Source organism: Ruegeria sp. HKCCD7255 (assembly GCF_013031565.1).
Classification (GTDB): Bacteria; Pseudomonadota; Alphaproteobacteria; order Rhodobacterales; family Rhodobacteraceae; genus Ruegeria.
Window position 1 is genome coordinate 56895 of record NZ_WQAG01000011.1, and the last position, 57671, is coordinate 114565.

Genomic DNA, 57671 nt, shown 5'->3' on the forward strand with positions numbered 1-57671 from the left:
TGAAGCCCATCGACTGGGTCGTGGTGCGCAATCGCGTCGGCACCCAGCGCATGGTCAACAAGGAAAAGATGCAACGCGCGATCGAGATGCTGTCCCAACGCATCGGCTTCCGCGTCGCCTCGGGCTTTTCCGAACGCGTGATCTTTCGCGAGCTGTTCCCACGCGGGCTGACCCTGCTGGACCTCAAGGATATCGGGGTCAAACAGCTCAACATCTCGAACATCGCCGCCCGCCAGGAATTGCGGGACATGATGAAAGAGTTGAGCTTGCCGGGTGTTGAGATCGATTTTTAAGGTCTTGCGAACGGCTTGCGAGTCCCACGATTAACGCGGGAGCCCTTCGGCCGATCCACTCCACTCGTATTCGCGCCATTCCTCAAAGGGATGTTCGGCCAGCCATTTTTGGCAATAGTCGTGGATGACATCGTTTATGTTTCCACGATGTGCACTTGGCCAGTAGTGCTGCTGTTTCTCTGTCCCAAGATCCTCTTTCGCATAATAAAGAAGATAGAATTGAAGAAGGCATTCGGCTTGGCCTTCGTCGGCATATAGTTGACTCAGGGCTCGCAGGGTGCGCGCGCTTTCGCCCTCGCTTTGAACAAGTCTCCGAGCATGAGCCGTTGCGACTATTTCAAGAGCTTGTTCGCGGCTGCGAATTTCCGGCAGATTCAATTCAACCTGAACCCGCGCAAGTAAATCGTCGATTTCGGGCTTATTGAAGGGTGGCAATTCGCCCAAAAGCACGTACAGGCTTTCAGATTGAAAGCCGGCAACGACCATTTTTTCGGCCCAGTCTACGATGGTAGCGTCAGGCGGGACATCTAGAATGCGCCTCGCAAAAATCTCTGAGGTAAAGCGCGGCTCGATGAATGTCTTCATATTCAGTGTGAAAAGCCTTCAATTTTGCCATAGGTACGAGAGCCGGATAATGTACACACGTAGCTGTAGCCTACCGCCACCAATCAACCCGCTTGATACAAAACCGTAAACAACTCCTTGGGCTCGGGCACACCGCGCAGCATGTAACGGCCGACCGAGACCAGTTCGTGCGACGTATCTTGCGCGGCCTGCGCCACGTTGTCGGACACCAATATGCGTTGCCCCAGTGAACGGTGCATGCCAGCGATGCGGGCGGTTTGGTTGACGGCAGGGCCAATCACAGTGAAATCCAAGCGGCTATCGGCACCGATATTGCCATAGAGGATCTCACCTGCATGCAATGCGAGCGTATAGTTGACCAGTGGTAGTCCCGCCTGCGCACGTTGCGCGTTCAACTCTGTGATCCTCGTGTGCAACTGCGCAGCAGCCGCCAAAGCCGCCTTGGCATCAGCATCGATATCCCCGACATCGAACATCGCCATCACCCCATCTCCCATAAACTTGAGGATGCTGCCCTCGCAGTCGTGGACCACGTCCACAGCGACGGACAAATAGTCGTTCAGCATGTCGATAATGTCCGGGCCCGGCAACTCCTCGGACAGGGTGGTGAAGCCTTCGAGGTCGAAGTTCCAGATCACCGCGTCGATTTTCTGTAATGACCCTCGGCGAATTTCGCCCGACAGCACCCGTTGGCCTGCATCACGCCCCAGATAGACCCGCATCAGATCATGCGAGACCCGCGCGTTCGACGCAGATTTCAGTGCCAGGCCCAGATGTGGCATGACCCCTTTGATTATCGCCATATCTTCATCTGCAAAACCGCTCAGCGCGTTGCTTGTCCAAGACATAAGAACCCCGTCCACCGGTTTTTTGGCGTCTCGGGGCGTGCTATGTGTCGGAACGTCAAAGGAAATACCGGTTGCGTAATAATCGGTTGCTCCGATTTCGCGCAGTTCGTTCAAAAAAGGAAAACGGCTGGCTTCGTTCTGGTTGACCAAGCGTTCATGGATTTCGTCGACATCTTCTTCCAGCAGAGCGAAAAGAGGGCTTTGCCGCCAGGCTTCGCTCGGGATCTCGCTGTATTCAAAGGTTTGATAATCGCCACCTTTATCCTTGTACCAGCTATAGCCGGTGCCGCCGTAAACCGGATGCAGCGCTGATTGGGCTGCGTGAAACCGCATCAGAGGCACACCCATGTCGATCAATCGGTCACAATAGCCCTCGAGCAGTTGTTCCTTGCCCGCCCCTTCCAATCCTTGCGCAACCAGCCATTCGGACAGGCTGTGAATTTTGGTGTCTACTGATCCCGATATGCTCATATCACGTTCCTGTGTCGGCGGTGCTGTTCATCTGGGGACGCGCCCCGCCAATGTCCAGTGCCGGATCGGCCATGTCGCTTGGCCAATTCCGCTATTCCGTCGCGCGACAGTGGATTGGAAGTCAAGCGCTGATAGGTTCTGCTTCACCGATACCTGGATCACCTATGTGGCGACAGTTCTCTTGTTGATGAGTACGCCCGGGCCAAGCCAGCTGCTGATGCTGTCCAACTGCGCAACCAACGGTCTGAAACGCGGCGTTTTCACGGCTGCCGGGGACTTGACTGCCAATTTCCTTCAATTGCTGGCGGCAGGGCTTGGCCTTGCTGCCGTGATTGCCAGCTCAGGTACCGCTCTGGCTTTGATTAAGTGGTTGGGCGTTGCCTATCTGGTTTTTCTTGGTGTCAAACAGGTCCGTAATGCAAAAGCCGCGTCGACACATCGCGCAACAAAGGCGAGCCCCAAGGCGCTGTGGGTGCAGGGTTTTGTGACCTCTGCCGCGAACCCCAAAGCCGTTGTGTTTTTTGCGGCCCTTTTTCCATTGTTCATAGATGGTGCGCTGCCATTTTGGCCTCAATTTGCGATTTTGTCCGCGACCTATCTTTTGATCGACGGGCTGTTTCTGACCGTCTATGGCGCAAGTGCCAGTTGGCTGGCAAAGCGGCTACAAGGTCCGGCGCGGCTCTGGCTCGACCGGATCGGGGGCGGGTTCATGATTTTGGCAGCGCTTTTGCTGGGGCTTAAATCGCTTCGCGACGCCAACTGAAACAAAAGCCAAAACGCAAGAACATTTCCTGCCTCTATTTGATCCAGATCGTGGTGGCGCCCTGTCGAACTGATCAGTCTGTCAATATCCCAACGCGCCTTGCGTTGGGTGCCGTGAAACCGAACCCTGACCCCGGGGACGACAGAGGAGATCATCCATGACCAAGATCTTTGAAGTTCCGCTTTATGCCTACGAAAGCAGCGCAGATCAGGCTTCAGCCTTGCCGGTTCGGCACCAGGTCATTGTTGTCGGCGCAGGTCCCGTCGGGTTGGCCGCTGCAATCGATCTGGCCCAGCAAGGGGTCGAAGTTCTGGTGCTGGATGACAATGACAAGGTCAGTTTTGGAAGCCGCGCGATTTGCTTCGCGCAACGACCGCTTGAGATCATGGATCGGCTGGGATGTGGTCAGCCGATGGTGGACAAGGGTATCCAGTGGCACGAGGGTAAGGTGTTTTTCGACACTCGTCAGGTTTATGGCTTTGACCTGCAGCCAGAAAAGGGTCAACGCCTTCCAGCCTTTATCAACCTGCAGCAATACTATTTCGAGCAGTTCCTCGTGGACCGCGTGCGGGAGTTGCAACAACAAGGTGCTGCGATCGAAATCCGCGGGCGCAACAAGGTCGAGGCAGTGGGAACCCATCCCGACCATGTTCGGCTTGAAGTGGAAACGCCAGAAGGGCCTTATATCGTTGAAGCCGATTGGGTAATCGCCTGCGACGGGGCCGGGTCCTCAATGCGTTCCATGTTGGGCAAGGATTTCCATGGTCGGGTTTTCGAAGACAACTTCCTGATTGCTGATGTGGTGATGCAATCTGATCTTCCAAGCGAGCGTTGGTTCTGGTTCGATCCCCCTTTCAATCGAGGCCAATCGGCCCTGTTGCATAAACAGCCCGACGGCGTTTGGCGCATCGACCTGCAATTGGGTTGGGACATAGACAAGGACAAAGAGAAGCGGCCTGAGAATGTTATACCGCGCATAAAGGCGATGCTGGGCGACGATATCGATTTTGAGATCGATTGGGTCAGCATCTATACCTTTCAATGTCGCCGGATGGAGCGGTTCCGTCATGACCGGGTCATCTTTGCCGGCGACAGCGCCCATCAGGTCAGCCCATTTGGTGCACGTGGCGCCAATTCGGGTGTTCAGGATACCGACAACCTATGCTGGAAGCTTAGCATGGTGATCGACGGGCGTGCCCCCGAAACGATTCTGGACAGCTATGATCGTGAAAGAACGCAAGCGGCGGATGAAAATATCAGTGCCTCAACCCGGTCGACTGAGTTCATAACGCCGAAATCCGATATGTCGCGCTTGCTTCGAGACGCAGTGCTGGATCTTAGTGCGCAATTCGAGTTTGCCCGCCCGCTGGTCAATTCCGGTCGTTTGAGCACGCCTTGCATCTACGACGGCTCTCCGCTGAATTCAGCTGATGGACTGAACGGCCCAAGTAACACCCGTCCCGGTGCCCCTTGCCCGGATGCGCCTGTGGGCGATGGCTTTCTGCTTTCGAAACTGAACCGGGGATTCAATTTGTTGACCATCGACGCCGATGCGCCTGATGAGCTTGAGGTTGACGGGGTGTCCGTAAAAAGAGTGGCCCTCTCGGTCAAAGATGATCCATCGCTCGCGTTGAAGCATCGATACTTGAGCGAAGCCACCAGCGCTGTCTATCTGATCCGACCGGACCAGCATATTGCCGCCCGCCGAGACAGCTATGAAGAAAACGCGTTCCGCCAAGCGATACTCCGCGCTTCGGGGAAGGAGTAGCGACATGACCGATCTAGTTTTGACACCTAATATCCCGCAGCCTGACGATTTTTATGCAGAGCTTGTCGCAACACATGAAAGCCTGAACAAAGAAGAAAGCGATGCGTTGAATGCGCGGCTGATCCTGGTGCTTGCCAACCATGTCGGAGACAATACGGTTTTGAAACAAGCGCTGGAGGCCGCTTCTCAGGGTGCGCGACACCCTTTGCGATAGCGTCGACACTGGGAACGAATACCGATTGCAACCTGCAGCCAAAGCTCAGGCATGTATTTGCGCAGCCCCATACACGCAGACCATGCACATACCCTGTGTGGTAGCATATGTTTTGCGCAAAACCTTCCGAAGCTATGGTCTGACCGAGTTGCGAAAGGGGGGCGCATATGCCTACGATTACCGGCTACCACGCACATGTCTATTTCGACGCTGACACACAAGAAACCGCACAGCAGGTCTGCGAAGAGGCCGCCCGTCTGTTTCCTTCGGTTCAAATGGGTCGCCTGCATACGCGCAATGTTGGCCCTCATCCGCGTTGGAGTTGTCAACTTGGATTTCCGGCCGAAGCCTTTGATCAGGTCTTTCCCTGGCTTATCCTCAACCGCAAAGGGCTGACGGTTTTCACCCATCCTGAAACCGGAGACCACCTCGCGGATCATCGCGACCGTTCGGTCTGGATGGGAGAGATGTTGGAGCTTGATCTTTCGATCTTCGATTAGAGCACATATCAAGCGGGCGCTTCGTTTGGATATACGACCATTTGGGGGCTCTGCCCCCGTCGCAGCAAGCTGCGCCTCCCCCGAGGTATTTTTGAACAGAAGAAGCTTGGCGGGTGCGCTCTAAGCCAGGTCTCGGGCCTTGTCGCGGAGCAGGAATTTCTGGATCTTACCGGTGGAGGTTTTGGGAAGCGGGCCAAAGACCACCGTTTTGGGGGCTTTGAAATGGGCCAGTTGATCGCGGCAGAAGGCGATAATATCGGCCTCGTCCGCCTGCGCTTGTGGCTTGAGCTCGACAAAGGCGCAGGGCGTTTCGCCCCATTTGTCATCCGGGCGCGCGACCACGGCGGCCTCCATCACGGCGGGGTGTTTATAGAGCGTATCTTCGACCTCGACGGATGAGATATTCTCGCCGCCCGAAATGATGATGTCCTTGGAGCGGTCTTTCAACGCGATATAGCCATCGGGATGCATCACACCCAGATCGCCCGAGGCAAACCAGCCGCCGTCAAAGGCTTTGTCGGTCGCTGCGGGGTTTTTAAGGTAACCCTTCATGACGATATTGCCCTGCATGAAGATCTCACCCATGGTTTCGCCATCGGCTGGCACCGGTTTCAGGGTCTTTGGGCCAGCGACCATCAGGCCCGAAAGCGCCACATATTTAACCCCCTGACGAACTTTCAGCGCCGCGCGCTCCGGCGCGTCTTTGTCATTCCATTCGTCTTTCCAGGCGCAGACAACCGAAGGGCCATAGGTTTCGGTCAGACCATAGACATGGGTGACGTCAACGCCCATCGCCTCCATCGCCTCGATCACCTTGGCCGGGGGCGGGGCGCCGGCAGTCATCACCTTGATCTGCTGCTTGAAGTCTTTGAGGTGGTCGGGCGCATTGGCCAGCATGTTCAGCACGATTGGCGCACCGCAGAAATGGCTGACGTTTTCTTCCCTAAAGGCTTGATAAATAGGTTCGTCACGCACAGCCCGCAGGCACACGGATGTGCCTGCATTGGCCGCCATGGTCCATGGAAAGCACCAGCCGTTGCAATGAAACATCGGCAGCGTCCAAAGATAGACCGAATGCTGTGGCATCCCCCATGTCAGGATGTTTGACGTCGCGTTGAGAGCCGCCCCCCGGTGATGATAAACCACGCCCTTGGGATTTCCTGTTGTGCCCGAGGTATAGTTCAGCGTGATCGCGTCCCATTCATCTGTCGGCAGCGACCAGTCGAACTCGGGGTCGCCCTCGGCCAGCAGCGCCTCATAGGTCAGATCGCCGAGGGTTTCGCCGCCCGCAAAGCTGGGGTCTTCGATATCGATCACCAGAATATCGTGATCTACCTGGGTCAAAGCCGCTTTCACGGTAGACGAGAACTCCGGATCGACCAGCAGAACCTTGGCCTCGCCATGGTTGAGGATAAAGGCAATGATCGCCGCATCGAGCCTTGTGTTGATCGCGTTCAACACCGCCCCTGCCATGGGGACTGCGAAATGCGCCTCATAGAGTTCGGGGATGTTGGCCGCGATGATCGAAACCGTATCGCCCCGACCGATCCCACGTGCAGCAAGTGCCCCAGCTAAGCGGCGGCAGCGGTCATAGGTTTGCGCCCATGTGTATCTGCGGTCGCCGTAAACCACAGAGGGATAGTTGGGGTAAACTGCGGCTGTCCTCTCGATATAGCTTAGCGGGGAAAGCGGGGTGTAATTTGCCGGTCTTTTGTCCAGATGCTGTTCATAGATATTTGTGGCGGTCATCCGATATTCCTCCCAAACGCGGCAGACTTGCGTATTGAGCACAGAGCTTACGCCAAAAGAAATGCGTAGGAATACGTGAATTGGCTACACTGGCGATATTCTATGGATTAATCTGGCCCTACTTCGCGAGTCTCATTCGCGTTGATCTGCGTCATCACGTCACCGCGCGCCCGTTTGGAACAGTTGATTCCCCGCGCGCCACACCCAGAAAGGACATGTCATGGACGGCACGTTCAACGAAAACGATATTTCGCGGGTGGTCGAAGCCGACCGCGCCCATGTCTGGCATCATCTGATCCAGCACAAGCCCTTTGAAACAAACGACCCGCGCATCATTGTCGAAGGCAAGGGCATGCGCGTATGGGACCAGAAAGGCAAAGAACATCTTGATGCGGTCTCGGGCGGTGTCTGGACCGTCAACGTCGGCTATGGCCGCGAGTCGATCTGCAAGGCCGTCTACGAACAGATGATGAAGCTGTGCTATTTCGCGCAGTCGGCCGGGTCGGTTCCGGGTTCGATCTTTGCAGAACGGCTGATCAGTAAAATGCCGGGAATGAGCCGTGTTTATTATATGAACTCGGGTTCTGAGGCGAATGAGAAAGCCTTCAAAATGGTGCGCCAGATCGCGCACAAGAAATACGGTGGCAAGAAAACCAAGATCCTGTACCGCGACCGCGACTATCATGGCTCTACCCTGGCCACGATGTCAGCAGGTGGGCAGAACGAGCGCAACGCGCAATATGGCCCCTTCGCACCCGATTTTGTCCGCGTTCCGCATTGCATGGAATACCGCAAGCATGAGCTGGACGGCGCACCCGAAGAGAACTTCGGCGAATGGGCGGCAGATCAAATCGAAGAGGTCATCCTGCGCGAAGGCCCCGACACCGTGGGTGCCCTGTGCCTCGAGCCGGTGACAGCGGGCGGAGGCGTGATCGAAGCGCCCGAAGGCTATTGGCCGCGTGTGCAAGAGATCTGCAAGAAATATGACATCTTGTTGCATATCGACGAGGTTGTTTGCGGTGTAGGTCGTACCGGCACCTGGTTCGGCTATCAGCACTATGGCATCGAGCCCGATTTTGTGACCATGGCCAAGGGTGTCGCCTCGGGCTATGCCGCGATTGCGTGTCTGGTGACCACCGAAGAGATCTTTGACATGTTCAAAGACAATGCGGACGATCCGATGAACTATTTCCGCGACATCTCGACCTTTGGCGGATGCACCGCCGGACCAACCGCTGCGATCGAGAACCTGAAGATCATCGAAGATGAAAACCTGCTGCAGAATTGCACCGTAATGGGCGAACGCCTGATGAGCAATCTTCAGGGCCTGATGGAAAAGCACGCGGTGATCGGCGATGTGCGCGGTAAAGGCCTGTTCCAAGGTGCCGAGTTGGTGGCAGATCGTTCGACCCGTGAGCCTGTGGACGAAAAGCTGGCGCAGGCGGTTGTGGCGGATTGCATGGCGCAAGGTGTGATCATCGGCGTCACTAACCGCTCGATCCCGGGCCGCAACAACACGCTGTGTTTCTCGCCTGCACTGATCGCGACAGCAGATGATATCGACCAGATCACCGACGCTGTGGATGGGGCGCTGGGGCGTGTGTTCAGCTAACGCTGCAACTGAAACCAAAGTCAGAAAGCCGGGCCCAGCGCCCGGCTTTTTTTGCGTTCAGCGCATGGTGTTCCGGCTTTTGAACAGCAACAGAAATACAAAGACCGACCCCAATGAGGTCGTGACAATGCCGACCGGCAATTCCTGTGGAGACAACATAAGGCGGCTGAGGATATCTGATACGGTCAGCAACATGGCGCCGACCAAAGCTGCTGTCGGCAGCAATTGGCGATGCAGCGGGCCCACTATGCCCCGCGCGATATGGGGCACCATAAGACCCACAAACCCGATGACACCTGCAACGGAGACGAACATTGCCGTCGCCAAAGCGGCAACAAAGAACATCTTGAACCGAACCCCTTGCACCGGCACGCCCAATGTGGCGGCGGTCAGATCTCCGGTCAGCAACGCATCCAGCCAGCGGCTGCGATAGAGGGAATAGGCCAGGATCAGACCCAGCCCCGCGCAAACCAAAGGAAACGTTTCCCACCGGGCCAGTCCCAGCCCGCCCAGCATCCAGAAAATCACTGAATGCGCCGCGCGGTTGTCGCCGGAAAAGATCAGATAGTTGGTGATTGCCGAAAACAGAAACGACACCGCCAGACCCGCCAGGATCAACTTTTCCGGAGCGCTGGTGCGTAGGCCATGGACCAGTGCCAACACAATGCCCGAGGCCACAAGCCCGCCGCAGAACGCAGCCAGAGGCAGTGTCCAGATACCCAGAATGTCGCCCGTGACAGTGATGACAAACACCGCACCGGCCGCAGCACCCGAAGACAGACCAAACAGAAATGGATCGGCCAGATCGTTACGCGTGGTCGTCTGAAGGACTACCCCCACGATGCCAAGCCCAGCTCCTATGACCGAGGCAAACAAAGCGCGGGGTAAGCGCAGGTCAAAGACAATACGGTGCGTCGGCGACATCTCTGAATCAGAAAGTCCCGCACCTTGCCGGATTGCCGCCCAAACCTCGGAAACAGGAATGGGCGTGGTGCCATAGGCCGTAGACACCATCAAAAGGGCGGCCAATAAGACCACCCCCAAAGCAAAGACAAGGCCCGTGCGGGTCATGTCAGTTCAGGCTCGGGTGCATGGCCTTCGCCATTTTCGAGATCGCATCGATATTTGCTGGTCCCGGTGTTAGCTCTTCATAACGCAGGCCGATCCAACGCGCGTTTTTCACCGCATCGACCTGCGACATGACCGGATGGTCCTGCAAAAACTTGAACGTATCCTCGGCGCCGTTACCGGTTTGATAGTCCAACAGCACAAGAAATTCAGGATTCGAAGCAGCAACCGCCTCCCACGAGGTGCGACCCCAGCTGGTGTCCAGATCATGGGTCACGTTTTCACCACCCGCAGCAGTGATCATCGCGTCAGGAATGGCGAATTTACCGGCGGTGAACGGTGCGTCTGCAGGACCGTCCAAAAGGAAAACACGGGGTTTTTCCAAGTCGGCGGTCTGCGACTCGATGGTGGCCAGTTGGTCTTTCCAGTCTGAAACCAGCGCCTCGGCCTTGTCCTCGACATGCATGACCTGCCCAAGCCGCAGCACATCGTCAAACAGCAGATCCATGCTGGCCTGCGGGCGATCGTCGTGCAGATGCACACAGCTTTCGGTCAGAATCATGGTCTTGATGCCAAAAGGCGCCAAAGTGTCAGGCGTCACCTCTCCACCCGGTCGCATGCCATAGTACCAACCGGCGAAAAACAGATCTGGCTCGGCCGCAACAAGGTTTTCGACAGTGGGGTATTTTTGCGCAAGCTCGGGGATGTCTCCGCGCTGCGCGTCAAAATCGGGGCTGGTCTTGTACCAACCGGTAATGCCAGTCAGACCCACGATCTTGTCCTGCAATCCAAGCGCAAAGGCCATATCGGTCATGTTCATGTCATGCACGACCAGCCGTTCGGGTTGCTTCTCAAAGACAAGCGGCTCACCGCAATTGTCGACGGTAACACCCTGCGCCACCGCGCTGGTGGCCATGCCGGTTGCAAGAAAAGCCGACCAGATCAGTCGTTTCATCAATTCGTCCTTTTGTTCGATATGGTAGTTTTACGGATGTCGAGCGCGGGGATCACGCGGCCTTCGTACTGAAAACTCAGGTAATCCACGCCAAACGTGTCTTGAACATGATCCGAGGTCAGAACCTGATCGACAGGGCCAAACCCGGTCATGCGGGTCGATTTCATCAGTGCCACATGAGTGGCGAATTCCGGGATCAGCACCAGGTCATGTACGATCATGACAACCGTGATGCCCAACTGCGCCACCAGAGACAACATGCGCCCCTTGGCGTCTGGGTCCAGATGGTTGGTGGGCTCATCCAGAAACAGCAGCGACGGCTTTTGCGCCAAGGCACGCGCGATATGCGCTCGCTGACGTTCTCCGCCTGACAGCATGGCCATGCGTTTCTCCGCCTGTCCTGCCAGCCCCGTCAGATCCAGAATCCGGTTGATGTCTTCGGCATGTTCTGCGGCAGAACGATCCGCCCGGATCGGGATCTGACCCAATGCAATGTAATCGCGCAGCATCAAGCGCCCGTCTGGCAGCTCTTGCTGGCCGACAACCGCAATGCTGCGCGCCCTATCCATCGCAGTCATGGATTTGAGGCTGCGCCCGCTCACATGCACATCGCCCAATGCCAAAGGCACCGCACCGCACAGCAAGTTCAACAATGTGGTCTTGCCGGCGCCGTTTGGTCCGGCAATGGCAAGGATGGCACCTTCCTCAAGCGCAAAAGTCACGTCCTGCAGCAAAACATCACCGTTCAACGCGTAGTATTCCAGGTTCTCGGCAACCAGAAAGGCGGGTTGTGTCATTGCAGCACCCCCTCTCCGATCCGGGGTAGGCGGGCGAGCGTTTTGTGTAGCAGCGCCTTGGGCCTGTCGGTGGCCTTCGTCCAGCCATCTGCGCTGATATGATATTGCCGCGCAAAGGTAAGCAGGGCGGCGATGTCATCATCGCTTTGGATACTACCAAAGAGATACTGCGCCTTGTCTGTGGCTTGAAACCCGACGGTGCATGGCCGCTCACAGCCAGCCATACAAGACACGTGCCGAATGGCGAATCCATTCGGCAAACTGCTGACCTCTGCAGCGATTTCGGCGCTTACCGCAGCTCCACCGTCACAGGTCGAGCAGATCAGAATGAAGTGATCAGGATTGGCAGTCATTTGCCGTCTCGCTTGTTGCCAAACGAGGACGGAAGGTATCAGTCGTATTGCTGCACGCTGAACGCGCCATCTTGACCTCCTTCCAGGGCACCCCGCCCCGGTGTGGTTGCATCAAAGATGGCAGGTCTCCTGACTTGCGGGTCATCGCTTGGCCGTCCTTCCCGATCCGATGGATCAGTGGCTGATTGGCTTTGCTCACCGCTTACAGTTGCGGGGGCAGTCACGGACTAGGTGGCTTCGTACACCGCACCGTGTTCCCTTTTCATCCCTTGGGCGGACCCGCAGGAACCATCACAATCTGAGTGCCTGAGATCGCAAAACGCGTCAACCGGATTCGACAGGGCACAAAAATTTGATCCACCCGATCTCACAACAACCCGCCAGAGCGTGATCGGGGTTTATTGGGCGTCAGCGCGGGTCATCCCCACCTTTGTATCAAGCCCCCAAACTGGGCCGATGAAAGGAGACGTTATGACACGTTCAATTTCCAAGTTACTTCCTGCCCTGGTTGCGCTAGTTGCCGGCTTCGGGCCGCATATGGCAACCGCGAATGACGCACACCATCCCCAAGGAGCGGTCTACAAGATCATTCAGGCAGGTAACGCTCATGTGCCTCAGCTCTCTTCGCCAGCTGTCCACAAGCACTATGCTTATGTTGCGCAAGCGGCGAAGGCCAAACCGGCGGCGCCGGTTGTAAAGGTCAAGACACTCAAGAAAAAATCAGTTGGGAAGAAGTTCCTGTTCAAACATTATGGCTATAATCCGTACCAGCCTCGCAAGTTCCGCGGCCATAGCGGACATGTGGTCAAGAAGAAACCCAAGCATCATGGCAAGGTGCATCACAAGGGATTTCGCAGTCAGCACTTTTTTGCGCCCCAGTACCGCTACCGCTGAAGCCAGAAAGGTCGGTTTAGCCCCCCCTTAGGCGCTGCATCAAGTAAACTTCAGCGCCTTCGGGCACTGGCTCGGACAGTCCCGAGGCGATGATCCGGCCATTGATCGCGATTGAGACGCCCGCATCAATAGGCGCCTGCAATTGGGGGTAGCGACGCACAAGCTCGCGCAATATTTCGCCCGTCGTCGTGGCGTCGACTTCGACAACCTGCTGGCCCCCGGTCAATGACCGGAGACCTGACCAAAGGTTGACTTCAACCATCCTGCTTCAGCGCCGCCAGAATACGCGGCGGTGACATGGGCAGCTGGCGCATCCGTACACCCGCTGCGTGCGATACCGCGTTGGCGATGGCCGCCAAGGGTGGCACGATCCCGGTTTCTCCGACACCGCGCACTCCGTAAGGGTGGCCAGGGTTCGGGACCTCGACAATCACGGTATCGATCATCGGAAGATCACTGGCGACAGGGATGCGGTAGTCCAGGAAGATCGAGTTCTGCAGGCGACCATCGTCGCCGTAGATATACTCTTCGTTCAGCGCCCAGCCGATACCTTGCGCAGCGCCCCCCTGATACTGGCCTTCCACATAAGCCGGGTGGATCGCCTTACCCGCATCCTGGATAACGGTATAGCGAGAAACGCTGGTTTTGCCGGTCTCGGGGTCAACCTCGGCGTCAACGATGTGAATGCCAAAGGATACGCCCGCACCCTCGGGTGTCGCCTCGAAATGGCCCGATATTGGACCGCCCGTCGAACCCATGTTGGCCGTGATCTCGGCCAGCGGCAAAGGATCGAAATCGCCCGCATTGGGGCCCGACGGAACCGCGCAGCCGTTTTCCCATTTGACTGCATCTACCGGGATGCCCCACTTGGCCGCTGCCCGTTCGCACAGTTTTTCGACCGCATGTTTTGCTGCCTTGATGGTCGCCAGACCCGACGCGTAAGTCACGCGTGAGCCGTGGCTGACATCATTGTATCCAAGCGTGGCGGTATCCGCGATAGTCACCCGGATATTCTCGTAGGGAATGCCCAGAACCTCGGCCGCCATCAGCGCCATCGACGCGCGTGATCCGCCGATATCGGGCGTGCCCACCATGACCTGAGCCGAACCATCCTCGGACAAGGCGAGCGACACACTGGTTTCGCCGCCATGGTTGAACCAGAACCCGCAAGAAATCCCGCGTCCCTGCCCCGGCTTCAGAGGTGCCGAGTAATGCGGATGCGCCTTCGCGGCCTCTAATGATTCAACCAGACCGATCTGTTCATAGGTCGGGCCATAGCTGGCCTTGGTGCCCTCATGGGCTGCGTTTTTCAGGCGGACATCGATGGGATCAAGATCCAGTTTCTTGCACAGCTCGTCGATCACCGATTCAACAGCAAAAGCCCCCATAGGCGCGCCCGGGGCGCGATAAGCCGCCTGTTTCGGGCGGTTGGCCATCACGTCATAGCCGACCTGACGCACATTGGTCAGGTTATAAGGTGCAAAAGCACACATGGCGGTCATGTCACCCGGTGCGCCCGGGAACGCACCGCCTTGCAGACGAAAAATGCCTTCAGCCGCCGTGATCGTACCATCCTTTTTCATGCCGATCTTGACGTCCATCGACGCCGAGGCCGTTGGCCCCGTAGCGCGGAACACTTCGGACCGGGACATCACGATCTTGACCGGACGGTTGGCCTTGCGGCTCAGCGCCAGAGCGACAGGTTCGATGAATACGGTTGTCTTGCCACCAAACCCACCGCCAATTTCCGAAGCGGTCACCCGCAGTTGCGAAGTCTCGATCCCCAACAGCGCGGCACAGGTCTTTTGCGCGATCCAATGGCCCTGAGTGGTGCACCACAACTCACCTTTGCCATCCGCACCCAACTGCCCCAGACAGGCGTGTGGCTCGATATAGCCCTGATGGGTCGCCTCGGTCACAAAACTGTCTTCGATGACCAGATCCGCCTCGGCAAACCCGGCCTCGACATCTCCGTGCCCGCTTTCGTGGTACCGCACGACGTTTGGGTGCATCCCTTCTGGAACCGAATAATCCGCGGCGCCTTCGCGGATCACTGGCGCGTCGGGGGCCATGGCTTTGTCCACATCAGTGACATGAGGCAGCACCTCATATTCCACCTCGATCAACTTTACCGCATCGCGTGCAGCCAAAGCCGACGTGGCCGCAATGGCAGCAACCGCGTGCCCGTCATACAGTGCCTTTTCCCCGGCCATGACGTTTTCCAATACGTTCCAGAATTCGCCTTCCAGCCCGGGCTTGAAGGGAACCTCGGCGAAATCGGCACGGGTGACGACAGCTTTGACGTCCTTATGTGCCTCGGCCTTCGATGTATCGATGCGGACAATCCGCGCATGGGCGTGGGGTGAGCGCAGAATGGCGCCGTGCAGCATACCAGGGGCCGACATATCCGCACCGAACTTGGCACGACCTGTCACCTTGTCCAGACCATCGGGGCGGTCAGGGCGCGTGCCGACAAAGGTGAAACCAGATTTGCGATCGTCGAGTGCCATTACGATGCCTCCCGCAGGTCAGCTGCCGTGTCCATCACGGCGCGAATGATCTTGTCATAGCCGGTGCAGCGGCAGAGATTGCCTGCCAGCCAATACCGGGTTTCTTCTTCGGTCGGGTTAGGATTCTTTTCCAGCAGCGACTTGGCCGCAACCAGAATGCCCGGCGTACAGATACCACATTGCAGGGCAGCGTATTCGATCATCTTCTTTTGCAGCGGGTGCAAAACGTCGCCATCCGCGATGCCTTCGACCGTTTCGATCTGCTTGCCCTCAGCCTCGACCCCCAGCATCAGGCACGAACACACCAGACGCCCATCAACAGTGACCGAGCACGCGCCGCAATCACCCGTGCCGCAGCCTTCTTTAGCGCCGGTCAGGTTCAGCTTGTCGCGCAGGCAGTCCAGCAGCGTTTCGCGGGGATCACACAGGAACTCGACCTCGTCGCCATTGACCTGAGTTGTTACGTGAAACTTGCTCATGCTTTTTCTCCCTTCGCGCGGGCATAGGCGATTTTCGCCGCGCGTTTGGCCAAAACTCCGGCGACCTCGGTGCGGAACGCGATAGTGCCGCGCTTGTCGTCAATCGGGTTGCAGGCCGCCGAGGCCGCCTCAGCCAGCGCCTCCAGAGCGGTGTCATCGAGCGTGCTGCCGATGATCGCCTTGGCGCAGTCTTCCACCAAAAGAACGGTTGGGGCCACGGCCCCCAGACAGACCCGTGCTTCGGTGATCGTGTCGCCGTCAAGGCGCAGGTTCACGCCCACACCCACAACGGCAATGTCCATTTCGGTGCGCGGAATGAACCGCAGATAGGCGTCGCCTCCGTTTTCGCCACGCGCCGGGATATGCACGGCGGACACCACCTCACCCTTGGCCAGGCTGGTTTTGCCCGGTCCGGTGGGGATGTCCTCGACAGCCACGGTGCGCGCACCATCCGGGCCGGTCACAGTCAGCGTCACACCTGCCGCAACCATCGCCGGGACCGAATCCGCAGCGGGCGAGCCGTTACACAGATTGCCGGTCAGCGTCGCGCGTCCTTGCACCTGGGTCGATCCGATCAGATCCATCGCCTCGACCACACCGGGCCAGTCCTGCCCCAAGGTGGTGTGTTCGCTCATCTCGGCGCCCGTTACAGCAACGCCAAGGGTCCAACTGCCATCCGCATTCTGCTCGATGTTGCTGACACCCTCGATTTTCTTGATGTCGATCAGCGTATCCGGCGTCACCAGGTCCGAGCGCAGCTGCACCAACACATCGGTGCCACCCGCCAAAAACCGGGTTGTGCCCGTCGCGTTGGCAGCCAGAGCGGAAGCCTCGGCAAAACTGGCGGGACTGTGATAATCCATGAAATTACCTCGTACCTGTATATCAGGGGAAATTGGGTTCAGCGGGGACGTTAGTTCAGGCCTCGCCCGGCGTCCATGGGGGGAATGGCAAAAATTCACCCTTCTGTTTCCGGGCGCGGTCCACGTCTCTTTCGTGTGGATCACATCCGTTCGGGTCTGATCAAACAGCCACTCTCGCATCAGATCCACAAGTTTGGGTTGCCGTGGTTTTTCCGGGGGCCCAACGTAAAAGCCCGTATCACTGATCATGGCCTGCCCCTACGCTTTGAGCAACCTTCCCTATGCCAGGTCTGAGGCAACCAGAGCTTCCTTGCCCTCAACCCACAACCGTTCCAGATACAATGGCCATCCCGATGGGCCGCTATGGGCGCATCTATGACGAGATCGCGTCGATCGTCGCAATGCTGGCCAATGAGGGCGGCGGGTATATTACCGGGTAAAACATAAGGGTTGATGGCGGCATCACCCGTTCGGTCTGAGTTCAAAACCGTGCCTTGATCAGATGCGTCAACGCCGCGCCGGTTTCGAAATAGGCGCGGCGCAGGCCGGTCCAGCGCTCGGTATGCTTTGCTACTGCAGGTACAGGCAAAAGCGCGGGGTCATCGCGCAGAAGGCTCTGCGCCGCCAAACGGCCAAACACAGTCCCCGGCCCGATGCCGCGCCCGGAATAGCCGTGGATCGCAAGGGCGTTTGGCCCAAGCTGCGTGATTTTGGGCAGATGATCGGACGTCATCGCAATGCGCCCGTGCCAGCCCTGCTGAAAGGGCTGATCCGCCAGTTGCGGGAACAGGTCAGCCATTTTGCGCCTGATCCAAGCCTTGTGCGATGCGCTGCCTGCATGGCCCAAATCGCCCATAGCCCCCAGAATGAAACGCCCTTCCTGATCCATTCGAAAGGACGTCATGATCAGGCCTGTATCCCAACAGCCCTCTTTGCCCGGCAAGATGCTAGCCCGTAGATTGTCTGACAACGGGGCCGTCGCGTATTGGAAATAATAGACTGGCACATAGGCTGGCGCGGTCTGGCGCAAATCCTGATGATAGGCGTTGGTGGCCTGGATCACTGACCGTGCGCGCACTGCTCCCTGCGGCGTTTTCAGAACCCAGATGTCGCGGTCCCGTTCCAAGGATCGAACCGGGCTGTGCGCAAAGATATACGCCCCTGCCGCTTTGGCCGCCCGCGCCAGTCCGCGCACATAGCTGAGCGGCTGGATAGTACCCGCACGCGGATCAAATAGCGCGCCGTGGAATGCGGCGCTGCCGGTGCGATGGGCGGTCTGATCAGGTAACAGAAGTTCAACCGGTGCGCCCGTGGCGCTGAGTTGCGCGTGACGCGTCTGTAGATCACGAAAACCAGCCACTGAGTGCGCGCAATGCAGCGTGCCCTTGCGCTCGGGCTCACACTCGATCTCATGGGTGTCGATCAAGTCAAACACCTCGGCTGGCGCAGCGGCCAGAAGGTCGATCAGGCGGTCTCCTGCATCCTCGCCCAAATACGCGCGGATCTCGTCCGGCGGCACCCAAAGGCCCGCATTGGCCAGCCCGACATTGCGGCCCGAGCCGCCATGGCCAACCTCCTGCGCCTCAAGCAAACAGACCGATGCCCCCGCCTGCGCCGCTGTCAAAGCGGCAGAACAGCCGGTGTAGCCTGCGCCAATGATCGCCAGATCAACGGTCAGGTCGCGGGTCAGAGGCGGCGTGTCCACATCTTCGCGGCAGGTGTGCTGCCAAAAGGACTGTTCGTGGTCGCTCACTTACGCCTCCTTGCGGTGTCCGGGCCCAGTAAAACGCAGGATCAGCCGGTTGCAAGAGCGCGCTGGTCCGCGCGACCCATGGCGATCAGGAACGGATGCGCCTGTTGTTGCGCCTGAAACGCCGTCTTGTCGCTCATACCGCGCCAGTTCGCCAGAACCAGAGACTGCGCCACCGCCCCGCTCAGCGTCGCACCCGGGCCAGTGACGATGAAAAGATCAGGGGCAAACTCGCGCGCGGCGGTCTGGATTGCACACGTGAAATCATAAGCTTCGGTGACCTGATGTCCCAGAGTGTATTCCCAAAGCGCCCGTGTCTCGACAGCGCCCGGCCACCAAATCTTGCCGCGTCCGTCGATCAGCGGGCGGTCTGGCTGATGGAACATCTCCACGGGTAACTGCGCGCGCCCTTCCGCCGCAACCGGAGCCTGCAACGCCGTATGGAACGCTGCGTGGTTCGCCAGCCGCAGGGGAAACCGGTCCTGCACTTTAGGCTGAGAGGCCTCAAACGCCGCAAGGCCCTCGGCGTTACCCGCAAGCACCAGCATTCCACCCAGGTCGATGGACAGCGCCAGAACATGACCTTCGATCTGGTTGATCCGTTCCACCTCTGACAGCAACTCGGCCTTGCGTAGGGGGTTATCGGCCCAGCTTTCATCCGTGAAGGGATAGACCAATTGACCGCCGATCAAATGATCTTGCATCAAACTGCCCATCGTATTGACGACACGGAACCCTTCTTCGGGCGACACCGCACCTGCCGCTGCCAGAGCGATATACCAGCCCATAGAGTTTCCGGTGACAGCGACCATTTCGATATCGTCCGCCAATGCCTGCGCATCGGCCAGAGAGGCCGCATAGATCAGGGGCGAGGCCACATCGCCGCGTGAATATGTGCTAACCGCATATCGATCCGCGCTGTCCAGAGCGATCACGGGCTGCTGGCCATTCTCGGCACGAATGACGTCAAAGCTTTGGAACATCCGCATCCGGTCAGCGTGATGCCGGTGCAGATAGCCCAATTCCGGCTTGTTATAGGTGCCCCTGCCGGGGCAGATCACAACGGCGGTTCGGGTCATGCGCGGCCTCCGGTCAGGTCGAGAGCAGCGGTCACGATGCTCTCTTTCGACGGTAGCGGCGCGGCGTAGGCCGGGCCGGTCGCGATGAAACTGTCCTCAGCCACCACGCGCGCGGTTGGGATCGAAGGGCATTCTTCGGCAAAGAGTGTCATCAACCCTTCGGACTGGCTGCCGGTGCGGCGGCATTCATCGACGATCAGGATGTGTTTGCACCCTTTGGTGGCCCTAATCAGAGCCTCAGCGGGCAATGGTGCCAACCAGCGCATATCAATGATCCGTGTCTTCAGCCCTGCTGCTTCAAGCTCAGGCTGCGCCTGTTTCGACAAATAGTGCCCATTGCCATAAGTCACGATGGCCAGATCGTCTCCGTCGCCATGCACCCCGACCTCGCCCAGCGCGATGCGCTGATCCGGTGCGGGATATGTCGTCATCCAGCCCCCATCCTGCGCTGCGTGCAGATCACGCATGGGATAAAGCGCGATGGGCTCAAGGAAGATCACCACCCGCTGCTCCTCCCGCGCCAGCCGCACGCATTCCCGCAGCATCTGCGCGGCGTCCGCTCCGGTTGAGGGGCAGGCGATGATCACGCCGGGGATGTCGCGGAGAACGGCCAGAGAATTGTCGTTATGGAAATGCCCACCAAAGCCCTTTTGATATCCAAGCCCTGCAATCCGCACCACCATCGGATTGGTGAACTGCCCGTTCGAAAAGAACGGCAAGGTCGCGGCCTCGCCCCGGATCTGATCCTCGGCATTGTGCAGATAGGCCAGAAACTGGATCTCGGGGACCGGAACGAAACCGTTATGGGCCATGCCGATGGCGAGGCCCAAGATGGACTGTTCATCCAGCAAGGTGTCGATCACCCGATCCGGGCCAAAGCGCTGTTGCAGCTTTTGCGTCACGCCATAGACGCCGCCCTTGCGACCCACATCCTCGCCCATGCAGACCACTTCACCATGCTCCAGCATCAGGTCGGTGAGTGCCCAGTTGATCAGACGGCTCATGGGTTGCGGCTCTGCCATTGCGCGCATGTCACCGCCAAAGGCCGACGCGCGCGCGTCGGCGCTGGGGCCATTTGTTGGTATGCACGGGCGTTTCGGGGGGATCAGGCTGGCCATGACCTGCGCGGCAACTTCCAGATGCGGGCGGCGCGCGGCCTCTGCTGCCACCCTGTCTGTGCGGGCACAGGTATCGGTGTAGATGTGCAGCGCCTGATCCGGCGTCAGCGCGCCCGCTTGATCCAGCAGGCGTACGGAATGCAACAAGGGATCGTTGGCTTCATCCGCCTCGACCTCGGATTTCGACATATAGGTCGTCGGCACATCGGCACCGGCATGACCGTAAAGGCGCACGGTTTTCAGATGCAGAAACGCTGGTTTCCGACGCGTGCGCACATAGTCCGCCGCCTCTTGCGCCACGGCAAATGTCTCATAAAGATCAAGACCATTGGCCTGGAAATAGCGGATTCCGGGGCGATGCTCCATCGACCCCTGGATCCAGCCTTTTGGTGTCTTGACCGAAATCCCGATCCCGTTGTCCTCGCAGACAAATAACAGCGGCAGAGGGGTCGATTGCACGCTGGTCCACCCGGCAGTATTGATCGCTCCTTGCGCGGTTGAGTGATTGGCCGAGGCATCGCCGAAAGAACACATCGCAATCCCGTCTTCGGACAGGCAGCGATGCTCTGGATCATGTCGCCGCGCCGCGCCAAAGCTGTAAGCTGCACCCACAGCCTTAGGCAAATGACTGGCGATAGTGGATGTCTGAGGCGGGATAGCCAATGCCTTGGAGCCCAGCACCTTGTGCCGCCCGCCCGAGGTTGGATCCTCTTTCGAGCAGGCAAAACTCAGCAGCATATCCCAGGCGATCTGCTGTCCAGGCACCTGTTCGGCCCGCGCGATCTGGAAGGCTGCATCGCGATAATGCAAAAAGGCGATATCCGTCGGGCGCAACGCATGGGCCACGGCGGCCATCCCCTCATGCCCCGAGGAACCAATGGTATAGAACCCCTGCCCCGCTTTCTGCATGGCCCGACTGGTCCGGTCCAGCGCACGGCTGAGCACTTGCGACCGAAAAAGCGATACGGCCTCGGCATCGGACAGACCGGATCGCGGCGGCGGCCCTTCGGGCAGATCGCGGGCACTGACCCGTTTCAGGAAATTCTCATGAACGATCTGCGCGCGATCCATTGGCCTTCCTCTTTTCGTCAAGCCGTGCAGGCCGGAGACGACATTCTGTTTACTGCTCAACTTAAAATCAGCCTGCGCGGTCAGTGCAAGCCTCGACGGCCAGACACTCATCGCGCTGGCGCAAAGGAAAAACCAGTGTTATTGCGTCGGAAAGGTATGAGGATATGTCATATGATTGCCCCCCGCCGCTTTCTGCCCTCTGTTTCGTCTCTGCTCGCGCTGGAGGCAGTTGACCGTCTGGGCAGTGCGTCAGCCGCAGCACAAGAGTTGTCGCTGACGCAAAGCGCGATCAGCCGTCAGTTGAAAACGATGGAGGATCAACTGGGCGTGACCCTGATCGAACGCAGCCAGATGCGCCTGCACCTGACGCCAGCCGCACAAACCTATGTCGCGACGGCAAGATCGGCCCTGCAGGACCTTGCTCAGGCCGCACTAAACCTCAAGGCCAACCCGGTGGGCGGATCGCTGAACCTGTCTATCCTGCCAGCATTTGGCATGCATTGGCTGGCCCCCCGTTTGCTGGATTTTGCACGCAAGCACCCCGAGGTGACAGTCAACCTGGGCACACGCCTGCGCCCCTTCGACTTTGCAACCCAAAGCTTTGACGCGGCAATCCATTTCGGACGGCGGGATTGGAGCGGTGTTGAGTACCTGCCGATTATGCAGGAAACCATTCTGCCCGTCTGCGCACCAAGCCTGGCCCCGTCCGGGTTCTCCAGCCTGGCGACCCTCGCCAATGCGCCCCTGCTGCATATGGAGACACGCCCGGACGCCTGGGAACATTGGTTCAGCGCGCAAAACCACGTCGCCAGCGGGCTGACTGGAATGCTGTTTGATCAATTTGCAACGATGATCCAGGCCACTATTCACGGACTGGGCGTCGCGCTTCTGCCGTCCTATCTGATCCAGGAAGATATCCATGCCGGGCGCCTCGTACCGGCCTGGAACGGCCCGGATGTCAGCTTGGGGAACTACTATCTGGTCTGGCCGACGGGCCGCCCAACCCCCGAACCCCTGCGTTCATTTCGCGCCTGGTTGACCGATCAGCTCGAAGGCTCAACGCGTCCAGTCAGCTGAGTTCATTGAGTCAAAGCGCAAGAAAAAACTGCGCGGCCTTCGGCCTTGCGTCCTGCGGACGGCAGGGGAGGCCGGGCCCGCGCGAGCATTGCTCGCGCGGGCCCGGCCCAACGGGAGGAGATGTTCCGACTGGAACATCGACGACGAGCGGGAGCTTTACGAGATCAGAGGTTCAGACATCCAGAGAACGCGCAATCAGTTCTTTCATGACCTCATTGGTGCCGCCATAAATCATCTGCACCCGCGCATCCGCGTAAAGCCGAGCGATCGGGTATTCCATCATAAAACCATAGCCCCCGAACAATTGCAGGCATTCGTGCATGATCTCGTTCTGCACTTCCGAGCCCCAGTATTTCACCATCGAGGCAGTGGCGGCATCCAGCTCGCCGGCCTCGAGCTTGGCGATGCAATCATTCACAAAGCTACGCAACACCTCGGCTTTTGTCTTACATTCAGCCAGCTTGAAGCGGGTGTTCTGGAAATCCATAACACGCTGACCAAACGCCTTGCGCTCTTGCACATATTTCACCGTTTCAGCGATAGCAAAATCGATCGCACCCAGCGCCATGATACCAATCGTCAACCGCTCCCACGGGAGTTGCTTCATCAATTGATAAAAGCCCTGCCCCTCTTCCGGCCCCAACAGGTTGGTCATCGGAACTTTGACATCTTCAAAGAAGAGCTCTGCTGTGTCGTTGCCCTTCATACCCAGCTTTTTCAGGTTCCGCCCCCGTCGAAACCCTTCGGTGCCTTCGGTTTCAACTGCAATAAGGGATACACCCTTGGCCCCGAGTGACTTGTCGGTCTTTGCGGCCACAATCACCAGATCTGCCGACTGCCCATTGGTGATGAAGATCTTTGATCCATTCATGCGATAGGAATTGCCGTCTTTCTCGGCTGTGGTCCGCACGGACTGAACGTCCGAACCGGTGCCTGGCTCGGTCATCGCCAGAGCACCGACCATTTCGCCCGAAGCCAGCTTGGGCAGCCATTTCTGTTTCTGATCTTCGCTGCCATAAGCCGTCAGATAGTGGATCACGATCGACTGGATGCCATAGCCCCATCCCGCGTCCCCGCGCGCGGCCTGTTCATAGAGCGTAACAGCGTCAAAGCCCATGCCGCCACCAACGCCTCCAAAGGCCTCGTCAATCGATCCGGCCATCAGGCCTGTTTCGCCCGCCTGAATCCAAAAATCACGATCGACGACGCCGTTTTCGACCCAGGTCTCGACATTGGGCACCAAGGCGTCGTCCATGAACCGGCTCGCCATTTCGGCGAACATCTTGTGTTCATCGGTAACCCAAGCGGCGGAACTGGTGAAAAGGGACATGGCGGCCTCCGTGATGCGTAACATGACAAAAGCTAGCGGACATATCGACGCCCGCCAATCCGCGTGACGCAGCGTTTGCGAATATCGAAACGCCACGTTTTGCTGAAGGCGATCTGGACCCAACCCGCCTTTTTTGCACGAAACAGTGTTTTAGGGCGAAGAATTAGCCTTGCGGCCCTTGACCTTCCCGTGACTGGAACCCTCATATACAGGCCAAATTGCACAGCGGAACAGTTTTCTTGACGGCGCAACATCATATAGAGTTCAAGGTTTCCGGCCTCAGCTGCGCGTCATGCGTTGGCCGGGCAGAAGCTGCTTTGCGTACCGTACCGGGGGTCACCGACGCTGCGGTCAATTTTGCGACCCACTTGGCGAAGGTCGAATACGTAGATGACATGCCCGCAGTAGAAACCGCGCTGAAAGACGCTGGCTACCCGGCCACACGCCTTCAAGCGGATCTGTCAATCGAGGGCATGAGTTGCGCATCATGCGTCGGGCGGATTGAGCGCGCCTTGCTGGCAGTGCCGGGGGTGACAGAGGCCAATGTCAATCTGGCATCACGCCAGGCGCGGGTAACCTATCTGGAAGGCGCAACTGACCCTGCATCGCTGGCTGCGCGGGTCACAAAAACAGGGTATGCGGCGCGCACAGTGTCCCCGACCATCGAGGAGGCAGACCAGAGCTATTCTGCCGAATACCAATCACTGAAAATGGTTACCATTCTTGCTGCGTTGCTGGCCTTGCCAGTCTTTGTGCTCGAAATGGGCGGGCATATGGTGCCTGCCTTCCATCATTGGATCCACGCCGCCATCGGGGAGCAGACCAGCCGATTGATCCAATTCGCGCTCACCTCGGTGCTGCTGATTGGCCCGGGCCGCATTTTTTATGCCAAGGGCCTTCCGTCACTGCTGAAGGGCACGCCGGATATGAACGCCTTGGTCGCTTTGGGCACTGGCGCTGCCTATCTCTACTCTGTTGTCGCCTGTTTCGCGCCGCAATGGCTGCCCGAAGGCACCGCAAATGTCTATTTCGAAGCGGCCGCAGTGATTGTGGTGCTGATCCTTTTGGGGCGCAGCCTTGAGGCGCGGGCCAAGGGCCGTACCGGTGCCGCGATCCGCAAGCTGATCGGATTGCGACCCAATACTGTGCAGATCAAACGCGGAGACTCGTTTGTCGAACTCCCTTTGACCGAAGTGGGTGTGGGGGACGTTCTGATGATCCGCCCGGGCGAGCGCCTTCCGGTGGATGGCGACGTGCTGGATGGGCGCTCTTATGTCGACGAGAGCATGATCACAGGCGAGCCCGTTCCCATCGGCAAAAAGGCCGGCGACGCGGTTATCGGTGGTACGCTGAACGGCACCGGAGCCTTGCAGATACGCGCGACCAAAGTTGGCGCGGATACGGTTCTGGCGCAGATCATCAGGATGGTGCAACAGGCTCAGGGCGCTAAACTGCCGATACAGGGCGTGGTTGACAGGATTACCTTATGGTTTGTGCCCGCCGTCATTGCTGTCGCCTGCGCAACGGTACTGATCTGGCTGGCTGTGGGACCTACCCCGGCCCTGCCCTTGGCACTGGTGGCCGGTGTGTCGGTTCTGATCATCGCCTGCCCCTGTGCAATGGGGCTGGCGACACCCACTTCGATCATGGTGGGCACCGGGCGCGCGGCAGAACTGGGTGTGTTGTTCCGCAAAGGCGATGCGCTGCAACATTTGCAGCAGGCGAAACTCATCGCCTTCGATAAGACTGGCACGCTAACCCAAGGACGTCCGGAATTGGTCGAGATGACACTGGCCAATGGGTTCCAGAAAATTGATGTGCTGCGTCTGGCGGCGGCAGCGGAAGCGCAGTCCGAGCATCCTATTTCGCAGGCCATCACGCGCGCCGGTCCTGCTAGGCTGCCCAAAGTGTCTGAGTTCCAGTCCCTGACCGGACGCGGTTTGAGTGCCCTGGTCGAAGACCACACAGTTCTGATCGGCTCGGATCGTCTGATGCATGACAATGCCATCGACCTTTCCGATCTGGCCGATGCCGCCGCAAGCTATGCCGATAGCGGTGCGACCCCGGTCTATGTGGCCATCGACGGGCTCGCCGCTGCGGCACTATCGGTTGCTGACCCGATCAAGCCGGGCACATCCGAGGCTTTGGTGCGGTTGCGCCAGATGGGCGTCACAGTGGCCATGATCACCGGAGACAATGCCCGGACTGCTCGGTCTTTGGCCGATACTCTGGGCATCGAAATCGTGACCGCCGAGGTGTTACCTTCTGGCAAGGTCGAGGCGGTCGAAGCGCTGAAACGCCAGCATGGCACGCTGGCCTATGTTGGTGACGGGATAAACGACGCCCCGGCCTTGGCCACAGCAGATATTGGCCTTGCCATCGGTACGGGTACGGATGTCGCGGTCGAGACCGCAGACGTGGTGTTGATGTCAGGCGATCTGCGCGGTGTGGCCAACGCCGTCGAGATCAGCCGCCGCACCCTTCGCAATATCCGTCAGAACCTGGGCTGGGCCTTTGGCTACAACGTTTTGCTGATCCCTGTCGCCGCCGGGGCGCTCTATCCCGTTGGCGGTCATCTGCTGTCACCGGCGCTGGCGGCGGGGGCCATGGCCTTGTCCAGCGTCTTTGTTGTCTCGAACGCGCTGCGTCTGCGCCGTGTGCAGGCAAGCGTGCCAGATACATCCCTTGCAACACAGGGCCAGGAGACTCACGCATGAATATCGGAGACGTTGCCAACAAGACCGGCCTGCCAGCCAAGACGATCCGTTATTACGAAGAGATCGATCTGATCAAACCACTGCGCGACACCAATGGCTATCGCCAGTTTCGGGATCAGGACGTGCACAAGCTGGCCTTTCTGGGCCGCGCACGCACGCTAGGGTTCACCATCGAAGACTGCCGCGCCCTGCTTGCGCTTTACGAAGATGAAAGCCGCGCCAGTGCAGATGTAAAACGCATTGCCCGTGATCACCTGTCTCAGATCGAGGCCAAGATTGCGGATCTGCGCGCGATGCGCGACACGCTCAGCCATTTGATCGAGGCCTGCGCAGGCGACACCCGCCCCGATTGCCCGATCCTGAAGGATCTGGGTGGGAAAAGCTGACGCCGGGGTTGCCCTTTGTGGCCAGCTTTGCTTTGTCTTCGCTCAAAGCACGGGTCACTCGCCTATGGGCGCTGCTGACCACGAAGGTGGAGAGGATTTCACAAATGGCAAAAGTCGCGTTCCTTGGCCTGGGTGTCATGGGCTATCCAATGGCTGGGCACCTGCAGGCCGCAGGTCATGACGTTACCGTCTATAACCGCACCGCAAGCAAGGCCGAGGCCTGGGTGGACCAGCATGGCGGCGCGATGGCCGCTACACCGAAAGAAGCCGCGACAGGAGCGGATTTCGTCATGGCCTGCGTCGGCAATGACGATGATCTGCGGTCTGTCTGCACCGGTGAGTCCGGCGCGTTTCATGGCATGACAGCGGGAGCCACTTTCGTTGATCACACCACCGTTTCGGCCAAGGTCACGCGCGAGCTGTATGAAGCAGCGCAGGCAAAAGGTCTGGGCTTTGTTGACGCGCCGATCTCTGGCGGTCAGGCAGGGGCGGAAAATGCCGTACTGTCGATCATGTGCGGTGGCGATCAGCCTGTATTTGATGCGGCCGAACCGGTGATGCAGGTCTATTCTAAGATTTGCCGCCGCATCGGCGAGAGCGGTGCCGGACAGATGACCAAAATGTGCAACCAGATCGCGATTGCCGGTCTGGTTCAGGGCCTGAGCGAAGCGCTCCATTTTGCCGAGAAGGCCGGGCTGGACGGGCGTGCCGTGGTTGAGGTGATTAGCCAGGGCGCGGCGGGCAGCTGGCAGATGGCCAACCGCTATGAAACCATGCTGGACGATCACTTTGATCATGGGTTTGCTGTGGACTGGATGCGCAAGGATCTGGGCATCTGCCTCGACACCGCCGATGAGACCGGGGCATCCCTGCCTGTGACCGCTCTGGTGGATCAGTTCTACAAGGACGTCCAAAAACTGGGCGGGGGGCGGTGGGACACCTCGTCCCTGATCAAGCGCCTGCGCGCTCTGGGCTAAGCTGACAATGGGGGGCTGTCTGCCCCCGTTGCGACAAGCGCGATTTGTTTTCCACCAGATGTGGCGGAGCCCGACTGTTGAATGGCAGAGGTGTAGATGAGTGATATTTCAGCATTCTGGTCAGATGCGCTGCGTCAGCACTGGGGGTTAGACGGACGGCTGACACGTCTGGATGGTGAATACGATCTGAACTTTCTGGTGCAGGCCACCAATGGCCAGGACTATGTGCTCAAGGTCATGCGAGCGGGATGCGCACCCGCTCTTGTGGATCTGCAAATCCAGGCCTTGTCCCATCTTGCCAACGCAGCGCCAGGCTTGCCGGTACCGAAGGTAATCCCGGATCTGCAAGGCCGGGCGTTGCCAGAGATCGCAGACCCGGATGGCAAGACGCGGCATGTTTGGCTGCTGGAACGGCTGCCCGGTGCGGTCTATGCGAAATCAGCTCCAAAGTCCGAGGCTCTGATCCTGAAACTTGGGCGTGTTTTGGGCGCAATGGATCGGGCGCTGGAAGGCTTTCACCATAATGGGCTGCACCGCGCTGCCTTCAAATGGGATCTGACACAGGCGGGCTGGATAGATAGCAAGTTGGATCGGATCGCAGACCCTGCACGCCGTACTTTGCTGCGTGAAATTTGCGAGGGCTTTCACGCGGTGTCGCAGCGTTTGGCGGCTTTGCCCAAACAGGCCATTCACAACGATGCCAATGACTACAACATTCTGGTCGAAGGCGAATTGGGCGAGCAGCACCGGATCTCTGGTCTGATTGATCTTGGCGATATGTGCGCCGCGCCACGGGTGTGTGAACTGGCCATTGCCGGAGCTTATGTGGTGCTGGATCACCCAAAGCCGGAACGCGCGCTGACAGCGCTGGTCAAAGGCTACAATGCGGCCAATCGGTTGCGCACGGAAGAAGTGGATCTGATCTGGCCGCTTTTGCGTATGCGCCTGGCGGTTTCCGTGGTGAATTCAACGCTGATGGCGGCAGAGACCCCTGATGACCCCTACGTGACCATCTCGCAGGCTCCGGCCTGGCGGTTTTTGGAGAACCCTTCAGTCAATGGTGGGCTGATGGCCGCGCGACTGCGGGCCGCCTGTGGCTTGCCTGTCGCCGATGGTGCCGAACGCGTGATGGCGTTTCTGCGTGATCAACGCAGTCAGTTCGCACCCATGTTCGGGCAGGATTTGAATGACCTGCCTCTGGGATCGCTGTCCGTTGAGAACTCGACCTGGCCACAAAACCCGTTTGATATGCCTTTATCCGAGGCCGCGCGCGTGGGGTCTGAGTTTGGTGACGGCCTATGGCTGGGCTATTACAACGAACCGCGCTTGATCTATGCCGAGCCCGGGTTCCGCAAGGGGGCGTGGAAAGCGTCGGATCGGCGCACCGTGCATCTGGCAATAGACGTCTTCGCACCTGCGGGAACCGAACTGCACGCACCATTGGCTGGGCGGGTCGAAGTGGTCGAGAACCGGGACAACCACCTGGATTATGGCGGTGTGGTCATCCTGCGACATGAAACGCCCAAGGGGGATCCCTTTTGTACACTCTACGGCCATCTGGACCCTGAATGCTGTGACCGTTTGAAACCCGGTGATCCGGTAGAACACGGGGCCGTGTTTGCCCGTCTGGGCGATCCTGGACAGAATGGCGGATGGGCGCCGCATGTGCATTTCCAACTGGCGCTGACCACTGACGGAATGGAGGCCGACTGGCCCGGCGTCGGTGACCCTGATGAGATGGAGCTGTGGCACGCTGTTTGCCCGAACCCAGCGGCGCTGTTGAACCTGCCAGACGAGAAGGTTTATTATCGACCCACCGACGCGCAAGCGGTGCTGCGGAATCGTCAGGACCATTTCGCTGGAAACCTGTCGTTGACCTATGACGTACCAGTGATGCTGGTGCGCGGGTGGAAGCACCATCTGTTTGACGAGTGGGGCAGGCCTTATCTTGACGCGTATAACAATGTCCCCCATGTCGGCCACGCGCATCCGCGCATTCAGGCCGTGGCGGCGGATCAGTTGAAGCGGGTGAACTCGAACACGCGCTACCTCCACCCCGCGCAAACGGCATTTGCTGATAAACTCCTGTCGAAATTGCCCGATCACCTTCAGGTCTGCTTCTTTGTCAACTCGGGCACCGAGGCCAATGAGCTGGCGCTGCGTTTGGCGCGGGCGCATACGGGCGCAAAAGGGATCGTAACGCCCGATCATGGCTATCATGGGAACACGAACGCAGCGGTGGCGATCTCGGCCTATAAGTTCAACAAGCCCGGTGGTGTCGGCAAGGCCGATTGGGTTGAGCTTGTTGAGGTCGCGGATGACTATCGCGGGCGATACAAACGCGATGATGACCAGCGGGCGCAAAAATATGCCGATTTAGTGGACCCCGCCATCCAGGTCTTGAAAGAGCGGGGTCAGGGAATGGCAGGGTTTATCGCTGAAACCTTCCCGTCTGTCGGGGGCCAGATTATTCCACCCAACGGGTACCTGCCCGCCGTTTACGACAAGATCCGCGCGGCTGGAGGGCTCTGCATTGCAGATGAGGTTCAGACCGGGCTTGGACGGTTGGGAACGCATTATTTTGGCTTTGAGCAACAAGGCGCGTTGCCGGATATCGTTGTTCTGGGCAAACCCATCGGGAACGGGCACCCGATCGGGGTAGTTGTGACCACCAAAGCCATCGCTGAAAGCTTTGACAATGGGATCGAGTTCTTTTCGACCTTTGGCGGCTCAACCCTGTCTTGCCGGATCGGCAAAGAGGTTTTGGATATTGTTGATGACGAAGGCTTGCAGGAAAACGCCCAGCTGATGGGCGCGCGTCTGATCGACGGGCTGCGCGAGATCGAGGCCGAGTTCGCCTGCGTCGGCGATGTGCGCGGTATGGGGCTGTTTCTGGGGGTCGAATTGATCAATCCGGATGGTTCAGAAGGCACCGAGATCTGTCGATACGTCAAAAACCGAATGCGTGATCATCGTATTCTTATTGGTAGCGAAGGGCCCAAAGACAACGTGCTCAAGATCCGACCACCGCTGACGATTGAAGCTGACGATGTGGACATGATCCTCTGGGCTTTGCGCGGTGTATTATGCGAAGTAGGCGACTTCGCCCCTGCCCCTGTCCCATCCTGCGGCCACGCGCATCATCAAGCCGGGTGCGGCTGCTGCTAAAAGAAACCCCGGTGGAAACCGGGGTTTCTGCGCCGATCAATGAGCCACAAGCGGGGCGTTGCGAGAACCAAATCACGGCACGGGGGTCTTACGGGTCTCCAAGACAGATTTACCAAAATGCTCCGCCAACACTGCCTTCGCAGCCGCGGTTTCCAGGAGCACGGTTCTCGATGGCATCCACTCAGGGCTTAACGCTCATTTCGTCAGGATCAGTTTCCCGGCACGGGTAATGCGTAGCGTATATAGCTGGTCACCCAATTCGATGTGAGCGAGATTACCACCTTTGGTCAGGTCTTCAGCCTTGTGGGCCGGAAGCAGTGAGACCGGGTAACCTTGGGTCGGGGTCGGGTTTTGAGCGTTCATCAGGGCGTCTCCAGAAGGTGTCGGGCAACAAGCCGTATCTGTTTTGGACTGTGTCATCTGGCTGACCCGGAATTGGGTTGGCTACGCGGCATAGCGCTTAATCTGATTATTTTTGTCGGATATGTCAAGACCTGTCTTTTCTCGATCGCATCCCGGCTTGGCATTGTATCCCAGACCAAGGGGCGCTAGGCCCGAAATACCGTGGAAAAGGATGGAAGGCGCATGCAAGCAGCTGTTGTATTTGACCTCGACGGCACATTGATCGACAGCCTCGCCGATCTGGCGCAATCGGTGAACCGAATGCTGGCTGATGTCGGCCACGACCCATTGCCAGATGAAACCATCAAGGGGTTTGTTGGCAACGGGCTGCCAACACTTGTCGAACGGGCGATGACCCATTGCGCCATACCGATGGATCGACATGTTGAGCTTACCCAAAGCACCTTGGCGCATTACAATGCCGCGCCCTGCGAACACACCAGATGCTACCCGGGTGTGACTGGCGCTTTGACCCAATTGCGTGACATGGGACATGTTTTGGCCGTCTGCACCAACAAGCCCGAGGCCCCGGCACGTCATGTGTTAGAAGCGTTGAATCTGTCGCCTTTCTTTGACGTGGTCACCGGGGGTGACACGCTGCCCACGCGCAAACCGGACCCGCAACACCTGCTTGCCACCTATGATGCGATGGACATATCGGGGCCCTTGATCTTTGTCGGAGACAGCGAGGTGGACGCCGAAACCGGGCGACGCGCCGGGGTGCCGTTCCTGCTCTTCACCGAGGGCTATCGCAAATCGCCGATAGAAAAGCTGCCCCATTCCGCAAGCTACAATCACAGCTCGAATCTGCCCGAACTTGTAAAAGATCTTATGCAGCAGGACCCAGAGACTGTATCGAGATAATCACAAAACCCCCAATAGAGGGGCCGGTCGAGGGGGTTTGATACCGACCCCTCATTGGGGAATTTTGTGAAAGTGACAAGACCGCGGGGGGACGGTCTTGAAGCGGTAAACCAGTCATACCCCAGCCACACAGATCGGGATATTGGGGGTTTCCCGTAGTGGTTAATTTTTTCTTAACGAAACCCTACCACCGAGCGGCCTTACACCTGCATCAGTTGCAGCGCGGCCCGTGCGATCACCAATTCTTCGTTGGTAGGAACAACCATCAGCGTCACACGCGACAGATCGGTCGAAATCACGGTGCGGTTGTCCGCATTGGCGTCATGGTCCAGCTCAATTCCCAGCCAGCCCATATCGGTGCAGATGCGTTCACGGATATAGGTCGAGTTCTCGCCAATACCTCCAGTAAACACAAGCGCATCCAACCCGCCCAGAACAGCAGCCATCGCCCCCAACTCGCGCCGAATTCGGAAGGTGAAATAGTTGATCGCATTGCGTGCACCTGGCGCGTCCGAAGCTTCGAGCGTCCGCATATCGCTGGTCATGCCCGATAGGCCCAGCAGACCGGATCTCCGGTACAGCAGATCCGAGATCTCGTCTGCACTCATGCTGCACTGATCCATCAGATACAGAACAACACCCGGGTCCAACTGCCCGCACCGTGTACCCATGGGCAAGCCGTCCATGGCCGAAAACCCCATGCTGGAGCCCACCGACCGCCCATCAATCATCGCGCACATCGACGCCCCGTTGCCCAGATGGGCAACAACCACGCGCCCGCCATGTATAAGCGTTGCCGTCTCTTTCAAATGGCCCGAGACGTACTCATAACTGAGCCCATGAAAGCCATAGCGCCGCACGCCGATATCGTAAAACTCAGACGGCAGCGCAAAGGTGTCGTTGACCCAGGGGTGGTTGCGGTGAAATGCGGTATCGAAACACGCAACCTGCTTGGCTTCTGGGAAACGCTTCATCGCAGCTTGCGCCCCGTCCAGATTGACGGGCTGATGCAACGGTGCGAACGGTTCGAGCTGTCTCAGTTTCTCAAGGCTGTCCGGCGTCAGAACCACGGGCCCTCCGTTGTTCGGACCTCCATGCACCACGCGATGACCGACCGCCGCAATACGCGCATGTGGGAATTCGATCTGGAGCAGATTCAAAATGCTGTCCAAAGCGGCCCCATGATCGCGCAACGCGTCCGAAACACCATCTGCCAGAGATTTTCCATCCCGATCACGCAAACGAATATGGGCCGAAGAACTGCCGATATTTTCAACGATCCCCGAACAGATCAACGCCGGATCGCTTTGCGACGCAGCAAACAGGCCAAATTTCAAGGACGAAGAGCCCGCATTCAAAGTGATGATGTGATCCATAAGAGAGGCTATTTCCCCAAACCGAATTCAGGGGCGCTTTCACGCACGACACTGAATACGCGTTGTCGCAATTCGTCTAACTGTTCAGACTGATGAAGCATCTTGTCCGAAAACACCAGCGCTGTGCCCGGCCCCCGTCAGATATCGTTAGAATGTTTCATCAATATGTCGCTGCGGGCCCTCAACGCCACGTACGCCCATCGGCTATTTCACAAATGGCCGCATGACCTATGGGCATCCGACAAAAGCAACAGTTTGCGGCTCAGGAAACCCTCAGGCTCTGGTTACCCACATTTGGAATGTCCGCAGCTGCGGCAGGTCATGCAGCCTTCGATCATCACCATGTCATATTGCCCGCAGGACGGGCAGGCTTTGCCGCGCGGGGCGTCCATGTTGACGACCTGCGCCTGAGGGTCGGATTTCAAACCCATCCCCTCGCCTTCCAGGAACCCGATGGCAACCATATGCTGTTCGATCACGCCACCGATGGCGGCCAGGATTGACGGAATATACTTGCCCTGCACCCAGGCCCCACCGCGCGGATCAAAGACGGCCTTCAGCTCTTCCACCACAAAAGACACATCCCCGCCACGCCGGAACACAGCCGAAATCATGCGGGTCAATGCCAGCGTCCAGGCATAGTGTTCCATGTTCTTCGAGTTGATGAACACTTCAAAAGGTCGCCGGCGTTGGCCGATCACTATATCATTGATGGTCAGATAGATCGCATGTTCGCTATCAGGCCATTTCAGCTTATAGGTCGATCCTTCCAGAGATTGCGGGCGATCCAGCGGCTCGGACATATAGATCACGTCGCCGCCGTCCACCTCATGCGGTGCACTGGCGCTTTCACCGGGCGCCTTGTCGTCGCTTTCAGATACGGTCAGGACCGAACCCGTCACATCATTCGGGCGGTAGGTCGTGCAGCCTTTGCAGCCTTCATCCCAGGCCTGCATGTAGACGTCTTTGAACGCATCAAAGCTGATATCTTCCGGGCAGTTGATCGTCTTGGAAATCGAGCTGTCGATCCATTTCTGTGCCGCCGCCTGCATCTTGACGTGATCTGACGGGCTCAGAGTCTGGGCGTTGACGAAATAGTCGGGCAATTCAGTATCGCCGAACTTATCGCGCCACATCTGCACCGCATAGTCCACAACCTCTTCTTCAGTGCGTGAGCCATCCTTTTGCAGCACCTTACGGGTGTAGGCGTAAGCAAAGACCGGCTCGATCCCCGAGGACACATTGCCAGCATAAAGCGATATCGTCCCCGTTGGCGCGATCGATGTCAGCAGCGCATTCCGGATGCCATGTTCCCGGATCGCTGCGCGCACATCCTCGTCCATTTGCTGCATCGTGCCGCTGGCCAGAAACTTCTCGGCATCGAACAAAGGAAACGCCCCTTTTTCCTTTGCCAGATCGACCGACGCCAGATACGCGGCGCGGGCGATTGCGTGCAACCAGCGCTCGGTTTGACGCGCCGCCTCGTCTGACCCATAGCGCAGACCCAACATCAAAAGCGCATCGGCCAGCCCAGTCACGCCCAATCCGATGCGCCGTTTGGCTTGCGCCTCAGCCGCTTGTTCGGGCAGCGGGAATTTCGATGCATCAACCACATTGTCCATCATGCGAACGGCCGTAGCGACCAGTTCTTGCAGCGCGGCCTCGTCCAGATGCGCGGCCTCTTCGAACGGGTCTGCCACCAGACGCGCCAGATTGATCGACCCCAGCAAACACGCGCCATAAGGGGGGAGCGGCTGCTCTCCGCAGGGGTTGGTGGCGGCTATGGTCTCGACATAGCTCAGGTTGTTGGCCTGATTGATCCGGTCGATAAAGATCACGCCCGGCTCGGCATAGTCATAGGTGGCCTGCATGATCTTGTTCCACAGATCCCGCGCCTGAACCGTGTGATAGACCTTGCCGTCAAACACCAGCTCCCACGGGCCATCGGCCTTGACGGCCTCCATGAACGGGTCGGTGACCAGCACGGACATGTTGAACATGCGCAACCGCGCCGGGTCGGATTTGGCAGTGATGAACTGTTCGATATCGGGGTGGTCACAGCGCATGGTGGCCATCATCGCACCTCTGCGAGAACCGGCGGACATAATGGTCCGGCACATGGCATCCCAGACATCCATAAAACTCAACGGCCCCGAGGCATCGGCGGCCACGCCTTTGACATCCGCCCCGCGTGGACGAATGGTCGAGAAGTCATAACCGATCCCTCCGCCCTGCTGCATGGTCAGCGCGGCCTCTTTGAGCATATCAAAGATACCGCCCATGCTGTCAGGCACCGTGCCCATGACAAAACAGTTGAACAGAGTCACTTGCCGCGCCGTGCCAGCACCCGCGGTGATACGGCCCGCTGGCAGGTATTTGAAATCCTCCAGCGCCTCATAGAATTTCCCGGCCCAATGCTCGGGGTCTTTTTCGACCCGCGCCAGATCGCGCGCGATGCGGCGCCAACTGTCCTCGACCGTCTGGTCAATGGGTGTGCCATCCGCTTCCTTGAAGCGGTATTTCATGTCCCAGATCTGCTCGGCGATGGAGGCGGCAAAGCGGCTCATTGGTGATTCCCTGACTAGAAAGAGGTATCCAGACTATCTCAATTCACGCCTTCACCACAACACCTTGATGACTGCGTTTTGCAAGCTACAATATAGAGACCGCTCTTGGGACGACTCTGTGGGAAAACTGTGGATAAGTACGTAAATCTCGTCAAACTCTCGGTTGGCTCGGAAAGCGTCGACACGCTGATGGCGTGGCAGGACAGCCGCAGGCCGCTCTATGAGGATGGCTGCCCACGCCATGTCACCCGCATGTGGCCCAAGCGTGAGGCCGAGATTTTGAACGGCGGATCAATCTATTGGGTGATCAAGGGTGTGATCCAGTGCCGCCAGCGGATCCTGCGACTGGACGAGGTACGCGGCGAGGATGGCATCCGACGCTGTGCCATCGTGCTGGACCCTCAGGTGCATCGCACCCAAAACGCCCTGAAACGTCCGTTTCAGGGCTGGCGTTACCTCAAACCCGAGGACACGCCCGCCGACCTACCCAAAAACCGCGAACAAGATGATGCCCTGCCCGATGATCTGAACCGCGCGCTTGCGGAAATCGGCGTGCTTTAGTCAGCTCAGACGATCCAATAACGCGGCCAGGACAGCCTTGTCTTCGGGGCTGCATTTGGCCACCCGGCTGCGCCAAAGCGTCGCCTGCGATTGCAGGATCAACCCATCCGACAGGATCTTGAGGTGATTGGCCCGCAGCGTTTCACCCGTCGAGGTGATATCGGCAATCGCCTCGGCGGTTTCGTTCATGACGGTCCCTTCGGTCGCGCCCTGACTGTCGACCAGCGTGTAATCGGCCACGCCCGCATTGGTCAGAAACTCCCGCACCAGACGGTGGTATTTGGTGGCAATCCGCAGACGGTGCCCGTGTGTTTTGCGAAACGCCGCCGCAGCCGCATCCAGATCATCCAGCGTATCCACATCGACCCAGCAAGCCGGGGTCGCGATGATCAGATCAGCTTTGCCAAAGCCCAACTGCGCGATCTCTTCCACCTGTTGCTCCCAACGGGGCAGTTTTTCCTGCACAAGATCGATGCCGGTGACACCCAGATTGATCCGCCCTGCCGCCAGCTCTCGCGGGATTTCCCCTGCGGACAACAGGATCAGCGACACCCCGTCGACCCCTTCGACCTTACCGGCATATTCCCGATCCGACCCGCTGCGCGACAGGGTGATGCCGCGTTTTTCGAACCAGGAAAACGTCTTGTCCATCAGACGGCCCTTCGAGGGCACACCAAGTTTCAAACTCATTGCCCGGCCTCCTCAACGCTCAGCATAAGGTCCGGGCGAATTACGCCCCCAACCGCCGGGATCTCGGCCCCGCCACCAAGTTGCCGGGTCAGCGCGTCGTACCGACCGCCCGTTGCCACAGGCGGCAAATCGGGGCGGCCTTCGGCGTAGAAACCAAAGACAAAACCGTCATAATATTCCATCGAGGTGCGGCCATAAGAGGCTTCAAAGTCCAGCCGCTCCACATCCACGCCACGCGCCTGAAGTGCCGCAATGCGGGCCTCGAGCCGATCCAAGGCGGGGGTGATCTGGGGCAGATCCACTGCCACGTCGCGCAGCTGTTCCAGCGCAAAAGGCATGGTTTCGCGCACATTCAGCAAGGTTTCGAGCCCGGCCAGCTCGGAATCCGAAATCGGAGCTGTTTCCCGATCTTCGCGCAGCGCTTCGATCCGCGCCTCGATCTCGGCGGCCCGGCGCTTGCCGATCATCGGTGCGTCAACGGCCAACGGGTCCGCCGCATTCAGCAGAGCGTCGCGGGTTTCAGGCCCGGCGGTACGACCCGCAAAACGGTCCAGCAAATGGCGGAACCGGCGCGGACGCCAGAGATGGCGCATCAACGCGGCTTTACGGCGCTCGGTTGTCTGAAGCCCTGCAACCGCTGCGATCAGAATGCCGATGTCACCGGTCGCCGCCCGCAGCGGCAGACCTCGCAACTGTAATGCGATCAGGGAGAACACCTCGGCATCGGCACCGGCGGGATCGACGCGGTCAAAGACCTCATACCCCACCTGAATGTATTCATTGGCCCGGTCCGGGTCGTGTTCCTGTCGGCGAAAAACCTCACCAGAATAGGTATAGCGCGCCGGTTCTGCCCCTTCCGACATATGCATCTGCACCACCGGCAAGGTGAAATCCGGGCGCAGCATCTGTTCACCGCGCAATGCATCCGATGTCACATAGGCGCGCGCGCGGATATCTTCGCCGTAGAGATCCAGCAGAGTGTCCGCCGGTTGCAGCAGCGGCGGATCAACGATCTGCGCGCCTGCGGCCTCGAACCGGACACGCATCATCGCGGCGCGGGCCTGTATCTGAGAACGGTTGGCCATGGCTCAGTCCTGACTGTCCAGAATTTCGCGCACCTTGGCGACCAGATCACCGCGCGGCACTTCGAACTGGCTGGGGCGTTCCTTCCATTCCTCAAGCGTGGCGCTTTCGGCGATCTTGGCACCGAGGATCAGGTCTTTGATCTGCACGATCCCTTTGGCCTTTTCATCGCCGCCTTCGATCACCGCGACCGGCGAATTGCGCTTGTCCGCGTATTTCAGCTGATTGCCGAAATTCTTGGGGTTGCCCAGATAAACTTCGGCCCTGATACCCGCATTGCGCAGCTCGGCCACCATGGCCTGATAATCGGCCATCCGATCCCGGTCCATCACCGTCACAACCACGGGGCCCTTCGCCTGCGCGCTGATCCGACCCTTTTCGCGCAGGGCGGCCAGCAGGCGATCGACACCGATCGAGATGCCGGTCGCAGGCACTTCCTGACCGGTAAACCGCTTGACCAGATCATCGTAACGACCACCGCCTGCGACCGAGCCGAACTGCCGCTTGCGGCCTTTTTCATCGAAGATTTCAAAGGTGAGTTCGGCCTCATAGACCGGTCCGGTGTAATAACCCAAGCCGCGCACGACCGAGGGGTCTATCTCGATCCGATCCGATCCATAGCCCCCTGCAGCCAGCAAGTCGCCGATCTGTTCCAACTCTCGAATGCCTTGGTTGCCAACAATAGAGGTTCCTACCGCTGCCCGCAGATTTTGTAGAGTTTTTGCCGTATCGCCGCTTCTGGAGGTAAGAAAAGCAATAACGGGCTCAGCTTGCATTTCAGTCAAGCCCACACCGTCAATAAAAGCGCCGGAAGCATCCTCGCGCCCCGTAGTCAGAAGTTCGCGAACACCTGCTTCACCGACTTTGTCAAACTTATCAATCGTTCGAAGTACGGCATCCTTCATTTCCGAACCACTAGCCGCTCCTGGCAGAAGCGTATTCGCAACAAAATCTACTTCACCAAATACACTCTCCAAAACACCATTCAGAACCTTGCGGTTGTTGACCCGCACAAGATAGTCGCCGCGTGGAATGCCGACGTTCTCCAAAGTATCCGACAGCATCGCACAAATCTCGGCATCTGCGGCCATCGAGGCCGTACCAACCGTATCCGCATCGCATTGATAAAACTGACGATACCGCCCCGGCCCTGGCTTTTCGTTGCGCCAGACCGGACCCATCGCATAACGGCGATAAGGTGTGGGCAGATCGTTGCGGTGTTGCGCATAGACACGGGCCAAAGGCGCGGTCAGGTCATAGCGCAGGGCCATCCAGTCACCGTTTCCGCCCTCGTCAAACTCCTGCCAGGCAAAGACGCCCTCATTCGGGCGGTCGACGTCGGGCAGGAACTTGCCCAGCGCTTCGACGGTTTCGACCGCGCTGCTCTCCAACGCGTCAAAGCCATAACGATGATAGACACCCGCAATCGTCCGCAGCATCTCGGTGCGCTGCGTGACTTCCTCGCCGAAATAGTCACGGAACCCTTTTGGCGTTACGGCCTTGGGGCGGGGCTGTTTCTTGGGCTTGGCCATCGGGGGCGTCCTTCGCGGTCATGTTCCGCGCGCGGTCTATCCCATGGCCCGCATCGGGGCAAGGCGCGCTTTCGCTGGCCTTGGTGCCGCTGGGGCGGTATGACCCCCGCAAAGGAGACCGCCATGCAGCATCTGGAAGAACAGATCGCCCACCTGACCCGCACCGTTGACGAGTTGAATGCGGTCGTAACCGGCCAGCAATCCGAAATCGACCGCCTGACGCGCCGGGTCGAGATGTTGCTGCAACGCGAGGCCGAACGGTCGCAGGAAGGATCTGGCGGTGTTGTCTTCGGCGACGAACGCCCGCCGCATTACTGACCGTACGCGCCAGGTCCTTCTCAGAAAGGCGTGCAAGCCACATATACTTTTACGGCCCCCGCCTCTACTTTAACGGCCTCCGCCTCCGACCGGAGTGTCCGCGACTTGGTTGACCGAATTATATCTCCTCAACCATCATCACGCCTTCCAGAGATTTGATGGCCCCCTTGATCTGTGGGGTGATTGGGAAATCCTGACCCAGATCCATTTCAACATCGCCGGGCAGGCCCGGATCGAGTAGCAGCAGTTGGATCGGCCCGCGCGCTGCGCCTTTGGTAGCTGTTGCCGCGTCTTCCAGAACCTTGGCCACGGTGGGCAATGCTTGCGCCTCGTCAACAAAAATGCGCAGGCCGGTGGCCCCGGCCTCGGCGACGACCGAATCCACCGGGCCAACGGATCGGCCCAGCAGCTTGAGTTGGTCAGCCTCCATCGTGGCCTCAGCGGTCAGCACCACTTGTGCGCCGGTTTCCAGAAACTCGCGGCATTTCTCTAGCGTGTCCGAGAACAAGGTCACCTCATAAGCCCCGGTCGGGTCAGAGAGCTGCGCAAAGGCAAAGCGGTTGCCCCGCGCTGATTTCCGTTCCTGCCGCCCAGCCACAACCCCGGCCATTTTGGCAATCAACGGGCCCGAACGCGCTTTTTCAGTCACCTCGTCCAGCGTGAGAACCTGCTTGCGCTTCAGCGCGGGCATATAGTCGTCCAGCGGATGGCCCGACAGGTAAAAGCCGATAGCCTTGAACTCTTCGCTTAACCGTTCAGCAGGCAGCCAATCCGGTGAAGGGGACAAGCGCGGCTCGGGCAGATCATCCCCTGCCTCACCAAACAACGACACCTGGTTCGAGTTCTTCTGCTCGTGAATCGCAGCCGAATATTGCACCAGCGGATCAAGGCTTTCGAACACGCGGCGGCGGTTCTTGTCGAGTTCATCAAAGGCCCCCGCCCGCGCCAGCATTTCCAGCGGACGTTTGCCGACCTTCTTCAAATCGACCCGGCGGGCAAAATCGAACAGGTTGACGAAGGGTTTATCGTTCTGGTCGCCCTGAGCGTGCCCAGAGCGTCGCCCTTCGACCACAAGGTTCATCGCCTCGACACCCACATTCTTGAGCGCGCCCAGCGCATAAACCAAATGGCCGTCCGCCACGTCGAAGGTCGCCAAAGACCGGTTCACGCAGGGCGGCACATAGGGCAGTTCCAACCCTTTGCGGACCTCTTCAAAGTAAACCGCCAGCTTATCGGTCAGATGGATATCGCAGTTCATGACACCTGCCATGAACTCCACCGGATGGTTCGCCTTTAGCCAGCCGGTCTGATAGCTGACCACCGCATAGGCCGCCGCGTGCGATTTGTTGAAGCCGTAGTTGGCGAATTTATCCAACAGGTTCCAGACCTCGGTTGCCTTGGCCTCATCCACATTGTTTTCGGCCGCGCCCTTGAGGAACTTGGGCCGCTCGGCATCCATCGCCTCCTGGATTTTCTTACCCATCGCGCGCCGCAACAGGTCCGCCCCACCAAGGCTGTAGCCCGCCATTTCCTGCGCGATCTGCATCACCTGTTCCTGATAGACGATGATGCCCTGGGTTTCGTCCAGAATATGATCGATGGAAGGATGTAGCGTGTCCCGTTCGCTCAGATTGTTCTTGACCTCGCAGAACTTTGGAATGTTCTCCATCGGGCCCGGGCGGTACAGCGCAACAAGCGCAATAATATCCTCGATACAGTCCGGCTTCATCCGCTTGAGCGCATCCATCATGCCGCTGGATTCCACCTGGAACACGGCCACTGTCTTGGCTGCGGAATAGAGCTTATAGGTTGCCTCATCATCCAGCGGAATCGCGTTGATCTGGTTCTCGGCCCCCTCGGCAGGCTCATAAAGCTCAGTCCCATCGGCGGCGATATGAAGCGGTCGGCCTGACTTGAAAATCAGATCCATCGCGTTCTGGATCACGGTCAGTGTTTTCAAACCCAGAAAGTCGAACTTCACCAGCCCCGCTTGTTCAACCCATTTCATGTTGAATTGGGTCGCAGGCATATCCGAGCGCGGATCCTGATAGATCGGCACCAGCGCGTCCAAGGGTCGATCCCCGATCACCACACCCGCCGCATGGGTCGAGGCATTGCGCAACAGACCTTCGACCTGTTGACCGTAGTTGAGCAGCCGTTCGACAACCTCTTCGCTGCGCGCCTCTTCCCTCAGGCGCGGCTCGTCTTTCAACGCTTTTTCGATGCTGACGGGTTTAACCCCTTCAACCGGGATCATCTTGGACAGGCGGTCCACTTGCCCGTAAGGCATCTGCAACACCCGCCCGATATCGCGCACCGCAGCCTTGGACAGCAACGCGCCAAAGGTGATGATCTGCCCCACCTTGTCACGCCCGTATTTCTTCTGAACATAGCGGATCACCTCTTCGCGGCGGTCCATACAGAAGTCGATATCGAAGTCGGGCATCGACACCCGTTCGGGATTCAAAAACCGTTCGAACAGCAGCGAATAGCGCAGCGGGTCAAGGTCGGTTATCGTCAGCGCATAAGCCACCAGCGACCCTGCACCCGAGCCGCGCCCCGGCCCTACCGGAATGTCGTGATCCTTGGCCCATTGGATAAAGTCGGCAACGATAAGGAAATAGCCGGGAAAACCCATGCCTTCGATGATGCCCAGCTCAAAATCCAGCCGCTCCTGGTATTCCTCAGGCGTCACCGCATGGGGGATCACGGCCAGACGCTTCTGCAAGCCCTCATTGGCGATGCGGCGCAGTTCGGCCACCTCGTCGTCGGCAAATTTCGGCAGGATCGGATCGCGGCGATAGGCCATGAAAGCACAGCGCCTGGCAATCTCAACTGTGTTTTCAATCGCCTCGGGCAGATCGGCAAACAGGGTGGCCATTTCCTGTTGCGACTTGAAATAATGCTGCGCCGTCAGGCGGCGGCGATCTTCCTGCTGATCGACATAAGCGCCTTCGGCAATACAGATCAGCGCATCATGCGCCTCATACATGTCCGAGGTCGGGAAATACACATCATTGGTGGCAACCAGCGGCAGATCCTTGGCATAAGCCATTTCAACGTGACCCCGCTCGGTCCGCTTTTCGGCCTCGGGCTGTCCATCCTCACCCGGATGGCGCTGCAATTCGATGTAAAGACGATCCGGGAACATCCCAGCCAACCGATCCACCAGAGCCTCGGCCGCAGGGCGCTGACCTTGCTGCAGGAGCATGCCAACCGGCCCGTCCGGCCCTCCGGTCAGGCAGATCAAGCCTGCTGACCGCTCGGCCAATTCCTCCAGCGTGACCTGCGGCAACTGCCCACCCTTGTCCACATAGAGGCACGAGCTGAGCTTCATCAGGTTTTCATACCCTGTCTCAGACTGTGCCAGTAGCACCAACGGTGCAGGTGTTTTCGGCTTTTCACCCGGCTGTGCCTGAACATAGGTCAGATCGACCTGACACCCCATAATGGGCTGAATACCTGCACCACTGGCCGACACCGAAAACTCCAGTGCCGAAAACATCGAGTTGGTATCCGTCACCGCAACGGCGGGCATCTCCATCTGCGCGCACAAGGCAGGCAGCTTTTTCAGCCGCACAGCGCCTTCCAGCAGCGAATATTCGGTGTGAACACGTAGGTGAATGAATCGAGGGGAACTGCTCATAGCGCAACGCTAACCCAGCCCGTGCCCGGGCAAAAGAAGGAACCGACAAGAAAAACTGCCTATCAATTCATCGCTGATTATTCGGGATTTCCTGAAGGTGCTTCGGGATCTTCTGGCGGTCCACTCATAAATCTATTTCTTTCCAGAGCCTTACACCTTGCGTCGGCGCAACCATCGTTGAGCGGCGCATACAATTGTGCACAAAACAGGCAGTTTTTCTTGCCAGATCCGCCGCGCTGTTTCTAACATCTGACGGCAAGCTACCGCCCGCCACTCTTTCTACGTCGCATCGAAGGAGGGCCACAGGGGCGCAACCGGGTAAGGCGACGGGTTTCTCGAATGAACATCACGTTTCTTCTGAACGGAGAGACAGTGGAGCTGACGAATGTCAATCCGACGACAACGCTGTTGGATTGGCTGCGCGAAGAGCGCGGGCTGACCGGCACTAAAGAAGGCTGCAACGAGGGCGATTGCGGGGCCTGCACCGTTTTGGTGACGGATGCGGACAGCGCCAAGGCACTGAATGCCTGCATCCTGTTCCTGCCGCAACTGCACGGCAAGGCGATCCGCACTGTCGAAGGTGCCAGCGGACCAGATAAAGAACCCCACCCGGTGCAACAGGCGATGGTTGATCTACACGGCTCACAATGCGGGTTCTGCACGCCCGGCTTTATCATGTCGATGGTTGCCAGCCACACGAATGGTGCGACCGACCATGACACCCAACTTGCGGGCAACCTTTGCCGCTGCACCGGTTATGCCCCGATCATCCGCGCCGCCAAGGCCGCTGAAACCCGGGATGTTCCCGACTGGATCACCGCTGACCAGTCCTTCTTCTGTTCTCAAATACCTCGGGGGGAGGCTGAAAGCCGGGGGGCAGAGCCCCCCTCCCACCTGCCCGAAAACAGCAATGAATTGGCAGAGCTCTACGTGCAACACCCCGACGCGACACTGATCGCTGGGGCAACCGATGTGGGCCTTTGGGTGACCAAACAGTTGCGCGATCTGGGCCCGGTCATCTTTCTCAACCGCTGCGATGACCTGAAACAGATCACACTCACCGAAGAAGAAATCCGCATTGGCGCCATGGTCGATATGAACCGGCTGGGTGACGCCCTGGCCGACCTGCACCCGTCTTATGCGGAAATGATCCGCCGCTACGCCAGTGTTCAAATACGCCACGCGGCCACATTGGGTGGCAATATCGCCAATGGCTCCCCTATCGGAGACAACCCTCCCGCCCTCATTGCGCTTGGGGCAACCCTGCATCTGCGCAAGGGCGATGCGCGGCGGTCGATCCCGCTTGAGAACTTCTTCATCGACTATGGCAAACAGGATCGCGTACCCGGTGAATTCGTCGAGGCCGTCACTGTTCCGCGCCAGCCGGACCGGCTGAAAGCCTATAAGCTCAGCAAGCGGTTCGATCAGGATATTTCGGCTGTCTGCGGCTGCTTCAATATCACCGTAACGGATGGCACGGTTACGCAGGCACGTATCGCTTTTGGCGGTATGGCGGGCATTCCGAAACGCGCCACCCACGTCGAAGCCGCCTTGATCGACAATCCCTGGACACTCGACACGATCCACGCCGCGCTGCCCTGTTTCGCCGACGATTTTTCCCCTCTCACGGATATGCGCGCCTCCGCCACTTACCGCCTGCAAACCGCCAAAGCGATGCTGGAACGCTATTACCGCGAAGATCAGGGCGAGATCACAAATGTGTTGGAGGTGTCCGCATGAGCGTGACCAAACCTCTGCCGCATGACGCAGCACCGCTGCATGTCTCGGGCGCGGCGCGTTATGTGGACGATATTCCCACGCCCAAAGACACTCTCCATCTGGCCTTTGGTCTCAGCTCGATTGCCAAGGGCAAGATCACTGGGATGGACCTGACCGAAGTGCAAAATGCCACGGGCGTCGTGGCGGTGATGACCGCCAAAGATCTGCCCTTTGCCAATGATGTGTCTCCCTCGATCCACGATGAACCGCTGCTGTCTGACGGAATCGTTCACTATATCGGCCAGCCTGTGTTTCTGGTTGTCGCCACCAGTCATCTCGCCGCTCGCAAGGCAGCACGACTAGGCAAGATCGACTATGCCGCAGAAACGCCGATCCTGACGGTCGAAAAGGCACTGGCCGCTGACAGCCGGTTCGAAGATGGCCCACGCATCTATGCCAAGGGTGACGCCGACGCGGCCATCGCCCGCGCGCAGCACGTGATCGACGGATGTTTCGAACTGGGTGGGCAGGAGCATTTTTATCTTGAAGGCCAGGCCGCTCTGGCCCTGCCCCATGAAGGCGGCGACATGCTGGTGCACAGCTCAACCCAGCACCCGACCGAGATTCAGCACAAGGTAGCCGACGCGCTTGCTGTGCCGATGCACGCGGTCCGGGTCGAAACCCGCCGCATGGGCGGTGGTTTTGGTGGCAAGGAAAGTCAGGGCAACGCGCTGGCCGTCGCCTGCGCCATAGCGGCACGGGCAACAGGCAAAGCCTGCAAAATGCGCTATGACCGCGACGATGATATGGTCATCACCGGCAAGCGACACGCGTTTCGGATCGCATACAAAGCCGGGTTTGATGAGCACGGCCATATTCAAGGCGTCTCGTTCCATCATTACGCCATCTGCGGCTGGGCACAGGACCTGTCGCTGCCGGTGGCCGACCGCGCGATGCTGCATTCCGACAACGCATATCTGTTGCCCAATGCCCGGATTGAAAGCCATCGGCTAAAGACCAATACCCAATCTGCCACCGCCTATCGCGGCTTTGGTGGCCCGCAGGGGATGGTCGGCATAGAACGGGTGATGGACCACGCCGCGCATGTGCTGGGCCTTGACCCGGTGGAGCTGCGCCGCCGGAATTACTATGAGCCGGCGCATGCGGTAGCCGAGGTCGCTCCGTCCGAGAAGCCTTTGGGTCACCCCGACCCGCATGAGGACCTGACCAGTCGCGGCGCGGTCGAGACCGGTGACGCACCGGTTCGCCCTCTGCCCGCAGGAGGCAACACCACGCCCTATGGGATGGAGGTCAGTGACTTCGAACTGCACGGGATGACCGAGGCCCTGCTGAAATCCAGCGACTACTCCGCGCGCAAGGCCGCCATAGCGGAATGGAATGCCCGGAACAGCGTGATCAAAAAGGGTATCGCCTTCTCTCCGGTCAAGTTCGGGATTTCCTTTACACTGACCCACCTCAATCAGGCTGGGGCGCTGGTGCATGTGTATCAGGACGGGTCAGTCCACCTGAACCACGGCGGCACCGAAATGGGTCAGGGCCTGTTTCAGAAAGTGGCGCAAGTGGCCGCGTCACGGTTTGGTATCCCGCTGGAGATGGTGAAGATCACCGCCACTGACACCGCCAAAGTACCCAACACCTCGGCCACTGCGGCGTCCTCGGGCAGCGACCTGAACGGCATGGCGGTCAAGGCCGCCTGCGACACGATCCGCGACCGGATGGCTGAGTATCTGGCCGAGCGGCATCAGGCGGACCCCAGCGCGGTGACCTTCGCCGACGGGCATGTTTCGGTGGGCGCAGAACGTTATACCTTCGCCGAAGCTGCGGCGCTCGCCTATCAAGGCCGTATCAGCCTGTCGGCCACGGGGTTCTATAAGACCCCAAAGATCGAATGGGACCGGATTGCAGGTCGGGGGCGTCCGTTTTTCTACTTCGCCTATGGCGCTTCTGTCACCGAGGTTGCGGTGGATACACTGACCGGTGAAAACCGCATCCTGCGCACCGATATTCTGCACGATGCAGGGGCGTCGCTGAACCCCGCCTTGGATATCGGGCAGGTTGAAGGCGGCTATGTGCAAGGCGCGGGTTGGTTGACGACCGAGGAACTGATCTGGGACGACAAAGGCAATCTGCGCACGCATGCGCCCTCAACCTACAAGATCCCCGCCTGCTCTGACCGACCGGACATCTTCAACGTGGCGTTGTGGGATGGCGAAAACCGCGAAGAGACGATCTATCGCTCGAAAGCGGTCGGCGAGCCGCCCTTCATGCTGGGCATCTCGGCGTGGTTGGCTCTGTCAAACGCTGTTTCGGCCTGTGGCGATAGGTATCCCGCGATGAATGCCCCCGCGACAGCAGAGGAAATCTGGCACAGCATCCAGCGCGTGAAGGGAGGGGCTGATGGGGTTTGAGCTCGACGCATTGCGCAATGCCGTCAACACCCACGGGCGCGTGGCACGCGTGGTCATCGCTGCGATCAAGGGCTCGTCCCCCCGCGAAGTGGGTGCGGCGATGCTGGTCTGGTCGGGAGGGCAGTCTGGCACGATTGGCGGTGGCGCGCTGGAACATCAAGCCGCAGAGGCCGCACGAAGACAGACAACCCAATCCCGCCTGACACATCACTCGCTTGGACCCGAGCTGGGCCAATGCTGCGGCGGGGCAGTCTCACTGCTGACCGAGGTCTATGACCAAAAGAGAGTTGAAGCTCTGGGTGACTCGGTGATTGCACGGTCGCCGTCGGGCGGTGACATGCCCCTTTCGGTCAAACGACTGCTGGCCAAAGCCCGGGGTCAGGGCATCCTGCCTGAATCCCAACTTGTCGACGGTTGGATGGTTGAACCTGTGCACAAACCAAACCGCAAGCTTTGGATTTGGGGGGCGGGCCATGTGGGGCGTGCCTTGGTGGATGTCCTGAATCCACTGCCCGACCTAGCGATCACCTGGGTCGATACCGCGCCCGAGCGATTTCCCCAGACTATCCCGCACGCAGTTACCCGAATTCCCGCCGCCAATCCGGCCGAGTTGGTACGTCATGCGCCGAAAGATGCAGAGCATCTTGTGCTGACTTATTCACACAATCTGGACCTGGAACTGTGCAACAGGCTGCTTTTGCACGATTTCCGCTTTGCGGGGCTGATTGGCTCGGCTACGAAATGGGCGCGATTCCGGTCGCGGCTGGCGGCTTTGGGACACTCTCCTGAACGGATCAGCCGGATCACCTGCCCCATCGGCGACCCCGGTTTGGGCAAGCACCCGCAGATGATCGCCGTGGGCGTCGCCGCGCAGCTTTTGCGCCCAGCCCGACAAAACGAGTTGAAGAAGGACCTGAGCGCGTGACCACTCCACTTCTAAGCCTGCAAGGGCTCACCAAAGCCTACCCCGGCGTAGTGGCCAATGATCAGGTGTCCTTCGACATCGGCGAAGGCGAGGTGCATGCGCTGCTGGGCGAAAACGGCGCAGGCAAATCCACGCTGGTCAAGATGATCTATGGGTTGGTGAAGCCAGACAGCGGCACGATGAAACTGCGCGGTCAGGTCTTTGCTCCACCAGAACCGCGCGCAGCGCGGGCTGACGGGATTGCGATGGTGTTTCAACATTTCTCGCTGTTCGACGCGCTAAACGTGGCCGAGAACATCGCGCTGGGCATGGAAAATCCACCACCGATGGGTGATCTGTCCGCACGCATCCGCGAGGTGTCGGAAACCTATGGCCTGCCGCTGGACCCGTTTCGCACCGTGGGCGACCTGTCGGCGGGGGAGCGGCAACGGGTCGAGATCATCCGCTGCCTGCTGCAAGACCCCAAGCTGCTGATCATGGATGAACCCACCAGCGTCTTGACGCCGCAAGAGGTTGAAATTCTGTTTGAGACGCTGAACAAACTGCGCTCCGAAGGCACTTCGATCCTCTATATCTCGCACAAGCTGGAGGAAATCCGCACTCTATGCGATCACGCCACGATCCTGCGGTTGGGCAAGAATGTGGGTGAATGCGTGCCATCCGAGACCTCGGCCCGGGATATGGCCGAGATGATGGTCGGCGCAACTCTGCAAACGCCCGAACGGTCGGGCCGTGAGTTTGGTGAGGTTGCTTTGGATGTGAGCGGCCTGTCAGTGCCCTCTCCCTCGGAATTCGGAACCGCGTTGAAGAACATCCACATGACGGTGCGCAAAGGCGAGGTTCTGGGCATCGGAGGTGTGGCCGGGAACGGACAGGACGAATTGCTGGGTGTGCTGTCGGGGGAAATCCTGACCTCGGCAGACGCGATCAAGTTCAACGGTCAACCTATTGGCAAGCTGGGGCCCACCGCGCGTCGCAAGCTGGGGGTTCTGACCGCGCCAGAAGAGCGTTTGGGCCATGCGGCGGCGCCGGATATGAGCCTGACCGAAAACGCCTTGCTCACCGGCTCGGTACGCGAAGGCCTTGTGAGCAGCGGGTTTCTGAAATGGTCCGACACCACGCGCTTTGCGGAAAAGATCATCAAGGCTTTTGACGTGCGCACTCCGGGGCCGGAAAACGCGGCACGGTCGCTTTCAGGCGGCAACCTGCAGAAATTCGTCATTGGTCGCGAGGTATTGCAAAACCCCGATGTGCTGGTCGTCAACCAGCCCACTTGGGGTGTGGATGCGGCGGCGGCTGCGGCGATCCGGCAGGCCATACTGGACCTTGCGGCCGAGGGGACAGCGGTGATCTGCATTTCTCAGGATCTCGATGAACTGATGGAAATCTCGGACAGTTTTGCAGCGCTCAACGAAGGACGGCTGAGCGCGCCGCGCCTGACAGCGGTGCTGACTGTGGATGAGATCGGCCTGATGATGGGCGGAGCCCATGGCATGGAGGTGGCGCATGTGTGACGCATTGTACCGCCTCCGGCGGCCGTATTTGGAACGAGAAGAAGCTGTGGCGGGGGTAAGCTGTTGATTGTGTTGGAGAAACGGCCACAGCCGTCCAAGATGTGGTCTTATGCGACCCCGCTGGTGGCGGTCATTGCCACGATGGTGTTCGGCGGCGTTTTGTTCGCCCTACTGGGCAAGAACCCGGTTGAAGCGATTGGTACAATCTTTTGGGAGCCTCTGTTTGGCGAGTTCGCCTTCTATTACCGCCCTCAATTGCTTGTAAAAGGCGCGCCTTTGGTACTGATCGCAATTGGCCTGTCACTTGGGTTTCGGGCTGGCATCTGGAATATCGGGGCCGAGGGGCAGTATATCATGGGCGCGATTTTCGGCGCGGCGGCGGGTCTGGCCTTTTATCCGCTTGAGGCGTGGTTCATCTTTCCGATCATGGTCATGGCCGGTGCGCTCGGCGGCTGGATTTGGGCGACAATTCCAGCGGTTTTGAAGGTTCGGTTTGGCACCAATGAAATCCTTGTCTCGCTGATGCTGGTCTATGTGGCCGAGCAGATGCTGGCCTCGGTTTCGCTGGGCTTGCTGAAGAACCCCGAAGGGTTCGGCTTTCCCGGCTCGCGCAACCTGCAACAGTATGAAAGCGCTTACAATGCTGAGTTGATCGCGGGATCAGGGATGCATTGGGGTGTCGTAACGGCACTGATTGCAGTGATCTTTGCCTATGTGCTGCTAAACCGTCACATGCTGGGCTTTCACATACGTTTAACCGGCGAGGCCCCGAGGGCGGCAAGGTTTGCGGGTGTAAATCCGGCGCGGCTGGTCCTGTTCTGTCTGGGCCTGTCGGGTGCTTTGGCCGGGCTGGCGGGGATGTTCGAGGTTTCGGGGCCATCCGGCGTGGTCAGCATCGATTTTAACGTCGGCTATGGCTTCACGGCCATTATCGTGGCTTTCCTGGGCCGCTTGCATCCGGTGGGCATCCTGTTGGCGGGTGGCCTGATGGCGTTGACCTATATCGGCGGCGAAATCGCGCAATCTCAGCTGGGCCTGCCCGCCGCCGCCATTCAGGTGTTTCAGGGGATGTTGTTGTTCTTCCTGCTGGCCTTTGACCTTTTGACCAACTACCGCATCCGTGCGGCCCGTAGCGAGGTGGCGTGATATGGATCTTGGTGAAATCAATCCCGTCCTATTGATCGCCTCGCTAATGGTGGCGGCAACACCGCTGCTGCTGGCTGCCATCGGAGAGTTGGTCGTCGAAAAAGCCGGCGTTCTGAACCTGGGTGTCGAGGGGATGATGATCGTGGGCGCGATCAGCGGCTTTGCGATTTCGGTCGAGACCGGCTCACCCTGGCTGGGCTTCATTGCCGCAGCAATTGGTGGTGCGGTGCTGTCGCTGTTGTTTGTGCTGCTGACGCAAGTGGCGCTGGCCAATCAGGTGGCGAGCGGTCTGGCGCTGACACTGTTCGGGCTGGGGTTCAGTGCGCTGATGGGGCAAGGCTATGTGGGCATCAAACCGCCCGATATGGCCGATATCCATATTCCGGTGATCAGTGATATCCCGGTGATCGGCCCCATCCTGTTTCAACACGACCCGATCTTGTATCTGGGCATCGCGCTGACGGCCGCCGTCTGGGCCACGCTGAAATACACGCGTGTCGGGCTGATCCTGCGCGCTGTGGGCGAAAACCACGATGCGGCGCATGCGTTGGGCTACAAAGTCATCAAGATCCGCATCATGGCGATCTTGTTCGGCGGGGCCTGCGCGGGGCTGGGCGGGGCCTATATCAGCCTGATCCGTGTGCCACAGTGGACCGAGGGCATGACCGCCGGTGTGGGCTGGATTGCGCTGGCCCTGGTCGTGTTTGCCAGTTGGAAGCCATGGCGAGCCCTGCTGGGTGCCTATTTGTTTGGCGGTATCACGGTATTGCAACTGAATCTGCAGGCGGCAGGCGTTGCCATTCCCGTCGAGTATCTGGCAATGTCGCCCTATATCATCACGATCCTTGTGCTTGTGATCCTTTCGGCTGACAAGAGCAGCGCACCTGCCTCACTGGGCCGAACCTTCCATGCCTCACACTAGGGGCCAAATGAACCAACTTGGGGAGTAACACATGAAATTCACCACTCTATTGGCAAGCGCCGCCATGGCGCTTGGTCTGGCGACAAGCGCCATGGCCGAAGACAAAACAAAGGTCGGCTTTGTCTATGTCGGCCCCGTGGGCGACGGCGGCTGGACCTATGAACATGACAAGGGCCGTCTGGCCGTTGAAGAGCATTTCGGCGACAAGGTCGAAACCGTGTTTGTTGAATCGGTGCCCGAGGGGCCCGACGCTGAACGCGTGATGACCCAAATGGCGCTCGACGGCGCGGATCTGATCTTTACCACGTCGTTCGGTTATATGGACCCGACAATCAATGTCGCCAAGAAGTTCCCGAATGTGAAATTCGAACACGCAACCGGATACAAGACCGCCGACAACGTTTCGGTCTATTCCGCCCGTTTCTATGAGGGTCGCGCCGTTCAGGGGCATATCGCGGGCAAGATGACCGAGTCCAACATCATCGGCTATATCGGCTCTTACCCGATCCCCGAAGTGATCCGTGGCATCAATTCGGCCTATCTGCACGCCAAGGCCGTCAACCCGGATGTCGAGTTCAAGATCGTCTGGGCCTATACTTGGTTTGATCCGGCAAAAGAGGCGGATGCGGCCACCGTTCTGATCGAACAGGGCGCGGACGTTATCCTGCAACATACCGACTCGACCGCGCCGCAAGCTGCTGCGCAAGAGGCGGGCAATGTTGTGACCTTTGGCCAAGCCTCGGACATGAGCGAGTACGCACCCTTCCCGCGCGTCTCCTCGATCATCGACAACTGGGCACCCTACTACATCGCCCGCACCCAGGCCGTCATGGACGGATCGTGGGAGACGGTGAACACCTGGGACGGTATCCGCGAAGGCATGGTTGAAATCGGCGAGATCTCGGACCGCGTTCCTGCCGATGTCAAAGAAGAGGCGCTGGCCATGAAAGCGGCCATGGCCGCGGGCGAATACCATCCCTTTACCGGACCGATCAACAAACAGGACGGAAGCGTTTGGCTGGCAGAAGGCGAAGTGGCGGATGACGGCACCCTGGCCGGTATGAACTTCTATGTAGAAGGCCTTGAGGGCGAAATTCCTCAGTAAGCCGATCATCAAACGAGATCAGGCCCGCTGTGATCGGCGGGCCTTTTTTGTTTGGACATCTATCGTCTGTTTGACACTGCCTTGCGCTAGCTGGCCCACCTTCAACATGTATTGATGAGTGCGAGCCTGCCCAAAACGTTTCAAAGAAACATCGCGCCCAATGGGCTTTGCGCGCTGAAGAGATTGCTCGAGTTAACTCTTCAGATGTTTCCTCGCAATTGTTTCGCCAATGGATTTCCGACAAGCGTTTCGTTAGCTTCAACTGTGTATAGGAGCAGAAATGGCGCGACGGCTAGCAGCGATACTAATGGCAGACGTGGTCGAATATTCGCGTCTGATGCGAGAGGATGAGACCGGCACTCTGGCAGCGTTGCAGCAGTTTTGGGCTGAAATTTTTGATCCGATCGTCGCCGAGCGAAGGGGACGGATCGTAAAGAAAATGGGCGACGGTGCGCTCTTGGAGTTTTCCAGTGTGGTTGATGCCGTCGAGGCGGCGCTCAAGATACAACGGCGAAACATCGAGGTGAATGGTAAGATCCGACTTCGGATCGGCGTCAATCTTGGTGACATCATAATCGATGATGATGACATTTTTGGTGACGGCGTGAACGTAGCTGCCCGGCTCGAAGCTTTGGCCGAGCCCGACGGAATTTGCATATCGTTGCTGGTACACGAAAGTGTGGGAAACAGGGTCGAAGCGAGTTTCGTCGATGCCGGTGAGCACGACATAAAGGGGCTGGAGCGCCCAATCCGGGTTTTTCGCTGGCCTGAAAAAGGAGCGGTACAGGCAAAGCAGGATAAGCCATCTATCGCGATCTTACCGTTCGAGAACCTGTCGAGTGACCCGGATGACGAATACTTTTCCCAGGGTGTTGCGGATGACATCGCTACCGACTTGTCCAAAATTTCAGGTCTCTTTGTTGTGGCCCGTAACGCGACCCGAGAATACAAAAACCGATCCCAATCCGTTGGGGAAGCAGCGGTTGAACTGGGCGTTCGCTACATTCTTCAAGGAACTGTTCGCAGGGGAAGCGGTCGCGTGCGTGTGAACGCCAGTCTGATCGATACAGACAATTCAATCCAACTTTGGGCTGACCGTTTTGACGGCGATTTGGCGGAAGTCTTTGAGTTTCAAGATCGTATCGCCGAAAGCATTGTTGCCACATTGGCCGTCACTCTTACTCAGGCAGAGCAAGATCGTGCGTTCCGAAAAGAGGTCAAAAGCTTGAAGGCTTACGACTATGTGTTGCAAGGCAATGCTTTTCATGCGCGCAGCACCAAGATCGACAACGCCAAAGCGATGGAACACTATTCCCGCGCCATCGAACTGGATCCCGAATATGCACCAGCACATGCAGGGCTCGCATGGGCCTTGGTGCACGACGCCAACCAACGGTGGGGGTCTGATCCCAAGGTCTCGCTTGATCTGGCTTTGAAGCATGCAAAACGTGCGGTGCAGTTAGACGTCAGCCTGGGCAAGGCTCATATGGTTCTTGGGGACGTTTATTGCTGGACAAAACGGCACTCGCTTGCGGTTGCAGAAGGGCGAAAAGCTGTCGAATTGGAACCCAGTAACGCCGACGCTCATTTTGCTTTGGGTTACTATCTCATAGCGGCCGGCGCGAGCGAAGAGGCCGTTAAAGAAGCGCAACTCGCTTTGCGATATAACCCGGTATTTGCCATGGGTTTCTATTACGAAGTGTTGGGAACGGCACTATACCTCACCAAGAGCTACGACGCTGCTATCGCGGCGCTTGAAGAGGGACTGGGAAAATATCCGGATCATGACGGGTTGCACCAGCTATTATCAGCCACCTACGCGAAGCTAGATGTTTTGGACGCAGCTCGTATGCATTCGCAAGAGTATCTTAGACTGAGACCAGAAGACTCACTTACGAAAATCTCTGAACGGCTTCCTTACAAAAACAAGAGTGACCTGGAACATCTCATAGACGGTTTGCGTCTGGCTGGCTTGCCAGAATGATCTTATCTGACCCTAGTGGCACCGAAAACAGCGTCGAAAACCGACAAGTAGAGCCCGCATCACATCATTGTCGAGACCTGTTGGTGAACCTCAATGATGTTGCCTTCGGGGTCGTGAAAGAACACCTGATGCCATTCCTTGGAAAACGTCGTGCCGTAGTCGGAATAGGCGATGCCCTTTTCGTCAAGCATCTTGAGGAACCCTTTTAGATCATCGGTGCGAAAGGCGATGTGGCCGCGTTCAACGGGGTTGATGACGTGTCCGTTTTTGAAGGCTACACCAAAGTCGCGCTCGGCTAGATGCATCTGCATATGGCCATCGGTGGCAAACCGGATGTTGCCATCATAGCCCTTATCTTCATTGGCCTCGGATCGGGGGAAATTCTGCTGTGGGATGTCATCAAGACCCAACACATTCGTATAGAAGTCGTGCAAGCGGTCAACATCATCGGCCACGAAGTTTATGTGGTGAAATTCAAGTTTCATATTCGGGCAACTTGGACAGGGCCGATTTCAAAGCGTCTCCCCACCCATCCGAGATTGTTCGGAAATAGGGGTCGTCGGCCTCAAACCGGGATTTCTCACCAGCTTCAAAACTGTCTTCGGTGTAAAGCAGCAAGTCCAGCGGGGCACCAACCGACAGATTGGCCTTGATCGTCGAATCAAAACTGACCAGCAACAGTTTCACCGTTTCGGGAAAGCTCATATTAGGGTCGTAGGCGCGCACCAGTATGGGGCGGCCGTATTTGGTCTCGCCGATCTGAAAGAACGGTGTATCGTCGCCTGCTTCGATGAAGTTTCCTTCGGGATAGATCAAGAAAAGACGCGATTCCCCGCCTTTGATCTGACCACCCAGAATAAGGGTGGCATGGAAGGCGCTGTCAGCCTCTTGGCCCGACCGCCCGTGTTGTTCGATGACGTCGTTCAGTGTTTCGGCGACAATCTGCGCGACCTGGAACATCGTTGGCGCTTCAAGGATCGAAGGGGACCGATCTGCCGGGGCTTTGGTGCGTTCTTCGAGCAGGCTGATGGTTGCTTGCGTCGTCGCCAGATTGCCTGCGGTCAAAATGGTGATCGCCCGTTCACCCTCGACCGTCCAATTGAACATTTTGTTGAAGGTAGAGACGTTGTCGACCCCCGCATTCGTGCGCGTATCGGACATGAACACCAATCCGCGCTTCAAACGCATCCCCACTGCGTAGGTCATCTAAGTCTCCGTCACTGCTGTGCAACTTGCAACTGAACACTCAGTTGCTCGGCCGCATGCCCAAGCCTGCTGCCTACTACCGGGGCCGCCTGCATATAGTCCAGCCCTGTCGCAACGCGCACATAGCGATTGTCGGGCGATATGCCGTTCGAGACGTCGAACCCGACCCAGCCCAGCCCGTCCAGATGAACCTCGGCCCAGGCATGGGTGGCATCCTGAAGCTCGGTCTCGTTCATCATCAGATAGCCCGAAACATAGCGTGCGGGCCGCCCCATGTGACGGGCACA

The 57671-nt window shown here is 58.5% G+C and carries 48 protein-coding genes and 1 riboswitch (2 of these 49 cut by a window edge); of the genes, 23 read left to right on the forward strand and 25 right to left on the reverse strand.

Going from position 1 to position 57671, the window contains the following annotated elements; genetic code table 11:
* A protein-coding gene (locus GOX45_RS17540; RefSeq protein ID WP_171102486.1) for a division plane positioning ATPase MipZ crosses the window boundary here: on the forward strand, positions 1-293 show its end. The gene continues 517 nt to the left of window position 1, outside the view; the window shows 293 of its 810 coding nt (coding positions 518-810); its start codon lies off the left edge, out of view; it ends in the stop codon at positions 291-293.
* A 30-nt stretch (positions 294-323) separates the two neighbouring features.
* Here GOX45_RS17540 and GOX45_RS17545 read toward each other — a convergent pair whose 3' ends face one another.
* Together GOX45_RS17545 and GOX45_RS17550 are read right to left on the reverse strand one after the other, a co-directional pair.
* Positions 324-878, reverse strand: coding sequence for a hypothetical protein (locus GOX45_RS17545; protein ID WP_171102488.1), 555 nt, complete (start codon positions 876-878; stop codon positions 324-326).
* 83 nt (positions 879-961) lie between these two features.
* Positions 962-2197 (reverse strand): adenylate/guanylate cyclase domain-containing protein, encoded by a 1236-nt coding sequence (locus GOX45_RS17550; protein ID WP_171102490.1) that lies wholly within the window; start codon positions 2195-2197, stop codon positions 962-964.
* Between GOX45_RS17550 and GOX45_RS17555 the strand changes: the two genes are divergently transcribed.
* The 4 genes from GOX45_RS17555 to GOX45_RS17570 all read left to right on the forward strand — a co-directional run bounded on the left by GOX45_RS17555 (position 2190) and on the right by GOX45_RS17570 (position 5442).
* Positions 2190-2960, forward strand: coding sequence for a LysE family translocator (locus GOX45_RS17555; RefSeq protein ID WP_254446066.1), 771 nt, complete (start codon positions 2190-2192; stop codon positions 2958-2960). The two genes, GOX45_RS17550 and GOX45_RS17555, sit on opposite strands and share 8 nt — an antisense overlap.
* A gap of 157 nt (positions 2961-3117) precedes the next feature.
* Entirely contained in the window at positions 3118-4728 is a 1611-nt protein-coding gene (locus tag GOX45_RS17560) for an FAD-dependent oxidoreductase (protein WP_171102491.1), read from the forward strand.
* Between the two features lie 4 nt (positions 4729-4732).
* Positions 4733-4942 (forward strand): DUF2783 domain-containing protein, encoded by a 210-nt coding sequence (locus GOX45_RS17565; RefSeq protein ID WP_171102493.1) that lies wholly within the window; start codon positions 4733-4735, stop codon positions 4940-4942.
* Positions 4943-5109: 167 nt separating this feature from the next.
* Positions 5110-5442 (forward strand): DOPA 4,5-dioxygenase family protein, encoded by a 333-nt coding sequence (locus GOX45_RS17570; protein WP_171102495.1) that lies wholly within the window; start codon positions 5110-5112, stop codon positions 5440-5442.
* A gap of 120 nt (positions 5443-5562) precedes the next feature.
* On the opposite strand, the gene GOX45_RS17575 is transcribed toward GOX45_RS17570, so the two are convergent.
* The gene (locus GOX45_RS17575) at positions 5563-7191 is read right to left on the reverse strand and encodes an acyl-CoA synthetase (protein ID WP_171102497.1); all 1629 of its coding nucleotides are present in this window, start codon (positions 7189-7191) and stop codon (positions 5563-5565) included.
* 220 nt (positions 7192-7411) lie between these two features.
* Here GOX45_RS17575 and GOX45_RS17580 point away from each other — a divergent pair, with 220 nt between their 5' ends.
* Entirely contained in the window at positions 7412-8803 is a 1392-nt protein-coding gene (locus GOX45_RS17580) for an aspartate aminotransferase family protein (protein WP_171102498.1), read from the forward strand.
* Between the two features lie 57 nt (positions 8804-8860).
* Here GOX45_RS17580 and GOX45_RS17585 read toward each other — a convergent pair whose 3' ends face one another.
* Genes GOX45_RS17585 through GOX45_RS17600 form a run of 4 tightly spaced genes read right to left on the reverse strand, consistent with a single transcriptional unit; the run spans position 8861 to position 11976 of the window.
* Positions 8861-9874 carry an iron ABC transporter permease gene (locus GOX45_RS17585; protein ID WP_171102500.1) on the reverse strand — a complete coding sequence of 338 codons (1014 nt, stop codon included), beginning with the start codon at positions 9872-9874 and terminating at the stop codon, positions 8861-8863.
* A 1-nt stretch (position 9875) separates the two neighbouring features.
* On the reverse strand, positions 9876-10826 hold the full coding sequence (locus tag GOX45_RS17590) for an ABC transporter substrate-binding protein (RefSeq protein ID WP_171102502.1): 951 nt from the start codon (positions 10824-10826) through the stop codon (positions 9876-9878).
* Positions 10826-11623, reverse strand: coding sequence for an ABC transporter ATP-binding protein (locus GOX45_RS17595; RefSeq protein WP_171102504.1), 798 nt, complete (start codon positions 11621-11623; stop codon positions 10826-10828). Before GOX45_RS17595 ends, GOX45_RS17590 begins: the two co-directional genes overlap by 1 nt.
* Complete coding sequence (locus GOX45_RS17600) at positions 11620-11976, reverse strand: DUF1636 domain-containing protein (RefSeq protein WP_171102505.1); 357 nt, start codon at positions 11974-11976, stop codon at positions 11620-11622. The genes GOX45_RS17595 and GOX45_RS17600 overlap by 4 nt, the downstream gene beginning before the upstream one ends.
* 101 nt (positions 11977-12077) lie before the next feature.
* Positions 12078-12284, reverse strand: a riboswitch (cobalamin riboswitch).
* 163 nt (positions 12285-12447) lie between these two features.
* Here GOX45_RS17600 and GOX45_RS17605 point away from each other — a divergent pair.
* Positions 12448-12870 carry a hypothetical protein gene (locus GOX45_RS17605; RefSeq protein ID WP_171102507.1) on the forward strand — a complete coding sequence of 141 codons (423 nt, stop codon included), beginning with the start codon at positions 12448-12450 and terminating at the stop codon, positions 12868-12870.
* Positions 12871-12886: 16 nt separating this feature from the next.
* Here GOX45_RS17605 and GOX45_RS17610 read toward each other — a convergent pair whose 3' ends face one another.
* The 7 genes from GOX45_RS17610 to GOX45_RS17645 all read right to left on the reverse strand — a co-directional run bounded on the left by GOX45_RS17610 (position 12887) and on the right by GOX45_RS17645 (position 21740).
* Positions 12887-13096: a MoaD/ThiS family protein gene (locus tag GOX45_RS17610; RefSeq protein ID WP_254444485.1), complete on the reverse strand. Its 210-nt coding sequence runs from the start codon at positions 13094-13096 to the stop codon at positions 12887-12889.
* A gap of 28 nt (positions 13097-13124) precedes the next feature.
* Positions 13125-15380, reverse strand: coding sequence for a xanthine dehydrogenase family protein molybdopterin-binding subunit (locus tag GOX45_RS17615; RefSeq protein WP_171102511.1), 2256 nt, complete (start codon positions 15378-15380; stop codon positions 13125-13127).
* The gene (locus tag GOX45_RS17620) at positions 15380-15859 is read right to left on the reverse strand and encodes a (2Fe-2S)-binding protein (RefSeq protein WP_171102513.1); all 480 of its coding nucleotides are present in this window, start codon (positions 15857-15859) and stop codon (positions 15380-15382) included. Before GOX45_RS17620 ends, GOX45_RS17615 begins: the two co-directional genes overlap by 1 nt.
* Entirely contained in the window at positions 15856-16722 is an 867-nt protein-coding gene (locus tag GOX45_RS17625; protein ID WP_171102515.1) for a xanthine dehydrogenase family protein subunit M, read from the reverse strand. Before GOX45_RS17625 ends, GOX45_RS17620 begins: the two co-directional genes overlap by 4 nt.
* 481 nt (positions 16723-17203) lie before the next feature.
* On the reverse strand, positions 17204-18475 hold the full coding sequence (locus GOX45_RS17635; RefSeq protein ID WP_171102517.1) for an FAD-binding oxidoreductase: 1272 nt from the start codon (positions 18473-18475) through the stop codon (positions 17204-17206).
* A 41-nt stretch (positions 18476-18516) separates the two neighbouring features.
* Complete coding sequence (locus GOX45_RS17640; protein ID WP_171102518.1) at positions 18517-19551, reverse strand: ACP S-malonyltransferase; 1035 nt, start codon at positions 19549-19551, stop codon at positions 18517-18519.
* The gene (locus tag GOX45_RS17645) at positions 19548-21740 is read right to left on the reverse strand and encodes a dehydrogenase E1 component subunit alpha/beta (RefSeq protein WP_171102520.1); all 2193 of its coding nucleotides are present in this window, start codon (positions 21738-21740) and stop codon (positions 19548-19550) included. The genes GOX45_RS17640 and GOX45_RS17645 overlap by 4 nt, the downstream gene beginning before the upstream one ends.
* A 171-nt stretch (positions 21741-21911) precedes the next feature.
* Here GOX45_RS17645 and GOX45_RS17650 point away from each other — a divergent pair, with 171 nt between their 5' ends.
* Positions 21912-22817: a LysR family transcriptional regulator gene (locus tag GOX45_RS17650; protein ID WP_171102523.1), complete on the forward strand. Its 906-nt coding sequence runs from the start codon at positions 21912-21914 to the stop codon at positions 22815-22817.
* Positions 22818-22989: 172 nt separating this feature from the next.
* On the opposite strand, the gene GOX45_RS17655 is transcribed toward GOX45_RS17650, so the two are convergent.
* Positions 22990-24147, reverse strand: coding sequence for an acyl-CoA dehydrogenase family protein (locus GOX45_RS17655; RefSeq protein ID WP_171102525.1), 1158 nt, complete (start codon positions 24145-24147; stop codon positions 22990-22992).
* Positions 24148-24386: 239 nt separating this feature from the next.
* Between GOX45_RS17655 and GOX45_RS17660 the strand changes: the two genes are divergently transcribed.
* The 4 genes from GOX45_RS17660 (at position 24387) to GOX45_RS17675 (ending at position 31395) form a co-directional block, all read left to right on the forward strand.
* On the forward strand, positions 24387-26864 hold the full coding sequence (locus tag GOX45_RS17660) for a heavy metal translocating P-type ATPase (RefSeq protein WP_171102527.1): 2478 nt from the start codon (positions 24387-24389) through the stop codon (positions 26862-26864).
* Entirely contained in the window at positions 26861-27250 is a 390-nt protein-coding gene (gene cueR, locus GOX45_RS17665) for a Cu(I)-responsive transcriptional regulator (protein ID WP_171102528.1), read from the forward strand. The genes GOX45_RS17660 and cueR overlap by 4 nt, the downstream gene beginning before the upstream one ends.
* Before the next feature lie 104 nt (positions 27251-27354).
* Entirely contained in the window at positions 27355-28227 is an 873-nt protein-coding gene (locus tag GOX45_RS17670; protein WP_171102641.1) for an NAD(P)-dependent oxidoreductase, read from the forward strand.
* A 96-nt stretch (positions 28228-28323) separates the two neighbouring features.
* A complete protein-coding gene (locus tag GOX45_RS17675) occupies positions 28324-31395 on the forward strand; it encodes an aminotransferase class III-fold pyridoxal phosphate-dependent enzyme (protein ID WP_171102530.1) in 3072 nt (1023 codons plus the stop codon).
* 195 nt (positions 31396-31590) lie between these two features.
* Here GOX45_RS17675 and hemP read toward each other — a convergent pair whose 3' ends face one another.
* Complete coding sequence (hemP, locus tag GOX45_RS17680; protein WP_171102532.1) at positions 31591-31758, reverse strand: hemin uptake protein HemP; 168 nt, start codon at positions 31756-31758, stop codon at positions 31591-31593.
* 222 nt (positions 31759-31980) lie between these two features.
* Between hemP and gph the strand changes: the two genes are divergently transcribed.
* Positions 31981-32661, forward strand: a complete 681-nt coding sequence (gene gph, locus GOX45_RS17685) for a phosphoglycolate phosphatase (RefSeq protein WP_171102534.1) — start codon at positions 31981-31983, stop codon at positions 32659-32661.
* Between the two features lie 200 nt (positions 32662-32861).
* On the opposite strand, the gene GOX45_RS17690 is transcribed toward gph, so the two are convergent.
* Complete coding sequence (locus GOX45_RS17690) at positions 32862-34037, reverse strand: acetate/propionate family kinase (protein ID WP_171102536.1); 1176 nt, start codon at positions 34035-34037, stop codon at positions 32862-32864.
* Positions 34038-34321: 284 nt separating this feature from the next.
* The gene (locus GOX45_RS17695) at positions 34322-36604 is read right to left on the reverse strand and encodes an adenosylcobalamin-dependent ribonucleoside-diphosphate reductase (RefSeq protein ID WP_171102543.1); all 2283 of its coding nucleotides are present in this window, start codon (positions 36602-36604) and stop codon (positions 34322-34324) included.
* A 129-nt stretch (positions 36605-36733) separates the two neighbouring features.
* Here GOX45_RS17695 and GOX45_RS17700 point away from each other — a divergent pair, with 129 nt between their 5' ends.
* A complete protein-coding gene (locus tag GOX45_RS17700; RefSeq protein ID WP_171102545.1) occupies positions 36734-37165 on the forward strand; it encodes a DUF1489 domain-containing protein in 432 nt (143 codons plus the stop codon).
* On the opposite strand, the gene hisG is transcribed toward GOX45_RS17700, so the two are convergent.
* From hisG to hisS, 3 genes are read right to left on the reverse strand one after another with little or no spacing between them, the layout of a single operon-like run.
* Entirely contained in the window at positions 37166-37855 is a 690-nt protein-coding gene (gene hisG, locus GOX45_RS17705) for an ATP phosphoribosyltransferase (RefSeq protein ID WP_171102547.1), read from the reverse strand.
* The gene (locus GOX45_RS17710; RefSeq protein WP_171102549.1) at positions 37852-38940 is read right to left on the reverse strand and encodes an ATP phosphoribosyltransferase regulatory subunit; all 1089 of its coding nucleotides are present in this window, start codon (positions 38938-38940) and stop codon (positions 37852-37854) included. Before GOX45_RS17710 ends, hisG begins: the two co-directional genes overlap by 4 nt.
* 3 nt (positions 38941-38943) lie before the next feature.
* Positions 38944-40470, reverse strand: coding sequence for a histidine--tRNA ligase (gene hisS, locus GOX45_RS17715; protein WP_171102551.1), 1527 nt, complete (start codon positions 40468-40470; stop codon positions 38944-38946).
* A 123-nt stretch (positions 40471-40593) separates the two neighbouring features.
* Between hisS and GOX45_RS17720 the strand changes: the two genes are divergently transcribed.
* Positions 40594-40788, forward strand: coding sequence for a SlyX family protein (locus tag GOX45_RS17720; protein ID WP_171102554.1), 195 nt, complete (start codon positions 40594-40596; stop codon positions 40786-40788).
* Between the two features lie 118 nt (positions 40789-40906).
* Here the strand turns inward: GOX45_RS17720 and dnaE are convergent, their stop codons facing one another.
* Entirely contained in the window at positions 40907-44434 is a 3528-nt protein-coding gene (gene dnaE, locus GOX45_RS17725) for a DNA polymerase III subunit alpha (RefSeq protein ID WP_171102556.1), read from the reverse strand.
* A 339-nt stretch (positions 44435-44773) separates the two neighbouring features.
* Between dnaE and xdhA the strand changes: the two genes are divergently transcribed.
* From xdhA to GOX45_RS17765, 8 genes are all read left to right on the forward strand, one after another.
* Positions 44774-46174, forward strand: a complete 1401-nt coding sequence (xdhA, locus tag GOX45_RS17730) for a xanthine dehydrogenase small subunit (RefSeq protein ID WP_171102558.1) — start codon at positions 44774-44776, stop codon at positions 46172-46174.
* Positions 46171-48582 carry a xanthine dehydrogenase molybdopterin binding subunit gene (gene xdhB / locus GOX45_RS17735; RefSeq protein ID WP_171102560.1) on the forward strand — a complete coding sequence of 804 codons (2412 nt, stop codon included), beginning with the start codon at positions 46171-46173 and terminating at the stop codon, positions 48580-48582. Before xdhA ends, xdhB begins: the two co-directional genes overlap by 4 nt.
* Positions 48572-49507: a xanthine dehydrogenase accessory protein XdhC gene (gene xdhC, locus GOX45_RS17740; RefSeq protein ID WP_171102562.1), complete on the forward strand. Its 936-nt coding sequence runs from the start codon at positions 48572-48574 to the stop codon at positions 49505-49507. The genes xdhB and xdhC overlap by 11 nt, the downstream gene beginning before the upstream one ends.
* Positions 49504-51021 carry an ABC transporter ATP-binding protein gene (locus GOX45_RS17745; RefSeq protein WP_171102564.1) on the forward strand — a complete coding sequence of 506 codons (1518 nt, stop codon included), beginning with the start codon at positions 49504-49506 and terminating at the stop codon, positions 51019-51021. Before xdhC ends, GOX45_RS17745 begins: the two co-directional genes overlap by 4 nt.
* Positions 51022-51084: 63 nt before the next feature.
* Positions 51085-52167, forward strand: coding sequence for an ABC transporter permease (locus GOX45_RS17750; protein WP_171102566.1), 1083 nt, complete (start codon positions 51085-51087; stop codon positions 52165-52167).
* Position 52168: 1 nt separating this feature from the next.
* Positions 52169-53089 carry an ABC transporter permease gene (locus GOX45_RS17755; RefSeq protein WP_171102568.1) on the forward strand — a complete coding sequence of 307 codons (921 nt, stop codon included), beginning with the start codon at positions 52169-52171 and terminating at the stop codon, positions 53087-53089.
* A gap of 31 nt (positions 53090-53120) precedes the next feature.
* Positions 53121-54194 carry a BMP family ABC transporter substrate-binding protein gene (locus GOX45_RS17760; RefSeq protein ID WP_171102570.1) on the forward strand — a complete coding sequence of 358 codons (1074 nt, stop codon included), beginning with the start codon at positions 53121-53123 and terminating at the stop codon, positions 54192-54194.
* A gap of 307 nt (positions 54195-54501) precedes the next feature.
* A complete protein-coding gene (locus GOX45_RS17765; RefSeq protein ID WP_256415720.1) occupies positions 54502-56178 on the forward strand; it encodes an adenylate/guanylate cyclase domain-containing protein in 1677 nt (558 codons plus the stop codon).
* A gap of 59 nt (positions 56179-56237) precedes the next feature.
* Here GOX45_RS17765 and GOX45_RS17770 read toward each other — a convergent pair whose 3' ends face one another.
* The 3 genes in view from GOX45_RS17770 to GOX45_RS17780 are tightly spaced (at most 11 nt apart) and all read right to left on the reverse strand, a layout consistent with a single transcriptional unit that may run on beyond the window.
* Positions 56238-56663: a VOC family protein gene (locus tag GOX45_RS17770; RefSeq protein WP_171102574.1), complete on the reverse strand. Its 426-nt coding sequence runs from the start codon at positions 56661-56663 to the stop codon at positions 56238-56240.
* Complete coding sequence (locus GOX45_RS17775; protein WP_171102576.1) at positions 56653-57384, reverse strand: proteasome-type protease; 732 nt, start codon at positions 57382-57384, stop codon at positions 56653-56655. The genes GOX45_RS17770 and GOX45_RS17775 overlap by 11 nt, the downstream gene beginning before the upstream one ends.
* Before the next feature lie 11 nt (positions 57385-57395).
* A protein-coding gene (locus tag GOX45_RS17780; RefSeq protein WP_171102578.1) for a transglutaminase family protein crosses the window boundary here: on the reverse strand, positions 57396-57671 show its 3' end. Its footprint extends 522 nt past the window's final position; 276 of the gene's 798 nt are visible here — the last part of the coding sequence; its start codon lies beyond the right edge, outside the window — the gene reads right to left on this strand; it ends in the stop codon at positions 57396-57398.

What these genes read in the sequence shown, in the direction of transcription:
- GOX45_RS17545 (WP_171102488.1), bottom strand. Translation starts at nt 878, where the DNA reads ATGAAGACATTCATCGAGCCGCGCTTTACCTCAGAGATTTTTGCGAGG.
- GOX45_RS17555 (WP_254446066.1), top strand. Translation starts at nt 2,190, where the DNA reads ATGCTCATATCACGTTCCTGTGTCGGCGGTGCTGTTCATCTGGGGACG.
- GOX45_RS17550 (WP_171102490.1), bottom strand. Translation starts at nt 2,197, where the DNA reads ATGAGCATATCGGGATCAGTAGACACCAAAATTCACAGCCTGTCCGAA.
- GOX45_RS17560 (WP_171102491.1), top strand. Translation starts at nt 3,118, where the DNA reads ATGACCAAGATCTTTGAAGTTCCGCTTTATGCCTACGAAAGCAGCGCA.
- GOX45_RS17565 (WP_171102493.1), top strand. Translation starts at nt 4,733, where the DNA reads ATGACCGATCTAGTTTTGACACCTAATATCCCGCAGCCTGACGATTTT.
- GOX45_RS17570 (WP_171102495.1), top strand. Translation starts at nt 5,110, where the DNA reads ATGCCTACGATTACCGGCTACCACGCACATGTCTATTTCGACGCTGAC.
- GOX45_RS17575 (WP_171102497.1), bottom strand. Translation starts at nt 7,191, where the DNA reads ATGACCGCCACAAATATCTATGAACAGCATCTGGACAAAAGACCGGCA.
- GOX45_RS17580 (WP_171102498.1), top strand. Translation starts at nt 7,412, where the DNA reads ATGGACGGCACGTTCAACGAAAACGATATTTCGCGGGTGGTCGAAGCC.
- GOX45_RS17585 (WP_171102500.1), bottom strand. Translation starts at nt 9,874, where the DNA reads ATGACCCGCACGGGCCTTGTCTTTGCTTTGGGGGTGGTCTTATTGGCC.
- GOX45_RS17590 (WP_171102502.1), bottom strand. Translation starts at nt 10,826, where the DNA reads ATGAAACGACTGATCTGGTCGGCTTTTCTTGCAACCGGCATGGCCACC.
- GOX45_RS17595 (WP_171102504.1), bottom strand. Translation starts at nt 11,623, where the DNA reads ATGACACAACCCGCCTTTCTGGTTGCCGAGAACCTGGAATACTACGCG.
- GOX45_RS17600 (WP_171102505.1), bottom strand. Translation starts at nt 11,976, where the DNA reads ATGACTGCCAATCCTGATCACTTCATTCTGATCTGCTCGACCTGTGAC.
- GOX45_RS17605 (WP_171102507.1), top strand. Translation starts at nt 12,448, where the DNA reads ATGACACGTTCAATTTCCAAGTTACTTCCTGCCCTGGTTGCGCTAGTT.
- GOX45_RS17615 (WP_171102511.1), bottom strand. Translation starts at nt 15,380, where the DNA reads ATGGCACTCGACGATCGCAAATCTGGTTTCACCTTTGTCGGCACGCGC.
- GOX45_RS17620 (WP_171102513.1), bottom strand. Translation starts at nt 15,859, where the DNA reads ATGAGCAAGTTTCACGTAACAACTCAGGTCAATGGCGACGAGGTCGAG.
- GOX45_RS17625 (WP_171102515.1), bottom strand. Translation starts at nt 16,722, where the DNA reads ATGGATTATCACAGTCCCGCCAGTTTTGCCGAGGCTTCCGCTCTGGCT.
- GOX45_RS17640 (WP_171102518.1), bottom strand. Translation starts at nt 19,551, where the DNA reads ATGACCCGAACCGCCGTTGTGATCTGCCCCGGCAGGGGCACCTATAAC.
- GOX45_RS17645 (WP_171102520.1), bottom strand. Translation starts at nt 21,740, where the DNA reads ATGGATCGCGCGCAGATCGTTCATGAGAATTTCCTGAAACGGGTCAGT.
- GOX45_RS17650 (WP_171102523.1), top strand. Translation starts at nt 21,912, where the DNA reads ATGATTGCCCCCCGCCGCTTTCTGCCCTCTGTTTCGTCTCTGCTCGCG.
- GOX45_RS17655 (WP_171102525.1), bottom strand. Translation starts at nt 24,147, where the DNA reads ATGTCCCTTTTCACCAGTTCCGCCGCTTGGGTTACCGATGAACACAAG.
- cueR (WP_171102528.1), top strand. Translation starts at nt 26,861, where the DNA reads ATGAATATCGGAGACGTTGCCAACAAGACCGGCCTGCCAGCCAAGACG.
- GOX45_RS17670 (WP_171102641.1), top strand. Translation starts at nt 27,355, where the DNA reads ATGGCAAAAGTCGCGTTCCTTGGCCTGGGTGTCATGGGCTATCCAATG.
- GOX45_RS17675 (WP_171102530.1), top strand. Translation starts at nt 28,324, where the DNA reads ATGAGTGATATTTCAGCATTCTGGTCAGATGCGCTGCGTCAGCACTGG.
- hemP (WP_171102532.1), bottom strand. Translation starts at nt 31,758, where the DNA reads ATGAACGCTCAAAACCCGACCCCGACCCAAGGTTACCCGGTCTCACTG.
- gph (WP_171102534.1), top strand. Translation starts at nt 31,981, where the DNA reads ATGCAAGCAGCTGTTGTATTTGACCTCGACGGCACATTGATCGACAGC.
- GOX45_RS17690 (WP_171102536.1), bottom strand. Translation starts at nt 34,037, where the DNA reads ATGGATCACATCATCACTTTGAATGCGGGCTCTTCGTCCTTGAAATTT.
- GOX45_RS17695 (WP_171102543.1), bottom strand. Translation starts at nt 36,604, where the DNA reads ATGAGCCGCTTTGCCGCCTCCATCGCCGAGCAGATCTGGGACATGAAA.
- hisG (WP_171102547.1), bottom strand. Translation starts at nt 37,855, where the DNA reads ATGAGTTTGAAACTTGGTGTGCCCTCGAAGGGCCGTCTGATGGACAAG.
- GOX45_RS17710 (WP_171102549.1), bottom strand. Translation starts at nt 38,940, where the DNA reads ATGGCCAACCGTTCTCAGATACAGGCCCGCGCCGCGATGATGCGTGTC.
- hisS (WP_171102551.1), bottom strand. Translation starts at nt 40,470, where the DNA reads ATGGCCAAGCCCAAGAAACAGCCCCGCCCCAAGGCCGTAACGCCAAAA.
- GOX45_RS17720 (WP_171102554.1), top strand. Translation starts at nt 40,594, where the DNA reads ATGCAGCATCTGGAAGAACAGATCGCCCACCTGACCCGCACCGTTGAC.
- dnaE (WP_171102556.1), bottom strand. Translation starts at nt 44,434, where the DNA reads ATGAGCAGTTCCCCTCGATTCATTCACCTACGTGTTCACACCGAATAT.
- xdhA (WP_171102558.1), top strand. Translation starts at nt 44,774, where the DNA reads ATGAACATCACGTTTCTTCTGAACGGAGAGACAGTGGAGCTGACGAAT.
- xdhB (WP_171102560.1), top strand. Translation starts at nt 46,171, where the DNA reads ATGAGCGTGACCAAACCTCTGCCGCATGACGCAGCACCGCTGCATGTC.
- xdhC (WP_171102562.1), top strand. Translation starts at nt 48,572, where the DNA reads ATGGGGTTTGAGCTCGACGCATTGCGCAATGCCGTCAACACCCACGGG.
- GOX45_RS17755 (WP_171102568.1), top strand. Translation starts at nt 52,169, where the DNA reads ATGGATCTTGGTGAAATCAATCCCGTCCTATTGATCGCCTCGCTAATG.
- GOX45_RS17760 (WP_171102570.1), top strand. Translation starts at nt 53,121, where the DNA reads ATGAAATTCACCACTCTATTGGCAAGCGCCGCCATGGCGCTTGGTCTG.
- GOX45_RS17765 (WP_256415720.1), top strand. Translation starts at nt 54,502, where the DNA reads ATGGCAGACGTGGTCGAATATTCGCGTCTGATGCGAGAGGATGAGACC.
- GOX45_RS17770 (WP_171102574.1), bottom strand. Translation starts at nt 56,663, where the DNA reads ATGAAACTTGAATTTCACCACATAAACTTCGTGGCCGATGATGTTGAC.
- GOX45_RS17775 (WP_171102576.1), bottom strand. Translation starts at nt 57,384, where the DNA reads ATGACCTACGCAGTGGGGATGCGTTTGAAGCGCGGATTGGTGTTCATG.